Origin of the sequence: Micromonospora endophytica, from assembly GCF_003236305.1 — a bacterium.
In the GTDB taxonomy this organism is placed as follows: domain Bacteria; phylum Actinomycetota; class Actinomycetes; order Mycobacteriales; family Micromonosporaceae; genus Micromonospora; species Micromonospora endophytica.
The window spans coordinates 1-49,887 of sequence record NZ_POTX01000014.1; the positions used below are offsets into that span (position 1 = coordinate 1).

Sequence of the window (49,887 nt, forward strand, 5' to 3'; positions counted from 1 at the left end):
CACGAGCCTTATCGTCGGCAGCGTCAGCTGTGTATAAGAGACAGGTCCAGGTGTGGCGCCAGAGGGTGAGGAGGAAGGTGGCGAGAAGGAGCAGGCCGGCGGCGCGGGTGATCGGCACCGCGTCGGGGTGACGGCCGAACAGGTCACCGGCGTAGTCGACCACCATGCCGACGGCGGTCGACGGCGAGGTCCACTGCACGGTGTCGCCGCTGCGGCTCAACCCGCCGAGCCAACCCGGCCCGAGACCGGTGAGCAGTGAGGGGGCCACCAGCCCGCCGAGCACCCCGACGAGCAGCGGCCCACCGTCGCGCAGCAGCGTCGCCACCCGGGGCTGCCCCCGCACCGCGGCCAGCGCCGCGAACGGCACCACCACCACGGCGGTGACCTTCACCGACACCGCCAGCCCGAGCAGCACCCCGGCGACAAGCACCACCCAGGGCCGACCCGGCAGCAGCAGGCCCGGTCGCGCCGGCCGACGGGTCACCAGCAGCAGGGCGGGCAGGAGCAGGCCGAGCATCACCGCGTCGTTGTGGGCACCGGCTACCAGGTGCACACCGACCAGGGGGCAGGCCAGCAGCAGCCAGGTCGCCCGTCGGGCCGGCACGCCGCCCGCCCGGGCCAGGCCGGGCAGGCAGGCCGCCGCCACCACCAACCCGGCCACCGCCAGCAGCCGCAACAGCAGCACCGTGCCGACCAGGCCGCCGCCGAGCACCACGGCCAGCGCGGCGAGCAGCACGAAGAACGGGCCGTACGGTGCCGGAGTGTCCCGCCAGACCGGCGCGACCGTGTCCAGCCACGGGCAGCCGGCCGCAGCCACCCCGGTGATGTACGGATCACCGCCGTCGGCGTACACCCAGCCCTGACAGGCGTACGAATAGACGTCCCGGCTGCCCAGCGGGGCGGTGACCAGCAGCGGCAGCGCCCACAGCCCGGCGGTGACGTACGCCCACCGGGTCGACGGCGCCCCGCCGCGCAACGCCCACCAGGCCCCCACCATGGCGGCGGTGCCGAGCAGCCACAACGCCACGGCCAGCGGACCGTTCCCGGAACTCCGGGCGGTACTGGTGTCGGGCAGCGCACCGCCGAGGTACCCGGCGACCGCCAGCGACACCGCTCCGGCCAGCCCGATCCAGCGGACATTCCGGTCCCGCCCGGTCGACGGCCGGGCGTCACGGCCTTGTGCCGACCGGCCGTCACGGCCATCTGGCGGCCGGGCGTCACGGGCGGTGGTGCGGTCACCGGCGTGGGCACCGGGTTCCGGACGGGCACCGGGTTCCGGGTGGGCACCGGATCGGGAGGTGCCGGGATCGGTCACCGGCGTGCCTCTCCTCAGGGGACGGCAGCGGGCGGCAGGCCGCGCGAACCGTCCTTAATCGGCGGGAACCGGGCGGCGGGCCGCCCGAGCCGACCGTACCAAGCGAACCGCCACCCAGATCACGAACAGCGTCATCAGCGGCGCGCCTACCGTCTTGGTGTAGCGGGGCAGCCCGGTGCCGTCGGCCAGCACGTGGAACGCGGAGTACACCGTCACCGCGCTGAACCACCAGGTGCGCTGCGCGGTGGCGGCGAGCAGGACCAGCGGCCAGAACCAGTACCAGGGGTGGAACAGCGGGGCCAGCGCCACCGTCGCGGTCAACGCCAGCGCGGCGTGCCACAGCGGTTCCCGGTGGCGGGCCCGGAACCACAGCCACACCAGCAACGCCAGCAGCACCACCACGGCGATGCCCCGGGTCACCGGCAGCGCGTCGATGTGCAGGCCGAAGGGGAGCGCCAGGTAGCCGATGGTCTGCCCGACCGCGGTCGGCGGCGAGGTCCAGGCGATCACCTCGTTGCCGTGCGACAACCCGGTGATCCAACCAAGGTCCAGCCCGGCGGCGAGGGTCACCCCGAACACCGTGCCCACCGCCCCACCGACCACCGGCGTACCGTGCCGCAGCAGCCCGCGCAGGGAGAACCCGCCGGGGATCGCGGCGAGCGCCGCGAACGGCACCACCACCAGCGCGGTCACCTTGATCCCGGCGGCCAGGCCGAGCACCACCCCGCCGGCCAGCAGCGGCCAGGTCCGGCCCGGCCGGCTGACCACCACGGCCAGTCCGGCCACCAGCAGCCCGACCATGATCGCGTCGTTGTGCACCCCGGAGATCAGGTGTACCCCCACCAGCGGGCTGGCCAGGGCGAGCCAGAGCGCCCGCTCGACCGGCACGCCGCAGCGGCGGGCCAGCACCGGCAGGCAGGCCGCGGTGAGCACCACCCCGGCCACCGCGAGCACCCGGAACAACGCGATGCTGCCGAACAGCGAACCGGTAACGGCGACCACCGCCCCGGAGATCACCACGAACAGCGGCCCGTACGGGGCCGGGGTGTCTCGCCAGATGTGCGACATGGTGTCCAGCCAGGGGCAGGGCAGGGTGGAGACGCCATACTCGTACGGGCTGATGCCGTTGGAGTAGCTGGCCCCCTGGCAGGCGTACGCGTACGCGTCCCGGCTGCCCAACGGCGGCGTGACCAGGAACGGCAGCACCCACAACCCGGCCGTGACCAGCGCCCACCGGACCGACGGCACCCGGTCCCGCAGCACCCACCAGGCGACCGCCATGGCGACCGTGCCGAACAGCCACAACCCGATGATCAGCGGCCCGTTCGTGCCCTGCCAGATCTTCACCGGTGTGGGGCGCAGGTCTCCGTCGGGCAGGGCGCCACCGAGGAACGCGGCCACGGCGAGCATGATCGATCCGGCAAGTCCGATCCAGCGCACGAGGTGATGGGGCACCCAGACATGCTGCCAGTACCGTGATCGAGACACGGAGGTGGGCATGCGGGGCAGTCGTACGGTGGCGTGGGCCGCCGCGTGGGCCGGGGCGGCCGGTGTGGCGTACCTCATCCTCCCGGCGATGGGCTCGGACCTGGCGGCACAGGTCGCGCGGGCCGACTTCTTCGCCACCCACGGCCCGGTCCCGATCGACATGCGCTGGTACGGCGGCGTCCAGCAGTTCGGCTACAGCCTGCTCGCCCAACCGGTGATGGCCCTGCTCGGGGTGCGTGTCACCGGCGCGGTGGCGCTGATCGCGGCGGCAACCGTGTTCGCCGCGCTGCTGGTGCGCGCCGGGGTACCCCGACCGCTGCTCGGCAGCCTGGTCGGGGTGGTCACCATCGCCGGCAACCTGGTCTCCGGCCGGGTGACGTACGGACTCGGGGTGGCCTTCGGCCTCGCCGCCCTGCTCGCCCTCACCTGGCACCCGACCGACACCCGTCCCGGCGGAACGTCACCGACGCGGGCCGGCCCTCCCCCCGGCGGCTCGCCACCACCGACGCCGGCGGGCTCTCGTCCCGGTGCCGGCTGGGCGCGGCTGGCGCTGGCCGGGGGCGCAGCGCTGCTCGCCTCCGCGACCAGTCCGGTGGCCGGCCTCTTCGTCGGGTTGGTCGGGGTCGCGCTGCTGCTCTCCCGCCGCTACGCCGACGGGCTGGTCCTCGCGGTGGCCGCCGCGCTGCCGCTGGGCGCGACGGCGTTGCTGTTCGGCGACGGCGGCTGGATGAACATCAGCCGCACCGACACCATCCGGGCGACGGTGACCGCCCTGCTGGTGGCGGCGCTTGTCGGGTACCGGCCGGTGCGGATCGGCGCGCTGCTGGCGGCCGGCGGGGTGGTCGCGGCGGCCCTCGTGCACACCCCGGTCGGGCTGAACGCCACCCGGCTGGCCACCATGTTCGCCCTCCCGCTCCTGGCCGCCGCCGCCCGCGTACCCTCCTGGCCGACCCGATTGGACGCCGCCTGGCCGACCCGATTCGACGCCGCCTGGCCGACCCGCGCGGCAGCCCGCTCCGGCATAGCAGCTCGACCCAGCGTCGCAGCCCGATCCGACGGCGCCCACGAGGGCCCGGCGGAGCGGCCTGGCCCGGCGGAGCGGCCGGCGCGGCGGGGGCTGGTTGGCGTGGGGTTGGCTGCGCTGCTGGCGGTGGTGTGTTGGTGGCAGCCGCCGGTGGTCCCCGCCGACCTGCGCAGCATCGGCGACCCGACAAGCGATCCTGGCTACTTCGCCCCGCTGCGCGCCGAGTTGGATCGGCGCGGGCTCACCGGCCGGTTGGAGGTGCCGCCGACCCGCAACTACTGGGAGGCGGCCCGGCTCGGTGACGTACCACTGGCCCGGGGCTGGTTGCGGCAGGCCGACATCGACCGTAACCCGCTCTTCTTCACCACGGTGCCGGGTGCCGCCGGCACCGGTGTGCCGCTGACCGTCGACAGTTACCGGGCCTGGCTCGACGAGAACGCGGTGCAGTACGTCGCGGTGCCCGACGCCCCGCTGTCCTGGGTGGGCCGGGCCGAGGCCGAGCTGGTCACCGGCGGTCTGCCGTACCTGACCGAGGTCTGGTCCGACCGGCGCTGGCGGCTGTACGCGGTGACCGCGCCGACGCCCCTGGTCGGCCCGCCCGGCGAGCTGGTCGCGGCCGACGGTGCCTCGGTCACGTTCGGCGTCTCCGGTCCCGGCCCGGTGCCGATCCGGGTCCGGCACAGCCGCTGGCTGACCGCCTCCGGCGGCGCCACCGTCGCCCCGGACGGCAACTGGACGACGGTGACCGTTCCCGGCGCGGGGACGTACACCCTCGGCAGCTGACGGGCCCTGAACGCGCTGACCCGCGGAGCCGGCAGCGCCTCCGGGCGAGCCGGTGCGACTGTTAATAGGGGGCCCTTCCTCTACCCGAGGCGTTAATAGGGGGCCCTTCCTTGCATCTCCTACATCTCGAGGACGCGTTGGGTGGCGGCGCGGGAGCGGCGGCCGGTGCGAAGGTACTCGTCGAGGAACTCGCCCGGGTCGTCCGCGCCGAGCAGCCGGACCACGCCGGCCAACTCCACGCCGTGGCGGGGCAGTTGGTCGCCGGCACGGCCACGGACCAGCATCAGCGCGTTGCGGACCTGCGCCGCGAGGGTCCAGCCGGCCGCCATCGCCTCGGCGTCCACCGGATCCACCAGGCCCGCGTCGCGGGCGGCGGTGAGCGCGTCGAGGGTACGCGTACCGCGCAGCTGCGGGTGCGCCCCGGCGTGCCGCAGTTGGAGCAGCTGCACCGCCCATTCGACGTCGGCCAGGGCGCCCCGGCCCAGTTTGGTGTGGGTGGCCGGATCGGCGCCACGGGGCAGCCGCTCGGTCTCGACCCGGGCCTTGATCCGGCGGATCTCGATGATCTGTTCGCGGGTCAGCCCGTCGGCCGGGTAGCGGACCGGGTCGACCAGTTGCTCGAAGCGGGTGCCCAGGTCGGCGTCGCCGGCCACGCAGCGGGCCCGCAGCAGCGCCTGCGCCTCCCACACCCGCGACCAGCGGGCGTAGTACTGCTGGTAGGCGGCGAGGCTGCGGACCAGTGGGCCCTGCCGTCCCTCGGGCCGCAGGTCGGCGTCGACGCCGAGCGCCGGGTCGGGCGCGGGCATGCCGAGCAGCCGGCGCAGCTCCTCGGCGATGGCCTGGGCGGCGGCGCTGGCCGCGCTCTCGTTGACGCCTTCCGGCGGCTCGTAGACGAAGAGCACGTCGGCGTCGGAGAGGTAGTTGGACTCGTAGCCACCGAGCCGGCCCATCCCGATCACGGCGAACTTCAGGCCCGGCAGGTCCGGCTGGGCGGCCCGGGCGGTATGCAGCGCGGCGGCGAGGGTGGCGTCGGTGACGGCGGCCAGCGCGGTGCCGACCGTGATGATGTCGGCCAGGCCGGGGTTGCGCCGTTCACCGTCGCCCCGGGTGGGGGCCAGTGAGCCGGCGCGACTGAGCACGTCGGCGCAGGCGAGGCGGAGCAGTTCCCGGCGGCGCAGCGCGCGTACCGCCCGGATGGCCTCGACCGGGTCGCTGGCGTGCCGGGCCGCGGCGGCGGCGAACCCGTCGCAGAGCACCTCGCGGGGGCGGGGCCGCAGCTCGCTCTCCTCGGCCAGCAGGCGCAGCGCCTCCGGTTCCCGGGCCAGCAGGTCGGCGACGTACCGGGAGGAGGAGAGCACCCGGGCCAGCCGGCGGGCCACCGGCCCGGAGTCACGCAGCAGCCGCAAATACCACGGGGTGCTGCCGAGGGAGTCGGAGACCTGGCGGTAGTTGAGCAGGCCCCGGTCCGGTTCGGGGGCGTCGGCGAACTCGCTGAGCAGCACCGGCAGCAGGGTGCGCTGGATGGCGGCGGTGCGGCTCACCCCGCCGGTGAGGGCCTCGAGGTGACGCAGCGCCCCGGCCGGATCGGCGAAGCCGAGGATCTCCAGCCGGTTGCGGGCCGCCTGCGGGGTCAGTCGCAGCCCGTCGGCCGGCACCCGGGCCACCGACTCCAGCAGCGGACGGTAGAGCAGTTTGGCGTGCAGCCGGCGTACCTCGGTGGCGTGGGTGACCCACTCGGCGCGGAACTCCTCGACGGCGCTGCGTCCCGGGGTGGCGGTGTGGCCGAGCGCGGCGGCGAGCCAGCGCAGCGCTCCCGGCTCGGTCGGCACGGTGTGGGTGCGCCGCAGGCCCTGCAGTTGCAGGCGGTGCTCGACGCCGCGCAGGAAGCGGTAGCCGCGCAGCAGCGCCTCACCGTCGGCCCGGCCGACGTAGCCGCCGGTGACGAGCGCCCGCAGCGCCGGGATGGTGCCGGGTACCCGCAGCGACTCGTCGCCTCGGCCGTGCACCAACTGGAGCAACTGCACCGCGAACTCGATGTCGCGCAGCCCGCCGGGGCCACGCTTGATCTCGCGTTCCTGCTCCTTCGGCGGGATGTTGTCGATGATCTTCCGGCGCATCGCGCGGACGTCCTCGACCGCCTCCGGGCGTTCGGCCGCCTGCCAGAGCAGGGGTGCCAGGGTGTCGATCCACTCCCGGCCCAGCGCCAGGTCACCGGCGGCCGGACGGGCCTTGAGCAGGGCCTGGAACTCCCAGGTGCGGGCCCACCGCCGGTAGTACGCCAGGTGGCTGGCGAGGGTACGCACCAGCGGCCCCCGGTTGCCCTCCGGGCGCAGCGCGGCGTCGACCGGCCAGGCGACCAGACCACAGATGTGGATCAGTCGGGTGGCCACGGTGGTGGCGGCGGTCAGGTCGTCGTCCTCGGCGGCCACGAAGATCACATCGACGTCGGAGACGTAGTTGAGTTCGCCGCCGCCGCACTTGCCCATCGCCACCACGGCCAGCCGGGGTCGCCGGGTGCCCTCGGGCAACTCGTCGACGGCGATCGCGTACGCGGCGGTGAGGGTGGCGTCGGCGAGCGTGGATAGGGCCGCCATGGTCTGTTCCAGGCCACGTCCGCCGGTCAGGTCGGCCGCCGCGATCCGCAGCAACGCCAGCCGGTACGCCCGCCGCAGCGCGGCCACGGGGTTGCCGGCGCCGGCGCGGCCCGCCCTGGCCGTGCCGGCGGCACCGGTCCGGCCCGAGCCGGACGTGCCAGCGGTGGCGGGCGGGGTGGTCGGCGTCCACTGCAGGTCGAGCCGTCCGTCGGCGGCCGGGGCGAGCCCGTCCGGCGCGGTACCCAGCACCGGCCACTGGTCGGGGTTGGCCACGAGGTGGTCACCGAGCGCGGAGGAGGCGCCCAGCACGGCGATCAGCCGGCGGCGCAACCCCGGATCCTCGTCGAGTGCGGCGAGCATCGCCGAACCAGCGCCGATGCCGCCCCCGGCCTCGGTCGCCGTGCCGTTGGGGTGGCCTTCGGCCCGCCGTTCCGCCTCGACCAGCCGATGCAGCTGGCGCAGCGCCAGGTCCGGGTCGGCGGCCCGGGACAACGCGGTGAGCAGCTCGCGGGCCCGGTCGTCGGTGGGTTCCTGCGATTCGGGTCGCCACAGGCCGAGCCCGCCCGGGCCGAGCAGGTCGGCGGCGCGGGCCCGGGCGTCGTCGTCGGCGACACCGAAGCCGTAGCGGGCGAGCCGGCTGGTGGCGCTCGTCGGCCGCCCCATCAGTGCCCGAGCAGCGGCAGGCTGCGGCGCGACCCGCTGTCGTCCAGCTCGCCGAGGGCCAGCGCGGCGAAGCGGGCGGCGAAGGGCTGCCACACCTCCTCCACGTCGGTCAGCACCGCGTGGCAGGCGCTGATCACCAGTTCGGGGTCGTAGCCCAACTCGGCCAGCAGCGCCGAGTCGGTGGACCAGTCGGCGATCATCGCGGTGTCGCACTCGATGTGGAACTGGAGGCCCCAGGCCCGGTCACCGAGCCGGAACGCCTGGTGCGGATAGCGGGTGGAGGCGGCCAGCAGGGTCGCGCCGACCGGCAGCTCGGTGATCTCGTCGGCGTGCCACTGGAGCACGTCGGGAATCAGCGGCACGTACCGGAACAGCGGATCGTTCTCGGCGGCGTCGCGCCGGCCGACCACGGCGGGGCCGACCTCGGGCCCGGCCGGGCTGCGTTCGACGGTGCCGGCGTGCGCGGTGGCGAGCAGTTGCGCGCCGAGGCAGATCCCCAGCGTCGGGACGCGGTGCCGGACCGCCTTGCGCAGCAGCCCCTCCACGGCCGGGAACCAGGGCGCTCCCGGCGATCCGTCAGTTTCCGGGTACGCCTGCCGGTCGCCGCCGAGCACCACCAGCGCGGCGTACCCGTCGAGGTCTGCGGGCAGGTCGTCGCCCGCGTGCGGACGCGTCACCGACAGGTCGAGGCCGGCCTCGGTCAGCCACTCCCCCAGCCGGCGTGCGTCGTCGGTCGGGTCGTTCTCGATCACCAACGCGGTTGCCACGCCGTCGAGGCTAGCCGGTCCCACCGACCGGGGCGGTGCGCGGGACTAGGCTCTTGCGCTGTGCCCGACCACACCGCGCCCGACCACGTCGTACGCCCACCGGCGCTACGTCTCGGTGACACGGTGCTGTTGGTCTCGCCCTCGGGGCCGACCCGCCCGGAGCGGGTGGCCCGGGGCATCGAACTGCTCACCGGCTGGGGGTTGCGGCCCCGGCTCGCGCCGAACGTGTACGCCCGGCACGGCTACCTGGCCGGCACCGACGCGCTGCGGGCCGCCGACCTGAACGCCGCCTTCGCCGATCCGGAGGTGCGCGGGGTGATCTGCACCCGGGGCGGGTACGGCGCGCAGCGGGTGGTGGACGCCATCGACATGGCGGCGGTCCGCCGCGACCCGAAGGTGGTGGCGGGTTTCTCCGACATCACCGCCCTGCAACTGGCGCTGTGGCGGGGTGCCCGCCTCGCCGGGGTGCACGGACCCGGGGCGGCCTGGCGCGACGAGCGGACCCCGCTGGCCTCGGCGGAGTCGCTGCACGCGGCGCTGACCACCACCGAGCCGGTCACCGTACGTGCCGTCGAGACCGAGGAGACCTTCGGCGTACGGGTGCCGGGGCGGGCCGTCGGCCGGCTGCTGGGCGGCAACCTCTGCCTGGTGGTGGCCTCGCTGGGCACCCCGGACATGCCGGACCTCACCGGGGCGGTGCTGCTGCTGGAGGACGTGCAGGAGCCGCCGTACAAGATCGACCGGATGCTGACCCAGCTGCGCCGCGCCGGCGCGCTGGACGGGCTGGCCGGGGTGGCGGTGGGCCAGTTCAGCGACTGCGCGGACGGCTGGCAGGTGGGGGTCGCCGACGTGCTCACCGAGCGGCTCGGTGACCTGGGTGTGCCGGTGCTGGGTGGCCTGCCGATCGGCCACGGGCCCGGTCAGCTCAGCGTCCCGGTGGGCACCCGGGCCACCCTCGACGCCGACACCGGCACCCTCACCGTCGCGCCCGCCGTCCGCTGAGCCCCGCCAGCCGGTCGGGTAAGCCCCGCGCCAGCCAACGCGCGTTCGCTGGCCGACGGCCAGATCGGGGCGAAACTGCCATCCTGTCCGTTTTGGGATGGAAATTGCCAGCTCGCTGACAGGTTCGCCACGGGTCGCCCCCAGCAAACCTGGTCACTGTCGGTGACGTCATCGCATGACCGACGAGTTGGAGGACCGATGTCCCGCACCATTTCGAAGAAGCAGCTGCTGGCCGGACTGGCCGCCGCGGGCGTACTCGGCGCCGGGATCGCCGCCCCCACCGTGGCGCTCGCCGACGACAAGACCCCGAGTGCCAGCGCGAGCGCCGACGCCGGGCAGGACGACAAGCGGCCGGAGCAAGGCGAGCGGCAGCAGGAGTTCGCCGAGGCCCTCGCCAAGGAGCTGGGCGTGGACACCGAGAAGGTGACCGCCGCCCTGGAGAAGCTGCGCGAGGAGCACAAGTCTCAGGGCCGTCCGGACGGCGAGCGCGGCGAGGGCCGTGAGGGACGCTGGCCGGGCCGGGGCGAGCAGGGCGAGCGCGGCGAGCGCGGGCCGAAGGGCTCCGCCGAGGACCGCAAGGAGGCACTGACCGAGCGGCTGGCGCAGGCGGTCGAGGACGGCAAGCTCACCCAGGAGCAGGCCGACGCGATCACGGCGGCCGTCGAGGCCGGTGTCTTCGGTGGTCCCGGCGCGCACGGCGACAAGGACGACTCCGCCGGCAAGTGACAGCCGGTACGGGCGGCAGGAACGGGGGCGGCATCCCACCACTGGATGCCGCCCCCGCCGGGGTTCTCACCCCGCACAGCCGAACCGGATCACCTCAGGTACGGGCCGGTCGCGCCGATCTTCCCGGGGGCCGGGTTGCCGGGCAGGCTGAGCACGTACACCCGCAGGTTCCCCTTCCCGCTGACCGCCGCGGTCAGCGTGCCGTTCGTGACGACCTTGACGTCACCGGTCACCGCGTCGGTGTAGGTGCCGTTGGGTATGCCGTTGAACGTGGCGCCGCCGGAGACGGTGACCAGCGCGAAGCTGTCCACCCCGCCCTCGGTGAACCGGCGCTTGTACGCCATCTGGTTACCGCTGATCCCCTCGGTCGAGTACTGCCCCTTCTGTAGCGCGGGGATGGCCCGGCGGATCTGGTTGAGCCGCTGCACGTGTTTGACCAGCGGCTTGTCCAGGGTCTGGGCGACGGTGCCGGTGGCGCTGGCGACCACGCCGAAGTCGGCGGCGGTGACGCTGCCGGCCAGGTGACCGCCGTAGTAGGCCCGACCGGTGGTGGCCAGCGGGCAGCTGGGGCCGCAGTCGATCGGCGCGCCCTTCTGGAACTCGATCTCCGAGCCGTAGTAGAGCGTCGGGATGCCCCGGAACGTCCACATCAAGCTCATGTTCTCCGCCCACGCGTCGGTGCCGCCGGTGTACCGCACGGAGGACTTGTTCGGCCCGTAGTCGTGACTGTCGACGTAGACGACGTTGTAGGTCGCGTCGTTGTAGCTGTCATCGGAGTCCCGCCCGTTGCCGAAGGCGTTGTTCGCGTCGCTGAAGTTCATGTGCATCCGCATGTCGATGACGTTCATGCCGGAGAAGCGCGAATAGTCGGGTGTGTGGTAGCTGTTGCCGCGCAGGAAGGCGTTGTCGCTGGTCGGCTGGTTGCCGGTGCCGAGCAGTTGCTCGTAGTCGTACTGCTCGATCGCGGCGCGGACGTCGTCCGGGCTGTACTCCCGGCGCTCCTTCCAGGTGAAGAACTGGGCGGAGTGGTTGACCGAGCCACGGTTCCACTTGTCGTTGACGAACGCGGCCACCTCACCGAAGACGTAGAAGTCCTTGCCCTTCTCGCCGTGTCGGGCCACCGCGTGCTGCTGGATCGCGGGCAGGAAACGGCGGTTCCAGGTGACCCGGGGAATGTGCACGGCGGTGTCGATCCGGAAACCGTCCACGCCCATGTCGATGTACTTGTTGTAGACGTCGATCAGGTACTGCTGCACCTGCGCGTTCTCGGTGTTGAAGTCGGCCAGGTCCTCGTGCAGCCAGCAACTGCGGGAGTCCTCGCCCTCCCAGTTGCCGATCCAGCACTGGTGGTAGAGGTCGGCCGGGAACAGGCCGCTGGTCGGGACGGGCCACTGGCAGTGGTAGATGGTGTAGCCCTCCCGGCTGTACGCGCCGTTCGGGGTGCCCCAGCGCAGGCACCGGTTGTCGGTCGAAGCCTGCGACGACCACAGGTCGCCGTTGTACGGCCGCCCCTTGGCGAGGGCGTTCTGGGCCGCGGTCAGCGTCGGGTCGGCGCCGTCGTGTTCGACCATCGGGTCGTACTCCCGCCCGGCCTGCGGCTGGTCGTAGTACCACTTCCACTGCTCGTCCCGTACGCCGTACACGGTCGGGGTGAACAGCCCCTTCGCCCCCCACCGTGAGCTGTGGTTGTAGACCACGTCCTGGAAGATCTTGATGCCCTTGCCGTGCGCGGCGTTGATCAGGTCCTGGTAGCTCGCACCAGGGCTCTCCAGGCGCGGGTCGACCCGGTGGAAGTCCCAGCCGTGGTAGCCGTGGAAGTCGTAGTCGGAGCGGTTCAACACCACCGGCGTGATCCAGATGGCGGAGAAGCCGAGCGCCTTGATGTAGTCGAGCTTGTCGACCAGCCCCTGGAAGTCACCGCGGAACATCGGATCGTCGTTGGCGGCGTTGCCGGAGCGGACGTGTTGGCTGCCACCCCGGTTGTTGCTCGGGTCGCCGTCGGCGAACCGGGCGGTCATCACGAAGTAGATGGTGTCCTCACGAGGGTCACCGCCGAGCGGGGAACCGCCGGCCGGCGCGGGTGGGGCGTCGCCGGTGGTCGCGGTGACCGGGTCGCTCGCCGCCGACCAGTTGCCGGCCTCGTCGCGGGCCCGCACCGTCCAGCGGTACGCGGTACGTGGCAGCAGGCCGGCTGCCACGTGCCGGGTGCCCGTGGTGGCCGTACGCACCGTCCCCGAGTCGCCGCCGGTGCGGATGACCTCGTACCCGGTCACCGCCCGGTCATCGGTCGACGCCGTCCAGTCGACGGTGACCCGGACCCCGTTCACCGTAGCCCTGAGCCCGGCCGGCACCGATGGTGCGCTGGTGTCCGGTGGGGGTGGCGCCCCGCACGGGTTTGCCGCGGCCGGGGTGACCTCGCCGCCGGAGACGGTGCTGCGGCCGGTGCCGATGGTGTAGTCCGCACCGTTGTTGTTGTCCCACTGCCCGGCGCCGTTGTTGAACGCGGCGGTGAGGCCGCTGGCCGTACCCAGGTCGATCACCTTACGGGCCCACCCCGCGCAGGCCACCTCCATGGCCGTGCCGGGCACCGCCGTCCAGGTGCCGCCCGTCGGCCGGTAGTGGATGTTCGCAGCGGTCCAGTTGCGGGTGGTGAGCCGGTAGTAGATCTCGGCGGTGGCGCCGGGGGCGGGCGTGCCGGTGGGCGTCGGAGTCGGCGAAGGGTCGGTTCCGGCACACGGGTCGCCGGCGGAGACCCGCCCCCCGGCCACGCTCACCGGTCCGGTGCCCAGCCGGTAGTTCGCACCGTTGTTGTTGTCCCAGACCCCCGCGCCGTTGGTGAAGACCACTTGCAGGCCAGCGGCGGCACCCAGGTCGATGGTCTTACGACGCCAGCCGGGGCAGGCGGCGTCCATGGCCACGCCCGGCACCGACGTCCAACCGGATCCGTCGATGCCGTAGTGGATGTTCACCGACGCGCCCCAGGCGGTCGGTGGCTGGTAGTAGACGGTGACGGCGTTGGCGGCCGAGGCCGCGGTCACCGGCAGCAGGCTGGTGACGAGGACGGCGGCGGGGACGGCCACGGCCCATCGCCTCCGCCCTCGGCCGATTCGCCCCGCACGGGTCGACGAACGATGTTCCATGGCTCTCCTGACACCCCACGTCGGGCTTCAGCCCGGCGCAACGACGCGAAAGGTGTTGCAAGCCCTTGCAGCAAAGGTTGCACGAAAGTTACCAGCATGTATTCCTTCGCGCTAGAGACAGCGCCCTGCGTCAAGGAATTCTCGCCGATCAGAGCCATGAAAGGACATGCAAGACTTGCAGCGCCAGTTGGCGGTCACGCCGACTGGTGGTCACGCCGACGACCCCGGCCGGGCACGAAGCCGGCCGGGGTCGGGGGGAAGGCGGATCAGTTCAGGCGATGCAGGCGCAGACGATCAGGGCCGCGCCGAAGTGGCTGGCGGCGCTGACCCGGGCCACCGGGTGCGGCTCGTCGGCGCAGATGACCTCGCCGAGCTTGCCCGGGGTGAGCAGGTCCAGCACGAAGAAGGCGAGCGCCATGATGCCGAGGCCGATCAGCCCGAACAGCACCGTCGAGGCCAGGCCCTTGGCGAAGTCGTGGTAGCTGGTCAGGATCGCGGTGAAGACGATCCCGGCGACGCCCAGTTGGTTGGCGGCCAGCAGCAGCCCGGCGTTGGCGTTGCGGCGTACCCAGATCAGGTCCCGCAGCTTGCCCGGCGTGAGCAGGTCGACCAGGACGAACCCGGCGGCCATCAGGCCGACCCCGACGATTCCGAACACCACGCTCTGCCAGGCTCCGCTGAGCAGATCCTCCAGCACCGACTGCCTCCCCGACCGCTCGCCTACCGTTCCCCGGCCGGCGGACGCCGGCACGGTGATCGAGACGATAGCGGCACCCCGCAACGCCGCACCGACCCGGCGCGGAGCGCGGGTCGGTGCGGCGTTGCGGGCCTACAGCGACAGGTAGCGCTGCCGCTCGTACGGGGTGACCTCGCGGCGGTACTGCTCCCACTCGGCGCGCTTGTTGCGCAGGAAGAAGTCGAAGACGTGCTCGCCGAGCACCTCGGCGACCAGCTCCGAACCGGCCATCACGTCGATCGCCTCGGCGAGGTTCTCCGGCAACGGTTCGTACCCCATGGCCCGCCGCTCGGCGCTGGTCAGCGACCAGACGTCGTCCTCGGCGCCCGGCGGCAGCTCGTACCCCTCCTCGATGCCCTTCATCCCGGCGCCGAGCAGCACCGCGAAGGCGAGGTAGGGGTTGGCGGCCGAGTCGGGTGAGCGGACCTCCACCCGGGCCGAGTTGGGCTTGCCGTACGCGGGAACGCGCACCAGCGCCGACCGGTTCAGGTGCCCCCAGCAGACGTACGCGGGGCTCTCGGTGACCCGGTCCGGCAGCGCCTGAGGGAAGAGCCGCTTGTACGAGTTGACCCACTGGTTGGTGACCGCGGTGTATTCCCGGGCGTGGGTCAGCAGCCCGGCGATGAAGGCCCGCGCCACCTTCGACAGCTTCATCGGGTCGCTCGGGTCGTGGAACGCGTTGCGCTCCCCCTCGAACAGCGACAGGTGGGTGTGCATGCCGCTGCCCGGCTGGTCGGTGAAGGGCTTCGGCATGAAGGTGGCCTGCACCCCGGTGGAGAGCGCCACCTCCTTGACCACGTGCCGGAAGGTCATGATGTTGTCGGCGGTGGTCAACGCGTCCGCGTAGCGCAGGTCGATCTCCTGCTGGCCGGGGGCGACCTCGTGGTGGCTGAACTCCACCGAGATGCCGATCCGCTCCAGCGACAGCACCGCCTGGCGGCGGAAGTCCCGCGCCACCGCGTGCGTGGTGTGCTCGAAGTAGCCGCCGGTGTCCACCGGCACCGGCACCGTGCCGTCCGCCGGCCCGTTCTCCAGCAGGAAGAACTCGATCTCGGGGTGGGTGTAGAAGGTGAAGCCCTTCTCGGCCGCCCGGGACAGCGCCCGGCGCAGCACATGCCGGGGATCGGCCCAGGCCGGGCCGCCGTCGGGGAGCAGGATGTCGCAGAACATCCGGGCGCTCTCGCCGCTCACCCCACCCTCGAACGGGAACACCTGGAAGGTGGTGGGGTCGGGCATGGCCACCATGTCCGACTCGAACACCCGGGCGAAGCCCTCGATGGCCGAGCCGTCGAAGCCGATGCCCTCGTCGAAGGCGGACTCCAGCTCAGCGGGGGCGACCGACACGCTCTTGAGCGTGCCGAGCACGTCGGTGAACCAGAGCCGGACAAAGCGGATGTCCCGCTCTTCCAGCGTACGGAGGACGAACTCCTGCTGACGGTCCACTGTCCCAACCTTCCGCGACTCAATGTCCGCCTTCGACCGGGCTTTACCCGACCTGACCGACCAGTCTTCACCGGCCCGATTACGCAGACGTTACGCGAATCGTCGGGCTCGCGCCCCGCGCAGTCCCGACCGGCGGACTCCGGCGGGGTGTGCCAGCGCCCACGTGTCGACCTGACACCGCTGGGGCAAGATGAGGGCATGCCCACCCTGCGTCTCGCTCTGTGCCAGGTCAACCCCGCCGTCGGCGACCTCACCGGCAACGCCGGCCTGGTCCGCGCCTGGGCCCGCCGGGCCGCCGACGCCGGCGCCCAGCTGGCGCTCTTCCCGGAGATGGTGCTGACCGGCTACCCGGTGGAGGACCTGGTATTCCGGCGGTCCTTCGTCGCCGCGTCGAAGGCGGCGCTCGACCGGCTCGCCACCGACCTCGCCGCCGACGGGTTGGGTGAGCTGCCGGTGGTGGTCGGCTACCTCGACGCCGACGGACCGCCGCAGGTCAGCGGGGACGCCGAGCCGGGCCGGGGGGCCCGCAACGCCGCCGCGCTGCTGCACCGGGGTCAGATCGTGGCCACCTACTTCAAGCATCACCTGCCCAACTACGGCGTCTTCGACGAGGACCGCTACTTCGTGCCCGGTGACATGCTCACCGTGGTTCGGCTCGGCGGGGTGGACGTGGCGTTGACCGTCTGCGAGGACCTCTGGCAGGCCGGCGGTCCGTTCGCCGCCGCCGGGCAGGCCGGCGTCGGGCTGGTGGTCAACATCAACGGCTCGCCGTACGAGCTGAACAAGGACGACGTACGCCTGCCGCTGGTCCGCCGCCGGGCTGCCGAGGCCGGGGCCACCATCGCGTACGTCAACATGATCGGCGGCCAGGACGAGCTGGTCTTCGAGGGCGACTCGATGATCGTCGGGCCGGACGGGACGCTGCTGACCCGGGCGCCGCAGTTCGTCGAGCATCTGCTCGTACACGACGTGGAGCTGCCGGCGGCGCACGGCGCGGGCCCGGCGGCCACGGCCGACGCCGAGGCCGTCGACGGTGCGCAGACCGCGGCCGGGTTGCGGGTGGTGCGCCGGACGGTCGAGGAGATCCCGCCGGCGCCCACCGGTCCGGCGGCGCTGGGCGGGATCATCGAGCCGGTCGCCGACGAGGCGGAGGTGTGGCAGGCACTCGTGCTGGGGCTGCGGGACTACGTCGACAAGAACCGCTTCCCGTCGGTGGTGCTGGGGCTCTCCGGCGGCATCGACTCGGCGGTGGTCGCGGCCATCGCGGTGGACGCGCTCGGCGCCGACCGGGTGATCGGGGTCTCCATGCCCAGCCAGCACTCCTCCGAGCACAGTCGGGAAGACGCGGCCGACCTGGCCAAGCGCGCCGGGCTGGACTACCGGGTCGAGCCGATCCAGCCGATGGTGGACGCCTTCCTGGCGAACCTGTCGCTCTCCGGGGTGGCGGTGGAGAACCTCCAGGCCCGGGTACGCGGCGTGATCCTGATGGCACTCTCCAACCAGGAGGGGCCGCTGGTGCTGACCACCGGCAACAAGAGCGAGCTGGCGGTCGGCTACTCCACCCTCTACGGCGACTCGGTCGGCGGCTTCAACCCGATCAAGGACGTCTGGAAGACGTTGGTGTGGCGGCTGGCCAAGTGGCGCAACGCCGAGGCGGCCCGCACGGGTGGCACCCCGCCGATCCCGGAGAACTCGATCGGCAAGCCGCCGAGCGCCGAGCTGAGCCCCGGCCAGCTCGACAGCGACACGTTGCCCGACTACGACGTACTCGATCCGATCCTGATCGGCTACATCGACGGTGACCTGGGCCGCGAGGGTCTGGTCTCCTCCGGGCACGCCCCGGCGGTGGTGGACAAGGTGCTGCGGATGGTGGATACCGCGGAGTACAAACGCCGCCAGTCCGCGCCCGGCACGAAAATCTCGATGAAGGCGTTCGGCCGGGACCGACGCCTGCCGATCACGAACCGGTGGCGGGAGGACGGCTGAGCGCTGGGGAGTGAATTCCTCCACTCCGCCCTGCCAGCTGCCACACCTGTGGTGCGACGATCGCGGCAGAGCCCGGGGACCGCGTACGCGGCCTCGAGGAAAGGAGATGCGTCATGGTGGAATCCACTCCGGCCGAGGTGAGCGCCCTCTACGGCGGCCCGGCCACCCGGCGGGTCCGCACCCGCGACCTGATCGCCGCCAAGGAGCGCGGCGAGAAGTGGGCGATGCTCACCTCGTACGACCAGTACACTGCCTCGATCTTCGACGCCGCCGGCATCCCGGTGCTGCTGGTCGGCGACTCGGCGGCGAACAACGTCTTCGGCTACGAGACCACCCTGCCGGTGACCGCCGAGGAGCTGCTGCCCCTGGTCCGGGCGGTGGTCCGCGTCACCCGGCACACCCTTGTCGTCGGTGACCTGCCGTTCGGCTCGTACGAGGAGGGGCCGGCGCAGGCACTGCGTACCGCTGTGCGGTTCATGAAGGAGGGCGGCTGCCACGCGGTGAAGTTGGAGGGTGGCCGGCGCTGCGCCGACCAGATCGCCGCCATCGTCGGCGCCGGCATCCCGGTGATGGCGCACATCGGCTTCACCCCGCAGAGCGAACACACCCTCGGCGGCTACCGGGTGCAGGGCCGTGGCGACACCGCCGAGGAGGTGATCGCCGACGCCCGTGCGGTGGCCGAGGCGGGTGCCTTCGCGGTGGTGCTGGAGATGGTGCCCGGTGAGGTCGCCAAGCGCGTCACCGCCGAGTTGGCCATTCCCACGGTGGGCATCGGCGCGGGTCCGGAGACCGACGCCCAGGTGCTGGTCTGGCAGGACATGGCAGGTCTGCGTGCCGGCCGCACGCCGCGTTTCGTGAAGCGCTACGCCGACCTGGCCGGTGTGCTGGGCGAGGCGACCCGACGCTTCGCCGACGAGGTCCGCGACGGTCAGTTCCCCGCCGCCGAACACACCTTCTGAAGCGAGGAGGAGGCGGACCGTCACCATGGCGGTCCGCCGCCACCGGCGGGAACCGGTGCCGGTCCCGGCACCGGCCACCGGCTAAAGTGCCCGCCGTGAATCGAATTCGCCTCACTTCTCTCGTTCTGACCTGTGCCTTGATGACTCTCGCCGCCTGCGGCGGAGAGGACACTTCGACCGAGGCCGGCGCCACGCCGTCCGCCACCGCCTCGGCCGCCGCCGACGCCACCACCCCCGCCCCCGCCGCCACGTCGGCACCGGCTGCCGCCGCCGGCGCGAGCGACAAGGAACTCTGTGAGGCGGCGAAGAAGGCCGGAGACGAGGTGAAGCAATCCATCCTCAGCGCGGTGCAGGCCGGCAAGGAGCCCTCCGCCAAGGAGATCCTGAGCGAGATGGAGAGCTCGTTGGGCGCGGTGACGGCGAACGCCGGCGACAGTGAGGTGGCCGCCGCGCTGAAGAAGTTCCAGGCGGAGAATGCCAAGGCGGCTGCGGCCTCGGACCCGGAAGCGGCAGGCGAAGCGCCGGCGTACGAGAAGGCCGCCGCGGACGCCACCGCTGCCTGCAAGAAGGTCGGCGTCAACTACTGACCGACTCCCGTCCGTGCGGCCCGCCAGCCCTCGCTGGCGGGCCGCACCGGCTCGGCGGGTCAGACGTCGGTGACGCGGATGCCGGCGTGTGCCTTGTAGCGCCGGTTGACGGCGATCAGGTTCGCGGTGAACGCCTCGATCTGGTGGGCGTTGCGTAGCCGTCCGGCGTAGAGGCCCCGCATGCCGGGGATGCGGGCGGCGAGGGCGCCGACGATGCCGACCAGCTCCCGATCCTCGGTGCAGATCAGCACGTCCAGGTCGATCCGATCGATCTCCGGGTCGGCCAGCAACGGCGCGCTGACGTGGTGGAACGCCGCGCAGACCCGGGAGTCGGGCAACAACGCGGCGGCCTGCTGCGCCGCGCTCCCCTCCGGCACCGGCAGCGCGTACGGGCCCTGTTTGTCGAAGCCGAGCGGGTTGACGCAGTCGACGACGACCTTGCCGGCGAGCGGCCCGGCGAGCGCGGTGAGGGTGGCCGCGTGCCCGTCCCAGGGCACCGCGATGATCACCACGTCGCTGCGCCGCGCCACCTCCTCGTTGTCCGCCCCGGTCACGCCACCACCGGCCGGTACGCCGGGCAGCGCGGAGATCTCCGCCGCCGACTCGGCCGCCCGCTGCGCGGAACGGGAACCGACAAGCACCGTCTGGCCGGCGCGGGCGAACCGGTACGCCAGCCCCCGGCCCTGGTCACCGGTGCCGCCGATGATGCCGACGGTGAGCCCGGACACGTCCGGGAGGTCGCTCGGGTCGTATGCCATGGTCGCCATCCTCGCAAACCTGCCCGCCGGGCAGCAGCGACCGCAGCTGTGACAATCCCCGCTGGGGGCGGGCCCGCCGCGCCGGTTCGGCGTACCCGAATCCGGCGCGGCGGTTCGGCGTACGCCGAATCAGCCGGCCGCCCGGCGTGCGGTGCTCCCCGAACGTCCGGTCGACGTCGCCTTCGCCGTGGTCCGCTTGCCGGGCGCGGACTTCCGCGCCGCAGACGTCGTGCTGGCGGGCGCCTTCTTGGCCGCGGTCTTCCTCGCGGGTGCCTTCTTCGCGGCTGCCTTGGTGGCAGGTGCCTTCTTCGCGGGCGCTTTCTTCGCCGTGGCCTTGCTGGCCGGCGCCTTCTTCGCCGTGGTCTTCTTGGCGGGGGCCTTCTTCGCGGGCATCTTCGCCGTGGTCGCGCGGGCCGTGGTGCCGCGCGCCGGGGTTCGGCTGGCCGCCGAGGTCGTCTTCCGCGCCGGCGTTCTCGTCGTGGTGCTCTTCCGCGCCGTCGAAGCCGTCTTCTTGGCCGGTGCCTTCTTGGCCGGCGCCTTGGCCGTGGTCTTCTTCGCGGCGGCGCTCACCCGCGTGGTGGCCTTCTTCGCCGGTGCCTTCGCCGCCGCTGCCGTCTTACGCGCGCCGGCTGCGGGCCGCGTCGACGTCGCCTTCTTCGCGGGCGCCTTGGCCGTGGTCTTCTTGGCCGTGGTCTTCTTCGCGGGTGCCTTGGTCGCGGTGCTCTTGCGGGCCGCCGCCGTGGTCGTGCGCGTGGACGTCTTCGTCGCCGCCGTGGTCTTCTTCGCGGTGGTCTTCGACGCTGCGGTCCGCCCGGTGCCACCGGACGTGCTCCGGGCCGCCGGTCCGGTGCCGGTGGCCCGGCGGGTGGACGGGGTGCGGGTCAGGCCCGCGCTGCGTTCCGTCGCGGCGGTCTTCCTCGCGGGCGTACGCTTCGCGGCCGGGCGGGTGGCCTGCTGTGCTTCGGCCATCTCGGTTCCCTCCTTGGGGACGTGCCACCGCCCTCGCGGGGCACGCGGTGCTCTCGGCGCGGGAGGCCCCCGCGCCGCCTATCTCTCCTCCCCGGCCCAACGGGCGTCCTCGGCCTCCCACGCTTCGTTACGCTCCCGCACCTGTTGCAGGGCGTTCTCCGCGTCGGCGGCTGAGGAATACGGTCCGAGAACATGCCGGGCAGGGCACACGTCGGCATCGCTCTCGACCCGGTGGTGTCGCGTACACCAGTAGTAGCGTCCACGTCCGCTGTCGCTCATGGGTTTCACTGTGCACCGGGAATCGACCGCTCGCCACCGGAACACCGCAAGTCACCAGCCTTTTCCACATTAGACGTGTTGGCCGGGCCACGGGCCGAAACGACAAAATCACGCTGCCGAGCCAGCCGAACATCGGCGGACCGCCGGCGAGCCGAATCTCCACGCTCCGCGACGGCGGCAGGTCAGCCTCTCCTGACTGAGCGTGTCTGCGCTGATGGTGGACCAGCTAAGGTCGCCGGATGGGCGTACCAGATTACATCCTGCGAATGCGTAAGCACGTCGGCAACGACCTGATCTGGATACCCAGCGTCAGCGCGGTCGTCCGCAACGACGCGGGCGAACTGCTGCTCGGTCAACGCACCGATGACAGCCGGTGGTCGGTGGTGAGCGGTTTCGTGCAGCCGGGCGAGCAGCCAGCCACCGCGGTGGTGCGCAAGGTGCTGGAAGAAACCGGCCTGCATGTCGAACCGCTACGGCTCAGCAGCGCGGTGGCGCACCCGCACAAGTTCCCGAACGGCGACCGCAGCCAGTACCTCAACCTCGGTTTCCACTGTCGGCTGCTGGGCGCGGAGGACGACGACGAGTCGCCGGACGTACGGTGGTTCACCCCGGGTCAGCTGCCCGACGTGGACGAGCACTCCCGGATGGTCATCCGGCACGCCCTCGGCCCGGAGAGCACGGCGTTCTTCCTGCCCGCCGGGACGCGATGGGGGGAACCCGGGGAACTGGGCGATGCCTGAGCCGCTGCGGCGGTACCTGACCGACCTGGTTGCCGTCGCAGGCTGCGTGCTCGGCGACCAGCTGTGCGGGGCGTACGCGGCGGGTTCGGTGGGGTTGGGGGCGTACCAGCCGGGGCGCAGCGACGTGGACGTGGCGCTGGTCTGCGCCGACGAGCTGGACCGGGCGGTCGCGCGGGAGCTGGTGGCACGGCTGCGGCACGAGGCGCTGCCGTGCCCGGCGCGCGGCCTGGAGCTTGTCGTCTACCGGCGGGAGGTGGCCGCCGCCGGCTCCCCCGACCCGGGCTTCGAGGTCGAGCTGAACAGCGGCGCGGGGATGGACTTCCGGGCCACGTACGATCCGGCGCAGCGGCCGCCCGCCGACGGCCTGTTCTGGTACGGACTGGATCGCAGCATCCTGCACCAGAGCGGGCAGGCCCTGCTCGGCCCGCCCGCCGCGGAGGTCTTCGCCGACCTCGCCCCGGACGACCTGCACCGGCTGGTCGTGACCGCGCTGCGTTGGTGGCTCGACCGGCCGGCCCCCACCGGCGACGTGCCCGCACCCGGCGCGGAGGACGCCGTGCTCGGGGCCTGCCGTTCCTGGGCACGGCTGCGCCACGGGGTGTGGCTGCCCAAGGTGGCCGCCGGCCGGCGGCTGCTCGCCGACGGCAGCCCGCTCGCCGACGCCGCGACCACCGATCTGGTCGAGCTGTCGATCGCGGCCCGCACCGGTGGCATCCCACCGACCGGCCCACAGGCCCGCGCGTTCCAGCGGCGGATCCTCGCCGACCTCACCGCCACGGCGCCGACTTGACCGGTCTGAGCGCCGCTACCAGCAGAAATCGGTACCGGGACATCCGCCGCTGCGACGATCTCGATCATCCCCGTGGTCACCCTGGGTGGCCCACTCAGCCGGTTCGGGATACACAAGATGCAGGTCACAGGGCCGATGTGCCACTCTCGTCCGAGACTTCCTCACCCGGGGCACCGCCCCGCGTACTGCGTGAGCAGCTACGTCACCGCGACCTGGAGGCAATGTGGCCAACCTCGACACCGCACTCAAAGACGCCATGACGATCGACGGCGCGATCGGCGTCGCCCTCGTCGACTACACCAGCGGCATGACGCTCGGGGTGGCCGGCGGCACACCGGAGATCGACCTGACCGTCGCCGCGGCCGGTAACACCGATGTCGTACGCGCGAAAATGCGCACCATCGAGATGCTGAAGCTGAACGACCAGATCGAGGACATGCTGATCACCCTCGGCGGCCAGTACCACATCATCCGGCCGCTGACCGGCTCCAACGGCATGGGTCTGTTCCTCTACCTGATGCTCAGCAAGACCCGGTCCAACCTGGCGCTCGCCCGGCACCAGCTGCGCAGCATCGAGGAGCGCCTGGAGCTGTGAGCAGCCGAGACACGTTCCTGCCCCGCCGCACCGCGCAGCGCCCGGACCTCCCGCCGCCGCCCCGGCTGCCACCGTCGTTGGCCGGCAACCCGTCGTTGCCGTACGCCGCCATCGGCACCGAGCTGGCCGACCTGCGCCTCCAGATCCCCGGCGTGCAGGGAAGTGTCCTCGGCGGCGTGGACGGCCTGCGCATCACTCACGACGTACCGGACGGGTTGGACCCCGACGACCTGGCCGCGATGGCGGCGGCGACCTTCGGCCTCGGCCGGCAGGTCAGCCTCCGCCTCGGCCAGGGAGAATTCTGCCAGTCCACCGTCCGCAACCAGGGCGGCTACTTCGCGGTGTACGCGGTCGGCCCGCAAGCTCTGCTCTCCGTGGTCGGCCAGGACACCATCAACGTGGCCCGGCTGCACATGTACGCCCCACCTGTCGCCGCACGCCTCGCCAACCTGCTCGCCCAGCCCTGACCGTTCGTCTGCCTTTTTCGGTGCGGCGCGCCTGATCTCTGTCCCGCCGGGCGGCCCGGCTGCTCTCTGTTCTCGGTGCGGCCGGGCAGCCCGGCTGCTCTCGGTGCGCGCCGGCAGCTCGGCTGCTCTCGGTGCGGCCGGGCGGCCCGGTTAGGCGTCAGGCGTGCGGCGCAGCCAGCCGAGGAACCTGGCATACACGGCCACCGGGTCGGGCGGTTCCGGGCAGATCCGGGTCAGGTCGGCCGTCGCCTCGCGGAGCAGCTCCGCCAGGTCCACCGCCAGTTCCCGCCGCTGCCCGGCATAGTCGGCCACCAACTCCACCCGAGCCGGGCCGCACGGCCACGGGTGCGCGCACCCGGTGCAGATCCAGATCGGGCGCAACGGCGCGTGACGTTGACTCATGCGTACCTCCGGGGAGAGTTTCGGCCGCTTCGTTTCCGTGCTCGATAACCATGGCCCCGCCCCTGATCCTGCTGTCTATCCCCCTAGACAGAAGTGACGTGATCTCATGGCGCGGGCGTATAGAGGGATAGACAGAAACCTACGGCGGTATCGTGAGCACGTCAAGGGGACTAGACGCACTGCCGCCGCTGGGGAGCAAGGGCGAACATGACCGGCGAAGTTGGACGAATCTCGACAATCCAAGATCCATTCGAGTTACTTCGTGAAGCAACCGCGCGCATGTCGGCAGCGCAGGCGGAGGTAACCGAACTTGCCCGGCTACGCCGACGCGTCATTCAGGAGCTTCACGACGGCGGCATGTCGTACGCCGACATCGCTCAGCAGGTCGGCCTTACTCGCGGACGCATCCACCAGATCCGGCATGGCGGTCCGGCTCCGGAAGGCGCGTTCCTGGGCCAAGGCACCGTCACGATCATCACCCCGGTGAAGCAGGAGGTGATCAAGTCACGTCCGGTGGTGGCAATCGAAGACATGACGGCCGCCCAGCGACTGGGCGATCTCGCCCGAAGCTTCGGCTTGGAGCCGTCGTTCGAGTCCATCCCCGTCGGTGGTGAGATCGACCTGAACCGTCCCAACCTGGTGGTCATCTGCGGTCCGCGTATCTCGACACACGTCGCCCAAGTGCTCGCGCAGGACCCCACCTTGCAGTTCGAACGCGCAGACGACGGCCCATGGACTCTGGTCGACCGTACGACCGGCGAGGTGTATCGGTCCGGCCAGGACCAGAAGCCGCATTCCCACTGGGATGTGGCCTACCTCGGCCGGCTGCCGCGACCGGACCGGAAGGGCTCGCTTGTCGTCTTCACCGGCATCCATCCGCCCGGCTCCCTCGGCGTCGTCCAACTGCTCTGCACCCGGATCGGCGAGCTGTACAACGAGGTGAAGACCGCACACTTCTCCGCGCTGGTCGGTACCGAGTACGACCCCGACAGCCACGAGCCACGCCACGTCGAGCTGCTGACCCCGCTCCGCCCGCTGGCGGACGACTGATGCGCGTCACCATGGCGACCAGCCCCGGAAGGCCCGATCAGCACAACGAGGATTTCACCGCTGCGACGCCGTACGGCGTGGTGTTGCTCGACGGTGCCGGCCTGTCCGGCACGCCTTCGCGCTGCTCGCACGGCGTCGCCTGGTACACCCGTCAGCTCGGCGGCGCGCTCCTCGCCGGCCTGGCTCCCAACAACCGCCAGATGTTGACCACCGTCCTCGCCGACGCGATCAACCAGACGGCCAGCCTGCACGCTGGCACCTGCCAGCTCGACGACCCCGGCACCCCGTCCGCGACGGTCATCGTGCTCAGGCGCAACCGCGACCAGCTTGAGTACCTGGTACTCGCCGATTCCGTCCTTCTGCTCGACCAGGCCGACCATGCGCCGCTGGTCGTCAGCGACGACCGCGAGGCAGACGTAGGGCGGCTCTATCGCGCCACGATGGACGGACTCACCAACGGCACGCCCGAACACGACCAGGCACGCCGCGACTACGTCCAGGCTCTCCGGGCTCATCGCAACAAGCCCGGCGGCTTCTGGGTGGCCGCCGCCGACCCAAGCGCCGCCGACGAGGCGATTGTCGGCAGCCGACCGGTCAAGGACGTGACAGCCGCGGCACTGCTCAGCGACGGAGCCAGCCGGTTGACCGACATCTTCGGGCTCACCGACTGGGCTGGCCTCCTGGCGATCCTGCGTGATCGAGGCCCAGCTGAGCTGATTCGCCAGGTCCGCGCCGCAGAAGACTCGGATCTCGATGGCGGCCGCTGGCCCCGCGGCAAGACCCACGACGACGCGACCGCCACGTACTGCACCCACATCTCTTGAGATTGGCGGCAGATGCCGCGTCGAAGGTCGCGCTGCGGTGAATGCGATGGTGTTCAGGACGGGATGATCGGTACTGTCCGGGCTCACGATTCGACGAAAGTGGCGGGGTCGAGATGAGCGGCGGCGTGGGCACGACGGTGTTGTGGCGCCCGACTGGGCCGGAGGAGCTGGAGCTTGTCAGCGCCTCCGGGTGGCGGAAGTGGCCGCCGCGCCTGCCCGACCAGCCGATCTTCTACCCGGTGCTGAACGAGGACTACGCGGTCCGGATCGCCCGGGACTGGAACGTGCCCGCGTCCGGCGTGGGGTACGTGACCCGCTTCCACGTCGAGACGGAGTTCCTCGGTCGCTATCCCGTCCGTCAGGTCGGCGGCGACACCATCCTGGAACTGTGGGTGCCGGCCGAGGAACTGGACGAGTTCAACACGCACATCGTCGGCGAGATCGAGGTCGTCCACGAGTTCCGGTAGCGCACCGGACGCACGATGCCACCGCCACAACGGCGCTCCGCCCCGGCCGCCTACGGCGCCGGGGCGGTGAGCCACCGACAGCCGCCGGGACACCGCCCCGAGGCAGGTGCGGTATCGGATTGCCAGGTGGCCGGGAAGCCTGGAGCATCCACTGGGTGGACGTCGTCGCTCAGTGGGTCCGTGTCTCCTGGACCAAGCAGTCGCGCGGAGGCCACCACGCAGCCCGCCGCAACGCCCTGCCTACGGCGTTCACGGTGCCGCGGCCCCAAGCACCTCTCACGCACGAAGTCGCCATGCACGAGCACGACGGCTTCGAACCAGTCATCTCCCTACACGACGGCGTACCTTCCTGGGATGCCGTCCAACTCCGCTACATCGAGGACCAAGTCCGCGTCGAGCTGATCCCGACGGCCTGGGGCATGCCCCGCCGGCACCGCCGCCCGCCAGCCTTACGCCTCACCCGGGGCCAATGGCTGCGTTGGCAGATCAACTACCGCTTCACCCACCACTGCACCGGAAATTGGCTCTACCGCTCGGACACGCTGAACATTGCCCACGGTCCCGTGCCCGTCGACATCTTCTTGACTGAACCAGACCAGAGCATTGACGAACGGGCCTTCCTGCGCTGAATGCAGTAGATGCACGGCGGTACGGAAGCCGCACGTCGGCCGCCGTCGAGGTTGGGGCTTCCGTCTGCCGCGCCAGTCCAACCCCGGGACTGGCTTGCCACCGTGTCACCGGGTCGCGGCCAGCTCCACCGCCAGGACGTGCCCGGTCCACTCCCACTGTCGCCCGCCGTCGACGAGGACCAGGCCGCCACCGAGCCCACCAAGCCGCCGCCGCAGACGAGATCAACTGGTGCACTCCTGGGCCGTCGGTGGGCCGTCAAACGCCGCCCAATGTTGACCATGAGCGACCATTGACGCCAGACATAGGACCAGCTCAGAGCCTTGATCGAGGCTCTGAGCTGGTGGGCGACGGACGAGTCGACCTGTACGCCGGATTATGAAGTTCGTTCGTGCCCTGAGCAGGCGATTTGCTGACCGCCTGGCGCCTCAGGGCGTCGCCAGGGCGTCGCACGCAACCTGAACCCCGAACTCGCACCCGGACCGAGGCCGCTCAACCTCGTGTAGACGTTGGTCCGACAGGGATCATCCCTTCGCCGGCCAGATAAAGCCCGCTCGGAGAATCCACCTCGATACCAAAGGCTGGCCCTGGGTCAACAAGGGCGACGCCAACGATCGTCCGAATCCGGGAGTATGGGGCGATCAGACCCTTGGCACTTAGCCGCCCGAGTTTTCGAGGAAGGCGAGACACAGCATCGTCCTGATATGCAGTGAAGTTGATCCTATGCCGAATACCGACTCGCCGCCCCTTGAGAACCGCATCCACTGAGTTCATCCGGGGGTATAGCCCGAGGGTCCTGATCAGTTGGACCGTGTCTTGCGCCAAGCGCGCCGCGGTGAAGCAAATTTCCACGCGGTTCGTCCGATTCTCAATGTATCCGTCACTGTCGACCAACCCCTGCAGAATTTCCAATCGCTGTCTCCGAGACGCCCGAAAGACAGTGCAAGGGATGTGCTTATTCCCCAACACGCCCAGCTCACGAAGCGCTCGAACGCCGGTGGCATAGCCGCCCAAATCGAACCTCACCCTGAAAGTTCTCCCGTGAGTCCTCTGCCGGGAGATAATCCGGGTGCCCTCTAGATCGAGCTGACGCTCCAGATCAGGGAGATCATCCTCGGATACGGTGATTCGAGGTCCATCGCTGTCACCGTCACCCAGCCAGTAACCAAGCAGATATGGCGACAACGGGAGCGGACAATCATCGACACTCAGGGCCGGGGTTGCAAGAGTCCGCCAACGTGCCACACCACCCCGAGACGCCTTCGTCTTACCTGACGTCAGGCGCCTCTCGAAAGTGATACCGGCCGAAAAGACGTCCGCCGTAGTCACCGAACGGTCTGCATAACCACCTGAAAACTCACGTAGCGGCCACACTTGAGAGGCGCTGGCGATGATTGCCGTCCCATCGCGAAAAACTAAGCGGTATCGGGGCTCGCCCTCCTCCACAAGGGACGCGCGCCTCACTCTGGCGATGCGACCCCGTTCATCGAAGACCTCGTCACCAATCACCAAGTCTCCAGCGCTCGCCCACCCGCTTGCAGTCGGGACGATGGCATCGATCGCCACGTTACCTCCACCTATCGCCTCGAAACAGATTATCGATGGCGTTGCGGGTGCGTTCCTCGCTGGCCGGCATCAGGTGGGTGTAGACGCGGAGGGTGAAGCCGGGGTCGGCGTGGCCGAGGTAGGAGGCGAGGGCCTTGATGCTCTCCCCTGCGTCGAGCAGCGACGAGGCGTAGAAGTGGCGTAGCGCGTGCATCCCGGTGAAGCGGGTCGGCGTGATGCCGGCCGCCACGACGGCGGGACGCCAACTCTTGTTGTCGAAGGTGCGTCGGTTGATCGCACCGCGTCGGGTGGTGGTGAACAGCAGCGGGACCGTGACCCGCTCGTCGGTGGCCGGGTCCTCCCACGGCAGGGTGAGCGACACCGGGGCGAAGTCGTCGATGTGCTGCCGCAACACCAGGGCGACGGAGTCGGGCAGCGGTATCCGACGGTCGCGGTCATTCTTGGGCAGGCCGAAGACGAGCCGGGAGCGGACGAGTTTGACCTGACGGCAGACGTGCACCCAGCCGCCGTCAAAGTCGATGTCGTCGACCCCGAGGCCGAGGATCTCCCCCTGCCGCAGACCGCAGCCGGCCCCCAGGTCGACCATGGGGCGGTATCGCTGGGCGAGGCCACCGCGGATTGCCGAAACCTGGTCGTACCGCCATGGCACTACCCGGCGTTGCACCGGTCGCGGCGGCTTGACCGACTTTGCCGAACACGGATTCTTGGCAATCCGCTCGTCGTCGACGGCCGCGCCGAGGATGGTCCGCAGGTGGGCGAAGACCACAGCCCGCGTCGCCGGGGCCAGCTTGCCGACCAGGCGCGCGTCCCACTCCCGGATGTGGCCCGGCTTGATCGACGCCAGGTGCTCAGCGCCGAAGAACGGCAGCAGATGCTTGCGTACCCGGAACTCGGTGCTCTCCCTGGTCGACTCGTCGAACGAGCGGGTCCGTAGCCAGTTCTCGGCGTACTCCCCGAAGGTGATCCGGCCGGCTTTCGGGTCGACGTAGGACCCCCGGAGCTTGTCCGACTCGGTGGAGACGAGGAACGCCTCAGCCTCTCGCTTGGCACGGTCCGGGAACGACTTCTTGCGTTCCTTGCCGTCCGGGCCGATGTAGCGAACCCGGTAGCGCAGTCCCTTGCCGAACAGTTCCGTCTTGACCCGCTCCCGTCGCCCGCCCGAGTGACGCAGCGTCTTGTACCAGCGATCCTCTACGTGTCCCATCAGGCCGCCGCCTGCTCGCGTACCCAGGACCGGACCGCTTCCGGCTCGTACCGCAGGTGACGACCGACCCGAGCCGCCGGCGGACCGTACTTGACCTTGCGCCAGCGGTAGAGCGTCTCGGTCGGTACCCGCAGGTACGCTGCCACGTCCCGGATCGTCCAGAGCCCGTCGTTTCCCGCCATTACTGCCCCTCCCCCGTCGTGCCGTCCGTTCCCGTCGTCGATGCGGTGTCGGGGAGCTGCGCGGCGCGATCCTTGGCGGCTAGGAGTTCGGAGCGCCAGCGGGCACGTTCGCCGATGGCCCGCAGCAGCCGGTGGGCCATCGGGCCAACGTCGGGATCGTCGGGGCGGGCGAGTTCCCAGGCGTGGCGGACCGGTTCGACGGTGGCGCCCTGGTCGTCGACGCCCTCCAGGCCGACGGTGACGCCGAGCAGGGCACGCACCCAGGCCCGTACGTCGTGTTTGTGGTCGCTCAGGGTCTTGCCGGACCAGTCGCGGGAGATGAGGATGCGCCGGCCGCCGATGCCGAGGGTGTCGCGCTGGTGGACTTTGCCCTTGCAGCGGCCCGGCTTGAGCTTGGCGTTCGCTCGCTTGGGTTGGATGCCGTAGAGCAGCCAGTTCGCGCAGCGGTCGGTGCAGGGGATGATCTGGAGTTCCTGCCAGAGCCGGTCGAGGTGTTTGAGTTGCCGGTCGGTGGCCGCCTTGTGGACGTCGCCGGTGTGCTTGGTGATGTATTTGGTGACGTAGCGGATGGTTCGTTCGGCGTCGTCGGTGCCGGGCATGACGCCGCGTGCGTCGACCTGGGAGCCGAAGCGCACGACGTGCACCGGTTCCGCGTCGGGGTCAGCGTCGATGGCGTCGAGGGCTTCCGTCCAGGTGGTCAGCGGCGCAAGGGTGCCCGGGTCGACCCATGCGGAAGCGTGCTCGTCCCACACGGGAAGCCGGTCGAGGGTGTACCGCTGAACATCCACGGCGGGCCACCACACCTGGTGGTAGGTGGCTGCCGCCACGGTGCGGAGCACGTCACGCGGGATGGTTCCCCGGATGGCGAAGTGAGCGTGTGGGGCAAGACGCCGTTGGGGCTCGACGCAGCCGGCGTACTGGACGTTCCAGCCTTCGCAGCGGCGCAGGTTCTGCCAGAACCGGTCGAGTAGTCGAGGGAAGTGGACCGCGTCCCAGGCGGCGCGACGGTAGTCGTACCTGTCGGGGTTGAGGGGGGTGCCGTCGGGGCGGACCGGGCCGTACGAGTCGAGGGTGAGGGTCAGCCACATCGACGGGCGGTAGGTGGTGCCGTCGGGGGCGGTGTAGGTCTTGCCGACGGTGCGGCGCTCGACCTTGCGCCGAGGCAGGTCGGGGGCGTCTTGGCGGCGGCGGGTGGAGCGCTTGCGGCGCGGGCCGGTGTCGTCGTCGGCCTGGTCGTCGTCGCCGGTCGCATGTGGCGGGGCGACTCTGCCCCGGAGTCCTTCGGCCGCGATGGCCTCTTCTACTTCGCGGATTGCCTCGTCGAGGTCTTCGACCTGGTCCCATTGGCTTGCGCGGGATGCCTCGTCGCGGGAGAACTCCAGGTGACCGCGCATCAGGATCAGCGCCTGTTGTTCCTCGGTCGCGGGTTCCGGTGGCGGTAGCGGTTCGTCGTCGCGGTGCCAGCCTTCGCGGATCTGTGCCTGCCGCAGCCGGCGGTTTTTCTTCGCGCACGGGCTGCACTTGTCTTCGCGGGTTGCGCCGCAGGGCAGGTCGATGATCTCGGTCAGGCCGGTGTTCAGGTCGGTGCGGCGCATGGCCAGGGGGCGGACGCAGACGCCGTACTCGGCGGCGATCTCTTTGAGGACGTCGACGGAGCGGGGTAGTGCCATGCGGGCCGCCCGCGACCCCGGCCGAGGAGTGGCAGCCGGGGTCGGGGCGGATTCGAGGCCGGGCAGGGTGGCAGCGGTCATCGGATGATCCCGACGACGTGCGGCCGGTTGGGCTGGACGACACCACGCGGAGGCAGCACCGCCGCCGGAGCCGAGACGACAGCCGGCGGAACCGGGACAGCCGGCGCAGCAGGCTCGGTCAGGCGGACCGGTTCGGGGGCGGTGGCCGATGCGGGTTCCTCGGTCCGGTGCAAGGTCGGTTGCTGCGGCTTGACGGCCGGCGGGGTGACCGGAGCGTTGGAGAGAACGACCTTGACCAGGGCGAGGAAGGCCAGCGACGGCACGGCCGCCACGATCCAGCCCCACACGGACGGTTCGGCTCCGGCGACCTGGGCGGCGAGGGAGAGCAGCGCGAACGCCACCAGGAGCGAGGCGACCAGGCCCACGGGGCGGCCGGCGCGGCGGCGGGCGCGTAGTTCCAGACCGAGGTATATCGCCATCAGTTCGACGGCTACGGCGTTGGCCCAGCCGATCCAGTGCGGTTGACCATGGGCAACGGACAGGTCATGTACGTGGGTGAAGGCGGCAGCGCCGGCCATGGTGCCGATGGCGAGCAGGATCACCAGGCGTACCGCGGATTCGGTGCGCGCGGTCATCGCCACTCCTCCAACGGCTTTTCGCGGATGGTCAGGTCGATGCGGATCCGCCGACCGTTCATGTCGTCGCGGCGGTCGACCATCTGCGCCACGCCGTACAGTGCGGCGGCGGTCTGGTGAGCAGGGCCGACGAGCCGGATACGCAGCGGACGCCGGAGCCGGTTGATGACGCGGGTGAGGGTGTTCACGGCGGTTACCTCCGGGCCGGTCGGATGTCGGTGCGGATGTAGTCGGGAGGGGTGCCGAGCGAGGCCACCGCTTCGGAGAGGCAGCGCCACAACGCCCATGCCTCGTCCGGAGTCAGGGACATCCGTCGCCGGCCCGCACCGACGGCGAGATAGACCGGGTACGGGTCGGGCCGGTCGGGGTCGACGCGCACGGAGACGGCGGTGACCGGATCGGGGGTACGCAGCCGGTAGAAGCGGCGAGCAGGCGCAGTCATCGGCCCTCACCCCCGGTGTCGCGGTCGAGCAGGTTGCGCAGCGATTCGGGCAGCAGCGGCCCGGATGGCTTGCGCGGCAGCGGAGGTCGGGCCGGTTCGGGGGCGGTTTCCCGGCCGACCTGGGCGAGGATGTCCGCCGCATGAGCAGGCGCCGGGTACTGGCGGGCCATGGCGCGGATGTCGTCGTCGGAGACGTACGAAAAGCGGACCCGCATCGGGTCGGGGGTGCCGTCGAGGATCACGTACCCGACGCCCTTGGCCCACCGGGGCATCTGGTCAGCCAGCGCTCCCCGGGCGCGGGCACCGTCGCCAAGGACCATGTCGACCTGCGACGCCTCAGTGAGGCCGAGCGCGATGCGGGTCGGGAACAGGTCCCGGAACGGCAGCACGTCCTTACGCGGATCCTGCAACGCGGCCACCACCAGGACGCCGACGCCGGCCCCTTGGGACAGCAGCAACCCCAGCGACGAGGCGATGCGCTTACGCAGCTCGACATCTTGCAGGTACGCGGTCAGCGCGGCCATCTCGTCGACGACGACCACGACCAGGGGGTCAGCCTCAGTCGGGGTGTGCACCCGCACCGTGCCGGCAAGGCGGGTCTGCCGCTCTCGCAGCACCGTGACGGCCTCGTCGAGGAGATCGGCCATGGCCTCGAAGGACTTGCAGACGAACCGGGCGAACATCGGACGGCCGAGCGCGAACTCCATCCCGCCCTTGGGGTCGATCACCCACAGCCGGACCAGGCCGGACTCGATCCCACCGCCGAGGACCCGCACCAGCGACCACAACACCGACCCCTTGCCCGAGCGGGTCGCCCCGCCAACGAGGACATGCGTGGCGAGGAGGTGCAGCGACCAGGGCCGCAGGTCTTCCCGCCGGGCCAGGGGCAGCGCGGTGAAGTCCGGCACCGCCGGCACGTCGAACGGCGGGACCACCGTGCGCAGCGCATCGGTACGCACCACCGCCAGGTAGACCAGCGTCGGCCGATCCCGGTACCGCACCCGATCGACGAACCGCAGCAGCCAGGCCGCGTGGCCGGTGCGGGTCGGTGGGTCGCCGGGACGTTCCGAGTAGACCCGGACGTGTCGCCGGCCGAAGGCGTACGCCAGGTTGGCGCTGACCGCCTGGAACTGCTCCGGTGTCTGGCCCCGGACCATGCGGACGGTCAGCACGTCGAGCGCCTGATCCGAACGCACCCGCAGCAGTTGCGGCAGGACCGGCCGATGGTCGTACGTGTCGGCGAGCCGGCACAGCGTCATGGCCTCCCGCCACACCCGCCGGTAGACGAACACCCGGCGGAACGAGCCGAGCAGCGGACCCGCCAGCCAGGTCCACCAGGACGACTCGTCCCGCCAGCGCCACACCGCCGAGGCCGTCGACGCGAGCACCAGCGGCACCACCAGACCGGACCAGCCGAACTCGACGAACAGCCACAGCGCCACCACCGCCGAGCCGGTGGCCACCGGATGCCGCAGGCACCACCAGATGGCCCGGCCGGACCAGCGCAGCACCAGGCCGAGCAGCACCGCCCACATGGGCAGCGCGAACCGCTTCGGCCGGAACACCACCAGATCACCGGCCGAGGTCATCACCACTTCACCGCGAGGCCGCCCGAACATCAGGCACCCCGCCGACACACGACACACCTGGGCCAGCCACGGCCAGCCCGACGCCTACCCTTGGACACGTCACGACCTCTCTCGACAGAGCAGGGGAAGAGACACCAGGGGGCGGGGCTGCCGTCCGCCAAGACCAGACAGCCCCGCCCCCACCTGATACGGCTACGCCGCCGCCTTCTTGCCGCCGACCACCGGAGCCCGCAGCCCGGTCGCCCGCAGCGAGTACGCCATCCGACCGTTGTTCGCCACGTACGGCGTCACGGTCATGCCGTCGAACTCCACCGCCTCGAACGGCGCACCCGTCGGCGGCACCGGCTGGTAGTCAGCCGAGATCTTCACCGTGGTTTCCCGCGATCGCTTGCCCAGCTCAGGGTCAAGGTCCATCACCCGGACCTGCCACACCCGCTGGCCAGTCAGCTTGTCCTTGGCCGGGGACCGCCGGCCCGTCTTCTCGTCGTAGTCCTCGACCTCACCCAGAGACTCGGGCACCAACGCGCACCCCGCCGGGAACACGTCCTCGAACCGCACGGCGAACCTCGTACCGCCACGCAGAGCCATCGCTCACCCTCCAACTTGTTGACTTGTCTGCCAAGTTGCGAGGTCCAAGGTAGACGGCACTTGGCAGACAAGTCAACAAGCTTCCCGAACGAGTGGATCATCCACACGTCAGGCAACAAGATGCGCTAGGTCCCTAACGCAACACGCCGGGCGGAGTTTGCAACCAAGCTTGGTAGCCAATACGCCTATCAACTATGGTTCCATTTATCGAACCGGCATGGCGCGGGTTATGCCGGTTCAAATCCGAAGGTTTAGTTTGTAAAGTTCAGCCCAGACCAGACCCTAAGACCCCAAGCTGCAACTAACACACATGAACTGCCGGCAGAAGCCGACAGGGGAAGGCCCCGCCCTCGGCTTGCGGCATTGGGCGGGGACCTTCAGCGGTAGAGGAGTGGGCTCGCTAAGGCGGGCTCACTCCCAGCCAGTCAGGTGCGCGACAAGCGAAGCAAGATGCAGCGAAGTCCGGCAAACCTCGGCACCCCAGCGCCACCATGACCAGCCATGTTTCGGCTTCCGGTGCCTCCCTACACCGCGACTGCCGCTGCCTTTGAATTTGTCTCCTGGCATAGCCTCCACCTCGAAGGAACTGATAGATTTTCACTTATTGATCACGCGTCAAGAACCGGCCACAACTTGCGGGCAGCTTTTCCGCATGGGCCAGCGTAAGGCCGACACGGTAAAACACAATCCAACGCGCAGGGTCAATCTGATCAGCATTTCACTGCCAGTAGACGTGCCTTTTGTCGGCGCGCCGCAACAAAGAATCCACCACCTCACTGGATACTGAAAGATTTTGCGTATGCACCCCCCTCCAGCCTCGGGAGACGGATGTAAAGCCCCAACGCAAGTCAACAACCTCAATTTGTGAGCAGAACCCGCATTCGCATGACCTCGACGACGACACCGTGAAGGCTCTTGGTGAGCGGCGCGAGGCCCTGGACACGATCCACCGGGCAACTGGTCAACTGGACGTCGCTCAGCAGCGTGTCGAACGGACCTCAACTTGACCGTGTAGCCGAGCTACGCGATGTCAGGCAGGACACGATGAGGTCGCCGACCGGGAAGCGGGAGTTGCTCGGCCGAGACGTCCTAGAAGGTCGCTGCTTCCAGATCCTGAAGGAGTTTGACGGCCAGCGGCTTCCAGCAGATCGAGCGTTAGGCCCGAGAGGCGCCCGTGGGATACCGGGGCATGAGGCTATGCCGCAGGAGTGACCGGCAGCCCGTTCGGGAGCATCGAGGCCAGGGCTTCAGCTCTGGCCTCGATGATTTTCATGCGGCCTTTGTACTCGATGGGTTCGCGGTGGGCGGCTTGGCTGGTGACCTGGCCGGGCCACTTGCGGTAGAGCAGGCCGTGTTCGCGGGTGAAGTAGCCTTCGCTGACCGCGCTCGCGGCTAGGAGTAGGCCGGTGTCCTCGGAGGCCGGAAGCGCCATCCAGCCGCCGAGGGCCAGGAGCAAATCTCGGCGGATGCAGAGGGTGGCGGGGTGAACCTGGGCGCGGTAGCCGTTGGCTTGCCAGAAGGCCAGGACTGCACCGCGGCTGATGGGTCCGCCGTCCGGGTCTTTGTCCCATCCGACGGTTGACCCGTCGGGCATCAGGTCCAGGACGCGCGAGGTCGTCCAACCGATATGCGCGTGAGTCTCGAAGGCGGCGATGTCCCGGGCGAGCGCACCGGCCGTGAGTTGGTCGTCCGCGTCAAGCACCTTGACCAGGTCGCCAGAGACGCGGGAGAGAGCAAGGGTGCGGGCAACACCCGGGCCGCCGGGACGACCGCCGCCGATGCTGATGCGAGGGTCGTCCGGCAAAACCCCGTTGAACGAGCCAGTCTGCCCGTCCTCTTGGACGAGCCACTGCCAGTCCCACCCGTCGGGCATGTCCTGCTTGACCAACGAGTCGTACGCGCCCGCCAGGTATTCGATGCTGGGCGCGTGGACGGGGGTGATGACCGAGACGAGATGCGTCAAGTTTTCCACCGTTGCAGTTTGTGGGAGTACACAAGCTCGGACCGGTCCCCCGGCATCACCACGTCCGCCACCTCGACGACCCGGCCCGTGGTGTCGATGGAGGTCTTGCGCACGGTGAGCACGGAGACGCCGGGGTCGATGTCAAGGAGTTCGGCCTCATCCGGCGACGGCGGACGCGCCCGCACCTCCTCCTCGATGCGGTCCAGCTCGACGCCGATCGTGTAGAGCTGGTGCTGTGAGCCGCCGGGCCATGGCTCGTTGCTGGCGTCGAGCAGGTCCGGGTTCGCGGCCACCAGGTCATAGGGAAGGTACGAGTACGACATGGTCAACGGCGCGTTCTCGTGCCGCGATGACGTCCAGTAGACCCGCCGCAGCAACGGCGTACCCCGCTCCACCTGCAGCGCTGCCGCCATGTCCGCGTCAGCTTCCACGCGGGTGTACTCGGCGTGGAACTTGAGGTCATCAACCGTCAGGCCGGTGTCATGCTCGGTCGCGCCGGTCTTGAGCCGCTCGTCCTGGTCGAGCAGGACCCGATCCTTCTCCCACTGGTACCGCTCCGCGTTACGACGCCGTACCCGCTGGCGAGGTGCCCGCACGTAGGTGCCGCGCCCCTGCTCCGCGCGGACCAAGCCCCATTCGCGCAGCTGGCGGATGGCGTTGCGGACACTCGTGCGCGACAGACCGGACGTGTCGGCCAACTCCGTCTCGGACGGCATCAGCGTGCCCGGGGCGAGTTCCCCGCTCGTGATTTTGACCCGCAACTCTTCAGCGAGTTGCAGGTAACGAGGGCGCCAGTCCCGGCCATGCACACCGGTCACCGTACCCCCTAGACGTTCCAACGACTGCCAGGTGGTCCCACCCGCCGGCCGCTCCGGCACCGCCGGCACTTCCACCACCGGCCCACGCCGACGAGACACCGCAGGCGTACGGCGGGAGTTGCGGCGGTCAGTCGTGGTCATAGTTGCCCTCCAACGGTCGTCCCTTAGTCATCACTCGCCAGCGGGCGTAGGTCAGTTCGTAGATCAGCCGGTCGAGCTGCACCCGCGACAGCAGCACGGATTCCGTCCCGCCGGAACGGGTCGCGTCGACCTTGACGACCGGGTCGCGGCGGCGGAACCGGTCCAGGAGCAGTTGCACACTCACCCAGCCGCTGCGCTCGGTGCCCACCGTGGCGAGCAGCCCCCGGTGTATCGGATCATTCGGCCCGCAGCCACGGCACCAGTCGGGGCAGTCGGAGTCCTTGGCCGCCTTATTCGGTCGCCTGCCGGTGGGCTCGTCAGTCGCCGCCATGCTCGCCCCCTTGAGGTACGGCCTGGGTCAGCAGCGACCGCAGTTGCTCCACCAACTGCCTGATCTGAGGCAGCGGCAGTTCCGCCCAGGGACCGCCAATCCGGCAGGACACGTGCAGCATGACTCTCGGCTCCTGGCCGTCGGACCCGACCAGGTACGACACGACCGATCCGGACGCCCAAGCGTCACCGACCTTCAGTGACGCGCCCCGGTGACGCCGAGGCATGTGCGACATCACCGGCGGGACCAGATGCCCGCACCGATCCGACGCGCACCAGTCCGGATGCACAGGCGGCCTCATCGGCCGGCGCGGCGCACTCACTTCGGCCACCGTCCACCGTTGCCCCGGTACGCCTGCCCGAGGGTCATGAAGGGCGGCTGCCGCAGCGCCGGCAACTCCCGCGTCCACTCCGCCGCCCAGCGCGACGAATTGCGGGACGTAGTGGCGGGATGAACCTCGTTACGGCTGCTGGCTGCCGCCGGGGCGATTCGGTTTGGCCGTCGGCGTGAGCGCCAGGACGAGAACCAGGAACGTCGACGATGAGAGCCAGGCATCGCACCTCCACACGTAGGGAGCCGGCGACCGACCAGGGGGACCAATCGGCCGCCGGCCCGACAGAGGGCACGGCGCACCGTCCGACACCGGACGGGTCGGGTATCGCCGAGCCACCTTGTACGCGCGGCCACCGCCACCGGCCCACCAGGACGCCGCGCCTCACGCACGACCAGGCCGACGCAGCACCACCCCTGATACACGCCGTCATCCCAGCCGCACACTCGGAAACGTACCTACAAGTGGACGACTTGTCTACACATCAAAACGATGCTTCCGGTTGGCACTTGGTAAGACAAGTGCCAGGTACGGTGACCAGGTGCCCACCCCGCACTACGGACAGCCCCGCTATCGGGCCATCGCCGATCAACTACGAGAGCGCATCGAAAGTGGCGCCATTCCACCCGGTGCGCTGCTGCCAGCCGAAAACGTTCTTACCGCTGAGTTTCGGGCAGCCCGCGGCACGATCCGCAAGGCAATAGCCGTCCTGCGCGAGGAAGGATTTGCCACCACTGAGCATGGCAGGGGCACATACGCCACCCCGCAAACGGATAACCCGCCGGACGAGGCGGAAGCCAGTCAGCGAGTGATGTCAGCAGATGCACGCCTAGCAACACTGTTCCAGGTAGAGATCGGAACAACGCTGATTGAGCGGGAGAATGTCATTCGGCAGGGAGAGCAGGTCAAAAAAGTAATCAGGGCCTATCACCTACACAACACCGGCCAATAACGGCGCAAGCTTCAATACTTCATCGAGCGTCCGCACGAGCCGTCAAGGTCCGCTTGTCGTGGCGGGCTGGGCAGAGGCCCGCTCGCCAGCAGGGCGGGTCGACGGCAGACAGTGATGAGACACCGATGTGGCGGCATCGCCAATTTCAGTTACCCGCCGATAAGCGGTCTTGTAAGGCATACAAGAAAAACAGCTTGTTCGTTTGCGCTTTCTCTAGCCCTTGATTTCGCAGGGCTTTTGCCTTAAGGAGCGGGTAAGCCGCTGCGGCGACTGCTGGCAGCAAGGCGCTTAGACCAATCGCCAGGCCGCCAGCAGCTATCGTCAGCGCCCCCACTCCCGAAGCAATGGTGGCCGGATCCGATGTGAGAGCATCAATTAACTTCCTCGGGTACCTTGCTGCCGCCACTTCCCTTCGGATCTCTTCCATCGCAGGCGCAATATCCCGATGCCATCGGAGATCCACCTCGGCTGCTATATCTTGGCCCGAGGTCATCTGCACAACATCCTGCGACAAATTGACCATCTCGCTGCGGAAATGCGGCAGATAATCCTTTAAGTCCGCTCGTAGATCCAAGACCTCGATCATTGGAAGGTCATCGAGGCCCGGAATTCGAGAAACAACAGCATTTCCTAGGAATGCAGGCGTGGGGGTGGTCTCGTAAATCACGTCCGGCCCTGACACCGCAAGGCTGGGGTCCATGAGGGCAACCCTACGCGGGTCTTGCAGCCTCTCCAGCATCCCAGCAAAGCTTTCTTCCAGGAACTCCTCGTTCGCTAGGAACATGCGCTCCTGTGGCGGAAGGTCTTCGACCCACCCTTGCACTGTCAGCACTTTTCGATCGATCGCAGGGATTAGATCGGGGGCAATTAGCATTTCGTGCCTACCACGCCATAGTCGCCGGAATGCTTCGACCATCTTGGAAGACTGATCTAGATGTCGTTCGAAAAACGGGATAGCAACAGTCGACAATATGTGACGAAATTCTTCGTTAGTGTCGCATCGCCCCATAGCGTCGTTGACGGCATTTGCCTCTTCCGCGCTAGCCAGATCGCCTGAGGTGAGGCCAAGAGTCTCCAGGTCCACCGAATTGCGTTCGATTGACAGCTTAAGGAACGCGTTCATCTGACGCATGGGCATATTAAGAATGCGCCAACCATGCATGCCAATGAAGTGATGTACTGTGGATCTAGAGCTAACCAAATTGACATGATCAGCGAAAAGAACCGCCGGCTTTACCAGTCGCGTATCATAGCGCGGCGACTCCCTCAGCCAGGGAGAACTAAAGTCGAAGCCGTTGTTGGGCACAAGCCTGATCGGGTCAGAGATGACCTCAACTTCGAAGGTAGGCAAGACAACTCCCCAGTGTCCAGCCGGACGGTCAGAGTCAGGATAGAGGCCTCCCGCAAGAGGTACTGGTCGAGGGCCGCGACTCGCCATCGTGCCCGCTGCGTGTCACACGGCGTTCGGGCAGTTAGCAACGATCAGTCGGACCTCTTCGATGAGTGGCACCGTCCGGGCGCGTTTGTCCTGGGCGCCTTTGTCGATGAGACCACCGGGGTCCGGTGTGGTCTGCCGGCGCACGGTCCACATCCACGTTCCCGTGACAGCCGAGCCACGGAGGTTGAAGTAGTGGTCGGTGGAGCCCGGCTCAGTCCACGTCAAAGTAATCATCGAAGTCGCCCGGAATGCGGGAGGCAAGGAGCGCTACCAAACCCGCTGTAGCTGCCCCCATCTGCTGTAGGCGTCGTAGTGCCTCGCCAGGTGGAACCTCATACTCCTCCGTCAGCCATCCATTAAGGTTGCGAGCGCTCTCCTTGATATCAGCGAGGGCTCCCTCCAACGCCTCCCCCTCACGGACCTGCTTAAAGCTAACGATGGCCGTGAGGGTCAGCGTCATAAGAAGCAGCGGGCCAAGCACGCCTGCAAGTATTTGCATGGCCAAAGCCAACGTGCCGTGCGGTGACAGGCTATCAATCCCGTTGACGAAGAGGCCCGAAAGAGAGTAGTGAACAAAGGTTAGAAAGGATGGCACAGCTTCTGCTGCAAACTGCGACGCGTCAGCCTTGTAAATTGCTAGGTTTATGAACGTCAGAGCGAAGATGGAGTAGAGGTAGAGCGCGCCGAAAGAGGCAAAACTTAACACAAAGGGAAAACTGCTTCTCCTGTATCGCTCAAGCTGGTAAGCGTAGAAATTGGCGGTCTTAACCGCCAATAGCGCATTACCTAACGATTGAGTGAACTTTTGAAGCTGGGCTTCGTTGAATCGCCTCGCTCTGCTTCGCTTCAGTTCTGCCGGCAATGACGCCCAGCCCAGTACGGATGGCGACTTCAGGAATTTTCCGACCCAGGCTACCTGCCCTTGAAGGAACCTGAGGGGCTTCAAGGCTCCCCGGATGGTGCGCAAGTAAGTGCGTGCCAGGGCGACCGCGATGGCAGCCGCAAAGGCGTACATTATAGCCGTGCTGGGTGTTGTCAAGATGAGGACCATTGCGGATAGCTCTACAACCCGAATGGCAAAGCTACGGCGGAAGTTCTGCTTGAGGCTGTAAAAGATGTTGGCTACGGCGATGCCGGGCAGCCAGCTGCCCGATCTCTGGAGCATCCACGGAAAGTGAAATAGGAGAACCACGACGGGGAAGAAGGCAACATAGAGCAACCAAAGCGTTCGCTTGCGACGCATCAACAATAGTGTTAATGCCAGGAAGCCCAAGAAGACGAGTAAGCGAAAATCGACGATGCGAAGCGCGGTCGCTCCGAGCTGGGCGGCGAGATACCGATCGACGTCGAACACGAACAGCTTGACGACGATGTACGTCCAAACAGCCACGCCCACAGCGTCCGCAATGATGGCTCTGCGGCGGATTTGCTTAACAAAGTCTCGGACGGTCGTAGTGCCCGTCTTGGAAGACTTATTACTCTCGGCCGAATCCGTCGTCTTGTCGGCTGTTCGCTGTCGAGGCGTGGCAGCCAGACCAGCTTTGGTCCACACGCTGCTCTCATTGACCACTGTGTCCCCCCTGAATCCGAAGCCAGGGTACGCGACGGCTCGGACAGGACGAAGGCGCGCGACTGAGGTGTCGTGGTCGGCGCGTTAGTCGCTAGTCGGGAGACCATGGGGGAAGCACACGTAATGCCCGCTGCCACGCGTCCCATAGGTCCGACCCAGCAGGCAAGATCCGGAAGATGCGCGGAATGATCGAGGCCGACGTTGCGGGATACCCGGCGAATGTCCTGGTAGGAAGCCCTTACCGCGTCGAGCGCAACTCCCTTGCTAAACCGCGTGCTCCCAACGGAATTCACCCGACTTAACCCGCACCATTGCCGATTTGCTCTGTTCTGGATCAAGGCACCGCGCTCCGCGCGGTGCGGGGCGGCAAGCCCGGCCGGCGGCAAGCCGCCCCGGCGCCGCCTACGGCGCCGGGGCGGTGAGCCACCGACAGCCGCCGGGACACCGCCCCCACCACACTCGTAAACCAGCCAGCGAGGCCGTGACGGAAGCGGCGAGGTCTGCCTGGTCGAGTGGTCAGGGCTTCCGGCTGCCGCGCCAGTCCAACCCCGGGACTGGCTTGCCACTGAGTCACCGGGTCGCGGCGCCAGCTCCACCGCCAAGACGTGCCCGGCCCTCCCTCGCAACCGCCGGCCCCGCTCCGGACCCCACACTCAGAGGGGCCACGGCCGCGCAGCCCGCCCGACCCGAGGCAAGGTCAACTAAGCCCGCGCTCAGGGCGTCTCCAGGGCGTCAGGGCGTCCGCAGGGCGTCAAACGTCGGCCAAAGTTGACCATGAACGACCATCGACGCCCGAACACAGAACCAGCTCAGAGCCTTGATCGTGGCTCTGAGCTGGTGGGCGACGGACGAGTCGACCTGTACGCCGGATTCTGTGCGCGGCGCGTACCCCTGAGGGGTTTGCGCCGGCGGCGGTCATCCATCTCGGCCTGCCGTCGCCGACAGGCTCTTGCGGCCTACCCGCAGACATCGGGCGGGCCGCCCTCAAGCGTCTGCGCAGGCCGTCAGCTTGCGGTGACGGCCTTACTTGGCCTTGCTCCGGGTGGGGTTTACCGAGCCACCCCGGTCACCCGGGGTGCTGGTGGGCTCTTACCCCACCGTTTCACCCTTACCGTCCCAGTTTGGGGCGGCGGTCTGTTTTCTGTGGCACTGTCCCGCGGGTCGCCCCGGGTTGCCGTTAGCAACCACCCTGCCCTGTGGAGTCCGGACGTTCCTCGGCGGCGGGCTGCCGCCCACCGACGCGACCGCCCGGTCGACTCGTCCGTCGCACCCCATCCTAGCGACGCCCCAGCGTCCTCAATTTCCGCCCCGCGCCCGCCGAGGGTCGCGCAGTTTCGGGGAAGATGCTGCCTCCGGGTGCGCGGGAGGCAGCATCTTCCCTGATGTTGCGCGCACCGGCGCTGCCGCCGCCCCGATGTTGCGCGCACCGGCGCTGCCGCCGGCGGCGTGTTGTTAATAGGGGGCCCTTCCTATACACGAGGCGTTAATAGGGCGCCCCTGCTTACAGGTGGGCGGTGTCGTTGACGGTGCGGACGGCTAGGCCGCCGTCGGGCCAGCGGTCGAAGACCGAGATGCCGGCGGCGTCGAGGTAGAGGCGGTGCAGGAAGGCGTCGGTGGCGGCGAGGGCGTCGCGCAGCATCAGCTTGATCGGCGAGACGTGGGAGACCAGGATGACGGTCTGCCCGGGGTACGCCGTGCAGACCCGCTCGATCACCCGCGCGCAGCGGGTGGCGACTTCGGCGAAGGATTCGCCGTCGGGCGGGGCGACCCGGGGTGAGGCGAGCCAGGCGTCGAGTTCGCCGGCCCAGTGTTCGCGTACGTCGGCGAAGGTGCGTCCTTCCCAGGCGCCGAAGTCGCATTCGATCAGGTCGTCGTCGCGGCGTACCGGCACGTCGCCGAGCGCGCCGGCGATCGCCGCCGCGGTGGCCGTACATCTGGTCAACGGTGAGCTGATCACGGCCGCGGCGTCGGGGGCGAGGGTGGCCACCCGGGTGGCGGTGGCCCGCACCTGGTCTTGGCCCTTCGGCGAGAGCGCGATGTCGCCGCGCCCGGAGTAGCGGCCCTGCTCGGTGTATTCGGTTTCGCCGTGCCGGACCAGGATGAGCCGGGTCGCGGTGAAGCTGGGGCGCGGCTCCCAGGAGACCGGGGCGTTGGTCAGGTCGGCGCCGGGCGACTCGGCGTGGGCGGCGACCCGCGCCGCGCCGCCGCCGGCGGGCTGCGGGCCGCTGAGGTTGCGCGGTGGCTCGACCAGGCGGGGCGATGCGACGTCAGCGGTGGCTACGCCGGCTGCTGCGGCGGCGTCCATGGCCGCGTTGGCGAGGGCGTCGGCGTGGGTGTTGCGGTCGCGGGGGATCCACTCGAAACGTACGGCGGTGAAGCGGCCGACCAGCCGGGCGGCTTCGGCGGCCAGCGGGCGCAGTCCGGGGTGTTTGATCTGCCAGCGGCCGGACATCTGCTCGACCACCAGCTTGGAGTCCATTTTCACCTGCACCTCGTCGGCGCCGAGTTCGGCGGCGGCGGTCAGGCCGGCGATCAGGCCGCGGTACTCGGCGACGTTGTTGGTGGCGGTGCCGATGGCTTCGCTGCGTTCGGCGAGCACCGCGCCGGTGGCCGAATCGCGGACCACGGCGCCGTAGCCGGCCGGGCCCGGGTTGCCCCGGGCGCCGCCGTCGGCCTCGACAAGGACGGTACGGGGTGCCACCGCTACAGCCCGGACTCGTTGGTGCGGACCATGATCCGGCGGCACTCCTCGCAGCGGACCACCTCGTCCGGGTCGGCCTTGCGGATCCGGGCCAGGTCGGCGCCGGAGAGTTCCAGCCGGCACCCGCCGCACCGGCCGGCGGTCAGCAGCGCCGCGCCGAGGCCGGTGTCGGTGCGGATCCGTTCGTAGAGCTGCACCAGGTCGGCGGGGAGGTCGTTGGCGAGGGGCTGCCGGGCGGAGCGTTTGAACTCCTCCTCGCGGGTGATCTCCGAGAGGCTCTCGTCGCGTCGCTGCTCGGTGACGGCCCGCCGTTCGCGCGCCTCGACCAGCCGCTGCTCCACCCCGTCCAGCACGGACTGGGCGGTTTCCCGCTGCTCCATCACCTCCAGTTCGGCGTCCTCAAGGTCGCTCTGCCGGCGGTTGAGCGAGGCCAGTTCGTGTTGCAGCGCCTCCAGTTCGCGGGCCGGGCCGACGCCGGCGGCGAGCCGGTCCTCGTCCTTGGTCTTGCGGGTCCGTACCTGGTCGATGTCCTTTTCCAGCCGGGCGATGTCCCGGTCCAGGTCGTCGACGGCCACCTGGGCCCGGACCCGCTCGTCTTCCAGGGCGGACAGCTCCCGCGCCAGGGCTTCCAGCTCGGCCCGTTCGGGCAGCGAGCGCCGGCGGTGGGCGAGTTGGGCGAGGGCGGTGTCGATCGCCTGAAGGTCCAGCAGGCGACGTTGAACCTTGGGGTCAGCCTTCACGGTCGGGCTCCTTGTCGTCCGCTAGGGGGTTCGTCCGCCGTCGGGGTTGGTCCGCCGTCGGGCTTCGTCTGGGGCGGGGTCGGTCCGTGGCCGGCTTGGTCCGCCGCTGGTGCGGCGGCGTGCACGGTCCACGGGTCGGTGTCCAGGTCGGACACCAGGGTCTCGACGCCGGACGCGCGCAGCATCGTGGCGAGGTCGTCCAGCCAGGGCCGCTCGGTGGCCCAGTGGGTGGCGTCGAGCAGTGCCGGCCCGTTGGTGGCGAGATGTTCGCCGGCCGGGTGGTGGCGCAGGTCGGCGGTGAGGTACGCGTCCACCCCGGCGGCGGTCGCGTCGGCCAGGAAGCTGTCGCCCGCGCCACCGCAGACCGCGAGGGTGTACACGGTCCGGTTCGGGTCTCCGGCGGCGCGTACGCCGACGGCCGTGGCCGGCAGCACGGTGGCGGCGTGCCGGGCCAGCTCGGCCAGGGACATCGGTTGGGGCAGCCGGCCGATGCGGCCGGCGCCCCGGCCTTCGCCGGCGGCGGGTGTGCCCGGCGTGGCCGGTTTCAGCGGGCGCAGGTCGACCAGTCCGAGCCGGGTGGCGAGCGCGTCGGAGACCCCGGGGACCGCCACGTCGGCGTTGGTGTGCGCGACGTAGAGCGCGATGTCCGCCTTGATCAGCTGGTGGATGATCCGACCTTTGTACGTCGTCGGGGCCACCGAGGAGACGCCACGCAGCAGCAGCGGGTGATGGGCGATGATCATGTCGACGTCGGCGGCGAGCGCTTCCGCGACCGTTTCGGGGACCACGTCGACGACGCAGAGGACCCGGTGCACGGCCGCGCACGGCTCGCCCAGCACCAGCCCGACCCGATCCCATTCCTCGGCCCAGGTGGGCGGATAGTGCCGCTCCAGCTCGGCGACGACGTCGGCGACCGTCGGCACGGCTGCGGTTGTGCTCACGGCGGGCCAGCTTACCGGCGTCGGTGCCGCCACGGGACGTCACCGTGCCGACGCGGAGCACCCCGGCGTTCGGGCATCCTGCGGGACGCCTGACGCCGAGGTGCGCCGTGCCGTGTTAAGAGGGGACCCTTTCACCACGTGAGGCGTTAACAGGGGGCCCTTCCTTGCATCCGTCGTGGAGGGCGGTGAGGGCGGTGTGCCAGGGGAAGGTGCGCTGGTGTCGTTCGCCGGTGCCGGGCGGGTGCAGCGGGACGACGTCGTCACCGAAGAGCACCTGCACCCCCCACTCGGCGAGTCGGGCGATGCCGGCCAGGAAGGCGGGGTGGGCGGCCATCGCGATGTTCGTGTACGGCACGGCGACCAGGGGTACGCCGCGGCCCTGCGCCTCCACCAGCAGGCCGAGGGCGAGGGTGTCGGTGATGCCGGCCGCCCACTTGTTGAGCGTGTTGACCGTGGCCGGGCAGACGATCATGGCGTCGGCCGGCGGCAGCACGTCCGGATCACCGGGGTTCTTGTAGTGCGTACGTACCGGATGGCCGGTCTGGCGGGCCAGCGCGCTGCGGTCGACGAACTTGGCGCCGTCCGGCGTGGTGACCACGCAGACATCCCATCCGTCCTGCTGGGCCAGCTCGACGAGCCGACCGACGTCTCGGGCCAACGGTGAACCGCAGGCGATGATGTAGAGCACTTCCCGGTGCTCGTCGTGGCGGTGCGAACCGGTCATCAGACCGGCCCCGTGGTCATACTCCTACTCCCATGTGCTCAGCCAACTCCGCGATCAGCGAAGGCGGCGCACCACGTGTGCGACGTAGCACGTCTGACATCACCACATGGGCGATCGGCCGGCAGCGGATCTCGGCCGGGGCCAGCCGGTCTCCGCGCAGCAGCATCTCGCCGGCGTTCGCCACGTCGCCGATCTGGGCGTAGCCCCGGGCCAGGTCGAGCAGGTGGTGGGCGCGGCGTTCGGGCAGCAGCGCGTCGAACTGTGGCGGTTTGATCCGCTGGTGCACCTCGACCGCCCGTCCACCGTCGCCCAGCTCGACGGCGGCGGCCGCCCGGTGCAGCTCCACGTTCGTCGGCCCGAACGAGGTCCAGTAGTGGTTCTGGTCGCCGCCCAGCTCCCGCGCCGCCTCGTATGCCTCGCCGAGCAGGTCGTCGACGCTTGCGGTGTCACCGATGCGGGAGGCGGCCATGGCGCCCTGCAACAGCAGCATCCCGTAGACCGAGAGGCGTTCCGGGCTGGTGTCGTTGCCGCCGCCGGGGGCGAGCCGGTTGGCGATGTTGACGTTCAGCTCCAGCGCCGGCCGGGCGCGGCCCATCGCCACCAGGGCATTGGAGACCCGGGTGGTGGCGACCCCGGCGAGCAACTGGTCGTCGGCGCGTTGGGCGACCGCGATGGAGCGGTCGGCGGCGAGCCAGGCCAGCTCGGACTCGCCGAGCTTGCGCAGCACCGAGGAGGCGATCTGGTAGACCTGCCCGAGCAGGTGGGCGGCGCGCTGCGCCTGGTCGCCGCTGGCGTACGCGGCGTCGGCCGCCTGGGCGTCGCGCAGCAGCTTGGGCAGGGCCCGGGTGAGCATGCCGTAGCGGCCGTACTGGTAGGTCAGCCAGGCGTGGGTGACCGCCTTGCTCGTGTCCGCCAGCGGCGGCGGGCACGGTGCCGCGTGGAAGTACGCGCTCACCGCGTCGTACGTCTCCAGGGCCGCCCGGATCTCCTCGACCTCGAACTGTTCGATGCAGTTGGGCGTGTCGGTGCGGCGTTCCGGGTCCTTGCCGAGCAGCAGTTGGACGTCGAGCTGAAGGATGTCGGCGATCTCGTAGAGCACGGAGAACTTGTCCAGCCGACGCACCCCGCGCTCGACCTTGTCCACCCAGCTCTTCGACTTGCCCAACCGGTCGGCGAAGACCTGCTGCGACATCTTCCGCCGGCCCCGCCAGTAGGCCACCCGCCGTCCGATGGGCAGTTCGTCCATCTCGCAAGTCCTCCCCTGCTGGCGTTCCGGCCAGGTGCCGCCAGCCGTTCCGCGGGTGCGCTTACCCGTCCGCATATCGTGTTTTCGCTGGTCGCACAGGTTGTGCGTCCGACGGATGGCCGACCCTCCTACCTTCGTGCAAGTTGCATCGGCCACTTTGCCCAAATGAACGATCGTGAGCCGGGGCAGTGACGGTGTTCGACATGCGAGCCGCAGCGAGCGGTCCGGCGAGGGGAGATTGCGTCAATGTGGGGGTACGTCGGGCCGCGTGTGGCACCGCTGTCGCCGTTGGAGCGGGTACGGCTACGTCGGGTCGCGGTGCGGTACGCGATGCACGGCTGGGAGGTGACTCCCGGCGCCTGCCTGGCGCGAAGTCGATTCGTCTGTGGCCGGGCCGGCTGCCCGACCGTCGGCTGCCATCCCGCGCTGGAGGACTGGGAGCACGCCGCCAGCGCCGACCCGGCCCGGGTGGCCACCTGGTGGCGGTCCCGCCCGCACGGCGTACTGCTGCCCACCGGCCGCGCCTTCGACGTGCTGGAGGTGCCCGCCCACCTGGGCCAGCGGATCCTGGAGGCGGTCCGGGCCCATCCCGTCGGACCTGGCGTACGCGGACCGGTCCTGGTCACGCCGACGGGAGGCTGGATGTTCCTGGTAAGGCCGGGTGATCCGCTGCGGCCCGAGCTGGAGCACTGCCTGCAGGTGGTGCGGCACGGCCCCGGTTCGTGGGTGCCCGCACCGCCCACCCGACTGCCGGAGGGGCAGGTCCGCTGGGCGGTGGCGCCGGAACAGGCCCGCTGGCAGTTGCCGGATTCCTACCTCGTGCAGACCACGCTGGTCGACGCGCTGCGGGACGCCGGGGTCGCGCTCTCCCCCGCCCTGGTGCCGGGCCACCTGCCGCTGCCCCGCCGGGGAC

The 49,887-nt window shown here is 69.9% G+C and carries 45 protein-coding genes, 1 other RNA gene and 1 pseudogene; 17 read left to right on the plus strand and 30 right to left on the minus strand.

The genetic code is table 11. From position 1 onward, the window contains the following. Window positions 1-1,129, minus strand: a 1,129-nt coding sequence (gene mptB / locus C1I93_RS33370) for a polyprenol phosphomannose-dependent alpha 1,6 mannosyltransferase MptB (RefSeq protein ID WP_258378255.1), incomplete at its 3' end; no start/stop codon positions are given. A gap of 240 nt (window positions 1,130-1,369) precedes the next feature. Beyond that, window positions 1,370-2,770: a polyprenol phosphomannose-dependent alpha 1,6 mannosyltransferase MptB gene (mptB, locus tag C1I93_RS03660; RefSeq protein ID WP_181444998.1), complete on the minus strand. Its 1,401-nt coding sequence runs from the start codon at window positions 2,768-2,770 to the stop codon at window positions 1,370-1,372. A gap of 43 nt (window positions 2,771-2,813) precedes the next feature. Between mptB (C1I93_RS03660) and C1I93_RS03665 the strand changes: the two genes are divergently transcribed. Then, window positions 2,814-4,610: a hypothetical protein gene (locus C1I93_RS03665; RefSeq protein ID WP_111241780.1), complete on the plus strand. Its 1,797-nt coding sequence runs from the start codon at window positions 2,814-2,816 to the stop codon at window positions 4,608-4,610. Window positions 4,611-4,729: 119 nt separating this feature from the next. Here C1I93_RS03665 and C1I93_RS03670 read toward each other — a convergent pair whose 3' ends face one another. After that, window positions 4,730-7,867: a bifunctional [glutamine synthetase] adenylyltransferase/[glutamine synthetase]-adenylyl-L-tyrosine phosphorylase gene (locus tag C1I93_RS03670; RefSeq protein WP_111241781.1), complete on the minus strand. Its 3,138-nt coding sequence runs from the start codon at window positions 7,865-7,867 to the stop codon at window positions 4,730-4,732. Continuing rightward, window positions 7,867-8,634, minus strand: coding sequence for a type 1 glutamine amidotransferase (locus C1I93_RS03675; protein WP_420811737.1), 768 nt, complete (start codon window positions 8,632-8,634; stop codon window positions 7,867-7,869). Before C1I93_RS03675 ends, C1I93_RS03670 begins: the two co-directional genes overlap by 1 nt. A 60-nt stretch (window positions 8,635-8,694) precedes the next feature. Between C1I93_RS03675 and C1I93_RS03680 the strand changes: the two genes are divergently transcribed. Continuing rightward, complete coding sequence (locus C1I93_RS03680; RefSeq protein ID WP_111241783.1) at window positions 8,695-9,636, plus strand: S66 peptidase family protein; 942 nt, start codon at window positions 8,695-8,697, stop codon at window positions 9,634-9,636. A 198-nt stretch (window positions 9,637-9,834) separates the two neighbouring features. Beyond that, a complete protein-coding gene (locus tag C1I93_RS03685) occupies window positions 9,835-10,362 on the plus strand; it encodes a hypothetical protein (RefSeq protein ID WP_111241784.1) in 528 nt (175 codons plus the stop codon). A gap of 89 nt (window positions 10,363-10,451) precedes the next feature. On the opposite strand, the gene C1I93_RS03690 is transcribed toward C1I93_RS03685, so the two are convergent. The 3 genes from C1I93_RS03690 to glnA all read right to left on the minus strand — a co-directional run bounded on the left by C1I93_RS03690 (window position 10,452) and on the right by glnA (window position 15,681). Next, window positions 10,452-13,442: a carbohydrate binding domain-containing protein gene (locus C1I93_RS03690; protein ID WP_223256341.1), complete on the minus strand. Its 2,991-nt coding sequence runs from the start codon at window positions 13,440-13,442 to the stop codon at window positions 10,452-10,454. A 331-nt stretch (window positions 13,443-13,773) separates the two neighbouring features. After that, window positions 13,774-14,199: a DUF350 domain-containing protein gene (locus tag C1I93_RS03695; protein ID WP_111241786.1), complete on the minus strand. Its 426-nt coding sequence runs from the start codon at window positions 14,197-14,199 to the stop codon at window positions 13,774-13,776. Between the two features lie 132 nt (window positions 14,200-14,331). After that, window positions 14,332-15,681, minus strand: coding sequence for a type I glutamate--ammonia ligase (glnA, locus tag C1I93_RS03700; RefSeq protein WP_111241787.1), 1,350 nt, complete (start codon window positions 15,679-15,681; stop codon window positions 14,332-14,334). 198 nt (window positions 15,682-15,879) lie between these two features. On the opposite strand from glnA, the gene C1I93_RS03705 reads away from it, so the two are divergent. From C1I93_RS03705 to C1I93_RS31350, 3 genes are all read left to right on the plus strand, one after another. After that, window positions 15,880-17,667, plus strand: coding sequence for an NAD+ synthase (locus C1I93_RS03705; RefSeq protein WP_111241788.1), 1,788 nt, complete (start codon window positions 15,880-15,882; stop codon window positions 17,665-17,667). A gap of 113 nt (window positions 17,668-17,780) precedes the next feature. Then, window positions 17,781-18,626 (plus strand): 3-methyl-2-oxobutanoate hydroxymethyltransferase, encoded by an 846-nt coding sequence (gene panB, locus C1I93_RS03710; RefSeq protein ID WP_111241789.1) that lies wholly within the window; start codon window positions 17,781-17,783, stop codon window positions 18,624-18,626. 140 nt (window positions 18,627-18,766) lie between these two features. Further along, on the plus strand, window positions 18,767-19,213 hold the full coding sequence (locus C1I93_RS31350) for a hypothetical protein (RefSeq protein WP_181444999.1): 447 nt from the start codon (window positions 18,767-18,769) through the stop codon (window positions 19,211-19,213). Between the two features lie 59 nt (window positions 19,214-19,272). Here the strand turns inward: C1I93_RS31350 and npdG are convergent, their stop codons facing one another. Then, window positions 19,273-19,971 carry an NADPH-dependent F420 reductase gene (gene npdG, locus C1I93_RS03725; RefSeq protein ID WP_111241819.1) on the minus strand — a complete coding sequence of 233 codons (699 nt, stop codon included), beginning with the start codon at window positions 19,969-19,971 and terminating at the stop codon, window positions 19,273-19,275. Window positions 19,972-20,122: 151 nt separating this feature from the next. Here npdG and C1I93_RS31355 point away from each other — a divergent pair, with 151 nt between their 5' ends. The 5 genes from C1I93_RS31355 to C1I93_RS03755 all read left to right on the plus strand — a co-directional run bounded on the left by C1I93_RS31355 (window position 20,123) and on the right by C1I93_RS03755 (window position 23,811). Further along, a complete protein-coding gene (locus C1I93_RS31355; RefSeq protein ID WP_181445002.1) occupies window positions 20,123-21,193 on the plus strand; it encodes a hypothetical protein in 1,071 nt (356 codons plus the stop codon). Window positions 21,194-21,458: 265 nt separating this feature from the next. Next, entirely contained in the window at window positions 21,459-21,959 is a 501-nt protein-coding gene (locus C1I93_RS03740; RefSeq protein ID WP_111241794.1) for an NUDIX hydrolase, read from the plus strand. Continuing rightward, window positions 21,952-22,749 (plus strand): nucleotidyltransferase domain-containing protein, encoded by a 798-nt coding sequence (locus C1I93_RS03745; protein ID WP_111241795.1) that lies wholly within the window; start codon window positions 21,952-21,954, stop codon window positions 22,747-22,749. The genes C1I93_RS03740 and C1I93_RS03745 overlap by 8 nt, the downstream gene beginning before the upstream one ends. 223 nt (window positions 22,750-22,972) lie before the next feature. Beyond that, on the plus strand, window positions 22,973-23,344 hold the full coding sequence (locus tag C1I93_RS03750) for a hypothetical protein (RefSeq protein WP_111241796.1): 372 nt from the start codon (window positions 22,973-22,975) through the stop codon (window positions 23,342-23,344). After that, window positions 23,341-23,811: a roadblock/LC7 domain-containing protein gene (locus C1I93_RS03755; protein ID WP_111241797.1), complete on the plus strand. Its 471-nt coding sequence runs from the start codon at window positions 23,341-23,343 to the stop codon at window positions 23,809-23,811. Before C1I93_RS03750 ends, C1I93_RS03755 begins: the two co-directional genes overlap by 4 nt. A gap of 150 nt (window positions 23,812-23,961) precedes the next feature. Here the strand turns inward: C1I93_RS03755 and C1I93_RS03760 are convergent, their stop codons facing one another. Beyond that, window positions 23,962-24,213 carry a flavin reductase gene (locus C1I93_RS03760; protein WP_111241798.1) on the minus strand — a complete coding sequence of 84 codons (252 nt, stop codon included), beginning with the start codon at window positions 24,211-24,213 and terminating at the stop codon, window positions 23,962-23,964. Between the two features lie 207 nt (window positions 24,214-24,420). On the opposite strand from C1I93_RS03760, the gene C1I93_RS03765 reads away from it, so the two are divergent. The 4 genes from C1I93_RS03765 (at window position 24,421) to C1I93_RS03780 (ending at window position 27,183) form a co-directional block, all read left to right on the plus strand. Beyond that, window positions 24,421-25,263, plus strand: a complete 843-nt coding sequence (locus C1I93_RS03765) for a helix-turn-helix domain-containing protein (protein ID WP_111241799.1) — start codon at window positions 24,421-24,423, stop codon at window positions 25,261-25,263. A gap of 83 nt (window positions 25,264-25,346) precedes the next feature. Further along, entirely contained in the window at window positions 25,347-26,087 is a 741-nt protein-coding gene (locus C1I93_RS03770; RefSeq protein WP_212808315.1) for a hypothetical protein, read from the plus strand. Window positions 26,088-26,200: 113 nt separating this feature from the next. After that, a complete protein-coding gene (locus C1I93_RS03775) occupies window positions 26,201-26,554 on the plus strand; it encodes a hypothetical protein (RefSeq protein WP_111241801.1) in 354 nt (117 codons plus the stop codon). Between the two features lie 155 nt (window positions 26,555-26,709). Continuing rightward, a complete protein-coding gene (locus C1I93_RS03780; RefSeq protein WP_111241802.1) occupies window positions 26,710-27,183 on the plus strand; it encodes a hypothetical protein in 474 nt (157 codons plus the stop codon). A gap of 490 nt (window positions 27,184-27,673) precedes the next feature. Here the strand turns inward: C1I93_RS03780 and C1I93_RS33035 are convergent, their stop codons facing one another. The 12 genes from C1I93_RS33035 to C1I93_RS32240 all read right to left on the minus strand — a co-directional run bounded on the left by C1I93_RS33035 (window position 27,674) and on the right by C1I93_RS32240 (window position 38,331). Continuing rightward, window positions 27,674-28,747 (minus strand): LAGLIDADG family homing endonuclease, encoded by a 1,074-nt coding sequence (locus C1I93_RS33035; protein ID WP_181445000.1) that lies wholly within the window; start codon window positions 28,745-28,747, stop codon window positions 27,674-27,676. Between the two features lies 1 nt (window position 28,748). Further along, complete coding sequence (locus C1I93_RS03795) at window positions 28,749-29,951, minus strand: tyrosine-type recombinase/integrase (protein ID WP_111241804.1); 1,203 nt, start codon at window positions 29,949-29,951, stop codon at window positions 28,749-28,751. Continuing rightward, a complete protein-coding gene (locus C1I93_RS03800; protein WP_111241805.1) occupies window positions 29,951-30,133 on the minus strand; it encodes a helix-turn-helix domain-containing protein in 183 nt (60 codons plus the stop codon). The genes C1I93_RS03795 and C1I93_RS03800 overlap by 1 nt, the downstream gene beginning before the upstream one ends. Then, on the minus strand, window positions 30,133-31,884 hold the full coding sequence (locus tag C1I93_RS03805; protein WP_111241806.1) for a replication initiator: 1,752 nt from the start codon (window positions 31,882-31,884) through the stop codon (window positions 30,133-30,135). The genes C1I93_RS03800 and C1I93_RS03805 overlap by 1 nt, the downstream gene beginning before the upstream one ends. Then, complete coding sequence (locus C1I93_RS03810) at window positions 31,881-32,459, minus strand: DUF2637 domain-containing protein (RefSeq protein ID WP_111241820.1); 579 nt, start codon at window positions 32,457-32,459, stop codon at window positions 31,881-31,883. Before C1I93_RS03810 ends, C1I93_RS03805 begins: the two co-directional genes overlap by 4 nt. Beyond that, entirely contained in the window at window positions 32,456-32,647 is a 192-nt protein-coding gene (locus tag C1I93_RS03815) for a hypothetical protein (protein ID WP_111241807.1), read from the minus strand. The genes C1I93_RS03810 and C1I93_RS03815 overlap by 4 nt, the downstream gene beginning before the upstream one ends. 5 nt (window positions 32,648-32,652) lie before the next feature. Beyond that, window positions 32,653-32,901 (minus strand): hypothetical protein, encoded by a 249-nt coding sequence (locus C1I93_RS03820; RefSeq protein WP_111241808.1) that lies wholly within the window; start codon window positions 32,899-32,901, stop codon window positions 32,653-32,655. Continuing rightward, entirely contained in the window at window positions 32,898-34,490 is a 1,593-nt protein-coding gene (locus C1I93_RS03825; protein WP_111241821.1) for an FtsK/SpoIIIE domain-containing protein, read from the minus strand. The genes C1I93_RS03820 and C1I93_RS03825 overlap by 4 nt, the downstream gene beginning before the upstream one ends. 192 nt (window positions 34,491-34,682) lie before the next feature. Beyond that, the gene (locus tag C1I93_RS03830) at window positions 34,683-35,078 is read right to left on the minus strand and encodes a transcriptional regulator (protein WP_111241809.1); all 396 of its coding nucleotides are present in this window, start codon (window positions 35,076-35,078) and stop codon (window positions 34,683-34,685) included. Window positions 35,079-36,273: 1,195 nt separating this feature from the next. After that, a complete protein-coding gene (locus tag C1I93_RS03835; protein ID WP_223256340.1) occupies window positions 36,274-37,050 on the minus strand; it encodes a glycosyltransferase in 777 nt (258 codons plus the stop codon). Next, a complete protein-coding gene (locus C1I93_RS03840; protein WP_223256339.1) occupies window positions 37,038-38,000 on the minus strand; it encodes a GntR family transcriptional regulator in 963 nt (320 codons plus the stop codon). Before C1I93_RS03840 ends, C1I93_RS03835 begins: the two co-directional genes overlap by 13 nt. After that, the gene (locus C1I93_RS32240; protein ID WP_223256338.1) at window positions 37,987-38,331 is read right to left on the minus strand and encodes a hypothetical protein; all 345 of its coding nucleotides are present in this window, start codon (window positions 38,329-38,331) and stop codon (window positions 37,987-37,989) included. The genes C1I93_RS03840 and C1I93_RS32240 overlap by 14 nt, the downstream gene beginning before the upstream one ends. Window positions 38,332-39,203: 872 nt before the next feature. Between C1I93_RS32240 and C1I93_RS31360 the strand changes: the two genes are divergently transcribed. Beyond that, window positions 39,204-39,614, plus strand: coding sequence for a GntR family transcriptional regulator (locus C1I93_RS31360; RefSeq protein ID WP_181445001.1), 411 nt, complete (start codon window positions 39,204-39,206; stop codon window positions 39,612-39,614). A 145-nt stretch (window positions 39,615-39,759) separates the two neighbouring features. On the opposite strand, the gene C1I93_RS31130 is transcribed toward C1I93_RS31360, so the two are convergent. The 9 genes and pseudogenes from C1I93_RS31130 to C1I93_RS03895 form a co-directional block, all read right to left on the minus strand. Further along, a complete protein-coding gene (locus C1I93_RS31130) occupies window positions 39,760-40,965 on the minus strand; it encodes a hypothetical protein (RefSeq protein ID WP_146603422.1) in 1,206 nt (401 codons plus the stop codon). Window positions 40,966-41,070: 105 nt separating this feature from the next. After that, window positions 41,071-41,211, minus strand: a pseudogene (locus C1I93_RS32885) (site-specific integrase); the annotation flags it as partial. Between the two features lie 52 nt (window positions 41,212-41,263). After that, on the minus strand, window positions 41,264-42,622 hold the full coding sequence (locus tag C1I93_RS03865; RefSeq protein ID WP_146603423.1) for a hypothetical protein: 1,359 nt from the start codon (window positions 42,620-42,622) through the stop codon (window positions 41,264-41,266). An 845-nt stretch (window positions 42,623-43,467) separates the two neighbouring features. Beyond that, an RNA gene (rnpB, locus tag C1I93_RS03870) (RNase P RNA component class A) lies at window positions 43,468-43,882 on the minus strand. Between the two features lie 241 nt (window positions 43,883-44,123). After that, window positions 44,124-45,323 carry a bifunctional RNase H/acid phosphatase gene (locus C1I93_RS03875; RefSeq protein WP_111241813.1) on the minus strand — a complete coding sequence of 400 codons (1,200 nt, stop codon included), beginning with the start codon at window positions 45,321-45,323 and terminating at the stop codon, window positions 44,124-44,126. Window positions 45,324-45,325: 2 nt separating this feature from the next. Beyond that, on the minus strand, window positions 45,326-46,063 hold the full coding sequence (locus C1I93_RS03880) for a zinc ribbon domain-containing protein (protein ID WP_111241814.1): 738 nt from the start codon (window positions 46,061-46,063) through the stop codon (window positions 45,326-45,328). Beyond that, window positions 46,060-47,004: a Nif3-like dinuclear metal center hexameric protein gene (locus tag C1I93_RS03885; RefSeq protein WP_111241815.1), complete on the minus strand. Its 945-nt coding sequence runs from the start codon at window positions 47,002-47,004 to the stop codon at window positions 46,060-46,062. The genes C1I93_RS03880 and C1I93_RS03885 overlap by 4 nt, the downstream gene beginning before the upstream one ends. Before the next feature lie 115 nt (window positions 47,005-47,119). Further along, on the minus strand, window positions 47,120-47,728 hold the full coding sequence (locus C1I93_RS03890; RefSeq protein WP_111241816.1) for a flavoprotein: 609 nt from the start codon (window positions 47,726-47,728) through the stop codon (window positions 47,120-47,122). Window positions 47,729-47,744: 16 nt separating this feature from the next. Continuing rightward, a complete protein-coding gene (locus C1I93_RS03895; RefSeq protein WP_111241817.1) occupies window positions 47,745-48,974 on the minus strand; it encodes a helix-turn-helix domain-containing protein in 1,230 nt (409 codons plus the stop codon). A gap of 246 nt (window positions 48,975-49,220) precedes the next feature. On the opposite strand from C1I93_RS03895, the gene C1I93_RS03900 reads away from it, so the two are divergent. Further along, a partial coding sequence (locus C1I93_RS03900; RefSeq protein WP_111241824.1) for a bifunctional DNA primase/polymerase occupies window positions 49,221-49,887 on the plus strand: 667 nt, incomplete at its 3' end.

Bases quoted from the DNA above. Each gene is read 5' to 3' on its own strand.
- C1I93_RS31350 (WP_181444999.1), top strand. From the start codon at position 18,767: ATGACTCTCGCCGCCTGCGGCGGAGAGGACACTTCGACCGAGGCCGGC.
- C1I93_RS03765 (WP_111241799.1), top strand. From the start codon at position 24,421: ATGACCGGCGAAGTTGGACGAATCTCGACAATCCAAGATCCATTCGAG.
- C1I93_RS03670 (WP_111241781.1), bottom strand. From the start codon at position 7,867: ATGGGGCGGCCGACGAGCGCCACCAGCCGGCTCGCCCGCTACGGCTTC.
- C1I93_RS03665 (WP_111241780.1), top strand. From the start codon at position 2,814: ATGCGGGGCAGTCGTACGGTGGCGTGGGCCGCCGCGTGGGCCGGGGCG.
- C1I93_RS03795 (WP_111241804.1), bottom strand. From the start codon at position 29,951: ATGGGACACGTAGAGGATCGCTGGTACAAGACGCTGCGTCACTCGGGC.
- C1I93_RS03820 (WP_111241808.1), bottom strand. From the start codon at position 32,901: ATGACTGCGCCTGCTCGCCGCTTCTACCGGCTGCGTACCCCCGATCCG.
- C1I93_RS03775 (WP_111241801.1), top strand. From the start codon at position 26,201: ATGAGCGGCGGCGTGGGCACGACGGTGTTGTGGCGCCCGACTGGGCCG.
- C1I93_RS03825 (WP_111241821.1), bottom strand. From the start codon at position 34,490: ATGACCTCGGCCGGTGATCTGGTGGTGTTCCGGCCGAAGCGGTTCGCG.
- C1I93_RS03830 (WP_111241809.1), bottom strand. From the start codon at position 35,078: ATGGCTCTGCGTGGCGGTACGAGGTTCGCCGTGCGGTTCGAGGACGTG.
- C1I93_RS03810 (WP_111241820.1), bottom strand. From the start codon at position 32,459: ATGACCGCGCGCACCGAATCCGCGGTACGCCTGGTGATCCTGCTCGCC.
- C1I93_RS03800 (WP_111241805.1), bottom strand. From the start codon at position 30,133: ATGGCGGGAAACGACGGGCTCTGGACGATCCGGGACGTGGCAGCGTAC.
- C1I93_RS03760 (WP_111241798.1), bottom strand. From the start codon at position 24,213: ATGAGTCAACGTCACGCGCCGTTGCGCCCGATCTGGATCTGCACCGGG.
- panB (WP_111241789.1), top strand. From the start codon at position 17,781: ATGGTGGAATCCACTCCGGCCGAGGTGAGCGCCCTCTACGGCGGCCCG.
- C1I93_RS03890 (WP_111241816.1), bottom strand. From the start codon at position 47,728: ATGACCGGTTCGCACCGCCACGACGAGCACCGGGAAGTGCTCTACATC.
- C1I93_RS03685 (WP_111241784.1), top strand. From the start codon at position 9,835: ATGTCCCGCACCATTTCGAAGAAGCAGCTGCTGGCCGGACTGGCCGCC.
- C1I93_RS03840 (WP_223256339.1), bottom strand. From the start codon at position 38,000: ATGACCACGACTGACCGCCGCAACTCCCGCCGTACGCCTGCGGTGTCT.
- C1I93_RS03745 (WP_111241795.1), top strand. From the start codon at position 21,952: ATGCCTGAGCCGCTGCGGCGGTACCTGACCGACCTGGTTGCCGTCGCA.
- C1I93_RS03740 (WP_111241794.1), top strand. From the start codon at position 21,459: ATGGGCGTACCAGATTACATCCTGCGAATGCGTAAGCACGTCGGCAAC.
- C1I93_RS03805 (WP_111241806.1), bottom strand. From the start codon at position 31,884: ATGACCGCTGCCACCCTGCCCGGCCTCGAATCCGCCCCGACCCCGGCT.
- C1I93_RS32240 (WP_223256338.1), bottom strand. From the start codon at position 38,331: ATGGCGGCGACTGACGAGCCCACCGGCAGGCGACCGAATAAGGCGGCC.
- C1I93_RS03705 (WP_111241788.1), top strand. From the start codon at position 15,880: ATGCCCACCCTGCGTCTCGCTCTGTGCCAGGTCAACCCCGCCGTCGGC.
- npdG (WP_111241819.1), bottom strand. From the start codon at position 19,971: ATGGCATACGACCCGAGCGACCTCCCGGACGTGTCCGGGCTCACCGTC.
- C1I93_RS03895 (WP_111241817.1), bottom strand. From the start codon at position 48,974: ATGGACGAACTGCCCATCGGACGGCGGGTGGCCTACTGGCGGGGCCGG.